The organism is Bacteroides sp. AF32-8BH, from assembly GCF_003435205.1.
GTDB classification, from domain to species: domain Bacteria; phylum Bacteroidota; class Bacteroidia; order Bacteroidales; family Bacteroidaceae; genus Bacteroides; species Bacteroides ovatus.
Map to the genome: position 1 here is coordinate 57672 of NZ_QVLZ01000017.1, position 56835 is coordinate 114506.

At 43.3% G+C, this 56835-nt stretch carries 58 protein-coding genes and 1 tRNA gene (1 of these 59 cut by a window edge); 29 read left to right on the forward strand and 30 right to left on the reverse strand.

Annotated elements, in window-relative coordinates:
- The 3 genes in view from DWZ47_RS13575 to DWZ47_RS13585 are tightly spaced (at most 29 nt apart) and all read right to left on the reverse strand, a layout consistent with a single transcriptional unit that may run on beyond the window.
- Positions 1–3625: the 5' portion of an ATP-binding protein gene (locus DWZ47_RS13575; RefSeq protein WP_117513493.1), read on the reverse strand. 44 nt of this gene lie to the left of the window's left edge; 3625 of the gene's 3669 nt are visible here — the first part of the coding sequence; its start codon is at positions 3623–3625; the stop codon falls past the left edge of the window.
- Complete coding sequence (locus DWZ47_RS13580) at positions 3609–4160, reverse strand: condensin complex protein MksE (protein WP_004308256.1); 552 nt, start codon at positions 4158–4160, stop codon at positions 3609–3611. Before DWZ47_RS13580 ends, DWZ47_RS13575 begins: the two co-directional genes overlap by 17 nt.
- Before the next feature lie 29 nt (positions 4161–4189).
- Positions 4190–5386, reverse strand: coding sequence for a hypothetical protein (locus DWZ47_RS13585; RefSeq protein ID WP_004320669.1), 1197 nt, complete (start codon positions 5384–5386; stop codon positions 4190–4192).
- A 286-nt stretch (positions 5387–5672) separates the two neighbouring features.
- Between DWZ47_RS13585 and bla the strand changes: the two genes are divergently transcribed.
- From bla to DWZ47_RS13600, 3 genes are all read left to right on the forward strand, one after another.
- Positions 5673–6554 carry a class A beta-lactamase, subclass A2 gene (bla, locus tag DWZ47_RS13590; protein WP_099146119.1) on the forward strand — a complete coding sequence of 294 codons (882 nt, stop codon included), beginning with the start codon at positions 5673–5675 and terminating at the stop codon, positions 6552–6554.
- Positions 6555–6624: 70 nt separating this feature from the next.
- Positions 6625–8037, forward strand: coding sequence for a GNAT family N-acetyltransferase (locus tag DWZ47_RS13595; RefSeq protein ID WP_117513495.1), 1413 nt, complete (start codon positions 6625–6627; stop codon positions 8035–8037).
- Between the two features lie 21 nt (positions 8038–8058).
- On the forward strand, positions 8059–8586 hold the full coding sequence (locus tag DWZ47_RS13600; RefSeq protein WP_004325104.1) for a hypothetical protein: 528 nt from the start codon (positions 8059–8061) through the stop codon (positions 8584–8586).
- Positions 8587–8614: 28 nt separating this feature from the next.
- Here DWZ47_RS13600 and DWZ47_RS13605 read toward each other — a convergent pair whose 3' ends face one another.
- On the reverse strand, positions 8615–9289 hold the full coding sequence (locus tag DWZ47_RS13605) for a MarC family protein (protein ID WP_004304823.1): 675 nt from the start codon (positions 9287–9289) through the stop codon (positions 8615–8617).
- A 158-nt stretch (positions 9290–9447) separates the two neighbouring features.
- On the opposite strand from DWZ47_RS13605, the gene DWZ47_RS13610 reads away from it, so the two are divergent.
- Positions 9448–10428 (forward strand): linear amide C-N hydrolase, encoded by a 981-nt coding sequence (locus DWZ47_RS13610; protein ID WP_004308262.1) that lies wholly within the window; start codon positions 9448–9450, stop codon positions 10426–10428.
- 115 nt (positions 10429–10543) lie between these two features.
- Here the strand turns inward: DWZ47_RS13610 and DWZ47_RS13615 are convergent, their stop codons facing one another.
- Both DWZ47_RS13615 and DWZ47_RS13620 read right to left on the reverse strand, forming a co-directional pair.
- Positions 10544–11008, reverse strand: coding sequence for a MaoC family dehydratase (locus DWZ47_RS13615; protein WP_004308264.1), 465 nt, complete (start codon positions 11006–11008; stop codon positions 10544–10546).
- Between the two features lie 120 nt (positions 11009–11128).
- Positions 11129–11656 carry an SGNH/GDSL hydrolase family protein gene (locus DWZ47_RS13620; protein WP_117513497.1) on the reverse strand — a complete coding sequence of 176 codons (528 nt, stop codon included), beginning with the start codon at positions 11654–11656 and terminating at the stop codon, positions 11129–11131.
- Positions 11657–11775: 119 nt separating this feature from the next.
- On the opposite strand from DWZ47_RS13620, the gene DWZ47_RS13625 reads away from it, so the two are divergent.
- Both DWZ47_RS13625 and DWZ47_RS13630 read left to right on the forward strand, forming a co-directional pair.
- Positions 11776–13614, forward strand: a complete 1839-nt coding sequence (locus DWZ47_RS13625; protein WP_004308266.1) for an RluA family pseudouridine synthase — start codon at positions 11776–11778, stop codon at positions 13612–13614.
- Between the two features lie 71 nt (positions 13615–13685).
- Complete coding sequence (locus DWZ47_RS13630; RefSeq protein ID WP_004308267.1) at positions 13686–14669, forward strand: fimbrillin family protein; 984 nt, start codon at positions 13686–13688, stop codon at positions 14667–14669.
- A gap of 96 nt (positions 14670–14765) precedes the next feature.
- On the opposite strand, the gene DWZ47_RS13635 is transcribed toward DWZ47_RS13630, so the two are convergent.
- The 3 genes from DWZ47_RS13635 to DWZ47_RS13645 all read right to left on the reverse strand — a co-directional run bounded on the left by DWZ47_RS13635 (position 14766) and on the right by DWZ47_RS13645 (position 18053).
- Complete coding sequence (locus DWZ47_RS13635; RefSeq protein ID WP_004304817.1) at positions 14766–16139, reverse strand: MATE family efflux transporter; 1374 nt, start codon at positions 16137–16139, stop codon at positions 14766–14768.
- Between the two features lie 123 nt (positions 16140–16262).
- Complete coding sequence (locus DWZ47_RS13640; protein ID WP_007750505.1) at positions 16263–16469, reverse strand: hypothetical protein; 207 nt, start codon at positions 16467–16469, stop codon at positions 16263–16265.
- Positions 16470–16547: 78 nt separating this feature from the next.
- Positions 16548–18053, reverse strand: coding sequence for a TrkH family potassium uptake protein (locus DWZ47_RS13645; protein ID WP_004301980.1), 1506 nt, complete (start codon positions 18051–18053; stop codon positions 16548–16550).
- 250 nt (positions 18054–18303) lie between these two features.
- Between DWZ47_RS13645 and DWZ47_RS13650 the strand changes: the two genes are divergently transcribed.
- From DWZ47_RS13650 to DWZ47_RS13660, 3 genes are all read left to right on the forward strand, one after another.
- Complete coding sequence (locus DWZ47_RS13650; RefSeq protein WP_117513499.1) at positions 18304–18603, forward strand: nitrous oxide-stimulated promoter family protein; 300 nt, start codon at positions 18304–18306, stop codon at positions 18601–18603.
- Positions 18604–18622: 19 nt separating this feature from the next.
- Entirely contained in the window at positions 18623–19354 is a 732-nt protein-coding gene (locus DWZ47_RS13655; protein WP_004301977.1) for an SDR family NAD(P)-dependent oxidoreductase, read from the forward strand.
- A 118-nt stretch (positions 19355–19472) separates the two neighbouring features.
- The gene (locus tag DWZ47_RS13660; RefSeq protein ID WP_004320675.1) at positions 19473–19742 is read left to right on the forward strand and encodes a zinc ribbon domain-containing protein; all 270 of its coding nucleotides are present in this window, start codon (positions 19473–19475) and stop codon (positions 19740–19742) included.
- A gap of 56 nt (positions 19743–19798) precedes the next feature.
- Here the strand turns inward: DWZ47_RS13660 and DWZ47_RS13665 are convergent, their stop codons facing one another.
- The 4 genes from DWZ47_RS13665 to DWZ47_RS13680 form a co-directional block, all read right to left on the reverse strand.
- On the reverse strand, positions 19799–20083 hold the full coding sequence (locus tag DWZ47_RS13665) for a virulence protein (RefSeq protein ID WP_117513501.1): 285 nt from the start codon (positions 20081–20083) through the stop codon (positions 19799–19801).
- Positions 20071–20289, reverse strand: a complete 219-nt coding sequence (locus DWZ47_RS13670; RefSeq protein ID WP_004301974.1) for a hypothetical protein — start codon at positions 20287–20289, stop codon at positions 20071–20073. The genes DWZ47_RS13665 and DWZ47_RS13670 overlap by 13 nt, the downstream gene beginning before the upstream one ends.
- Before the next feature lie 58 nt (positions 20290–20347).
- Entirely contained in the window at positions 20348–20614 is a 267-nt protein-coding gene (locus tag DWZ47_RS13675) for a GNAT family N-acetyltransferase (protein ID WP_004320676.1), read from the reverse strand.
- A gap of 112 nt (positions 20615–20726) precedes the next feature.
- Complete coding sequence (locus tag DWZ47_RS13680; RefSeq protein WP_117513503.1) at positions 20727–22040, reverse strand: TIGR01777 family oxidoreductase; 1314 nt, start codon at positions 22038–22040, stop codon at positions 20727–20729.
- Between the two features lie 131 nt (positions 22041–22171).
- Here DWZ47_RS13680 and DWZ47_RS13685 point away from each other — a divergent pair, with 131 nt between their 5' ends.
- The 4 genes from DWZ47_RS13685 to DWZ47_RS13700 all read left to right on the forward strand — a co-directional run bounded on the left by DWZ47_RS13685 (position 22172) and on the right by DWZ47_RS13700 (position 24765).
- A complete protein-coding gene (locus DWZ47_RS13685) occupies positions 22172–23152 on the forward strand; it encodes a lytic transglycosylase domain-containing protein (RefSeq protein WP_117513505.1) in 981 nt (326 codons plus the stop codon).
- A gap of 38 nt (positions 23153–23190) precedes the next feature.
- Positions 23191–24039, forward strand: a complete 849-nt coding sequence (locus tag DWZ47_RS13690; RefSeq protein WP_032845995.1) for an ion transporter — start codon at positions 23191–23193, stop codon at positions 24037–24039.
- A 92-nt stretch (positions 24040–24131) separates the two neighbouring features.
- The gene (locus DWZ47_RS13695) at positions 24132–24446 is read left to right on the forward strand and encodes a type II toxin-antitoxin system RelE/ParE family toxin (RefSeq protein WP_008651218.1); all 315 of its coding nucleotides are present in this window, start codon (positions 24132–24134) and stop codon (positions 24444–24446) included.
- Between the two features lie 10 nt (positions 24447–24456).
- On the forward strand, positions 24457–24765 hold the full coding sequence (locus tag DWZ47_RS13700; RefSeq protein ID WP_008651217.1) for a HigA family addiction module antitoxin: 309 nt from the start codon (positions 24457–24459) through the stop codon (positions 24763–24765).
- On the opposite strand, the gene DWZ47_RS13705 is transcribed toward DWZ47_RS13700, so the two are convergent.
- Positions 24760–25125, reverse strand: coding sequence for a DUF2809 domain-containing protein (locus DWZ47_RS13705; RefSeq protein WP_117513507.1), 366 nt, complete (start codon positions 25123–25125; stop codon positions 24760–24762). The genes DWZ47_RS13700 and DWZ47_RS13705 overlap by 6 nt on opposite strands.
- A gap of 174 nt (positions 25126–25299) precedes the next feature.
- Here DWZ47_RS13705 and DWZ47_RS13710 point away from each other — a divergent pair, with 174 nt between their 5' ends.
- The 3 genes from DWZ47_RS13710 to DWZ47_RS13720 all read left to right on the forward strand — a co-directional run bounded on the left by DWZ47_RS13710 (position 25300) and on the right by DWZ47_RS13720 (position 26730).
- Positions 25300–25968 carry an MgtC/SapB family protein gene (locus DWZ47_RS13710; protein ID WP_004304809.1) on the forward strand — a complete coding sequence of 223 codons (669 nt, stop codon included), beginning with the start codon at positions 25300–25302 and terminating at the stop codon, positions 25966–25968.
- 95 nt (positions 25969–26063) lie between these two features.
- Entirely contained in the window at positions 26064–26411 is a 348-nt protein-coding gene (locus DWZ47_RS13715) for a type II toxin-antitoxin system RelE/ParE family toxin (protein ID WP_117513509.1), read from the forward strand.
- 4 nt (positions 26412–26415) lie between these two features.
- Complete coding sequence (locus tag DWZ47_RS13720) at positions 26416–26730, forward strand: helix-turn-helix domain-containing protein (RefSeq protein WP_117513511.1); 315 nt, start codon at positions 26416–26418, stop codon at positions 26728–26730.
- Positions 26731–26733: 3 nt separating this feature from the next.
- On the opposite strand, the gene DWZ47_RS13725 is transcribed toward DWZ47_RS13720, so the two are convergent.
- The 3 genes from DWZ47_RS13725 to DWZ47_RS13735 form a co-directional block, all read right to left on the reverse strand.
- Complete coding sequence (locus DWZ47_RS13725) at positions 26734–27507, reverse strand: TIGR03915 family putative DNA repair protein (RefSeq protein WP_032843965.1); 774 nt, start codon at positions 27505–27507, stop codon at positions 26734–26736.
- Positions 27508–27528: 21 nt separating this feature from the next.
- Complete coding sequence (locus DWZ47_RS13730; RefSeq protein ID WP_004304808.1) at positions 27529–28797, reverse strand: putative DNA modification/repair radical SAM protein; 1269 nt, start codon at positions 28795–28797, stop codon at positions 27529–27531.
- 314 nt (positions 28798–29111) lie between these two features.
- A complete protein-coding gene (locus DWZ47_RS13735) occupies positions 29112–29288 on the reverse strand; it encodes a histone H1 (protein ID WP_004301965.1) in 177 nt (58 codons plus the stop codon).
- Positions 29289–29435: 147 nt separating this feature from the next.
- On the opposite strand from DWZ47_RS13735, the gene DWZ47_RS13740 reads away from it, so the two are divergent.
- The 4 genes from DWZ47_RS13740 to DWZ47_RS13760 all read left to right on the forward strand — a co-directional run bounded on the left by DWZ47_RS13740 (position 29436) and on the right by DWZ47_RS13760 (position 34697).
- Positions 29436–30083: a helix-turn-helix domain-containing protein gene (locus tag DWZ47_RS13740; RefSeq protein WP_004304807.1), complete on the forward strand. Its 648-nt coding sequence runs from the start codon at positions 29436–29438 to the stop codon at positions 30081–30083.
- Positions 30084–30116: 33 nt separating this feature from the next.
- Positions 30117–31505, forward strand: coding sequence for an alanine/glycine:cation symporter family protein (locus DWZ47_RS13745; protein WP_117513513.1), 1389 nt, complete (start codon positions 30117–30119; stop codon positions 31503–31505).
- A gap of 111 nt (positions 31506–31616) precedes the next feature.
- Positions 31617–32249 carry a hypothetical protein gene (locus DWZ47_RS13750; protein WP_004301962.1) on the forward strand — a complete coding sequence of 211 codons (633 nt, stop codon included), beginning with the start codon at positions 31617–31619 and terminating at the stop codon, positions 32247–32249.
- 312 nt (positions 32250–32561) lie between these two features.
- Positions 32562–34697 carry a KamA family radical SAM protein gene (locus DWZ47_RS13760; protein ID WP_117513514.1) on the forward strand — a complete coding sequence of 712 codons (2136 nt, stop codon included), beginning with the start codon at positions 32562–32564 and terminating at the stop codon, positions 34695–34697.
- A 116-nt stretch (positions 34698–34813) separates the two neighbouring features.
- Here the strand turns inward: DWZ47_RS13760 and DWZ47_RS13765 are convergent, their stop codons facing one another.
- The 4 genes from DWZ47_RS13765 to DWZ47_RS13780 all read right to left on the reverse strand — a co-directional run bounded on the left by DWZ47_RS13765 (position 34814) and on the right by DWZ47_RS13780 (position 41764).
- Complete coding sequence (locus DWZ47_RS13765; protein ID WP_004304803.1) at positions 34814–36127, reverse strand: nucleobase:cation symporter-2 family protein; 1314 nt, start codon at positions 36125–36127, stop codon at positions 34814–34816.
- 116 nt (positions 36128–36243) lie between these two features.
- Positions 36244–36951, reverse strand: coding sequence for a DUF5020 family protein (locus DWZ47_RS13770; protein WP_117513517.1), 708 nt, complete (start codon positions 36949–36951; stop codon positions 36244–36246).
- A 73-nt stretch (positions 36952–37024) separates the two neighbouring features.
- Positions 37025–38620, reverse strand: a complete 1596-nt coding sequence (locus DWZ47_RS13775; protein ID WP_117513519.1) for a SusD/RagB family nutrient-binding outer membrane lipoprotein — start codon at positions 38618–38620, stop codon at positions 37025–37027.
- Between the two features lie 15 nt (positions 38621–38635).
- Positions 38636–41764 carry a SusC/RagA family TonB-linked outer membrane protein gene (locus DWZ47_RS13780; protein WP_117513521.1) on the reverse strand — a complete coding sequence of 1043 codons (3129 nt, stop codon included), beginning with the start codon at positions 41762–41764 and terminating at the stop codon, positions 38636–38638.
- A gap of 108 nt (positions 41765–41872) precedes the next feature.
- On the opposite strand from DWZ47_RS13780, the gene DWZ47_RS13785 reads away from it, so the two are divergent.
- From DWZ47_RS13785 to DWZ47_RS13795, 3 genes are all read left to right on the forward strand, one after another.
- Positions 41873–42451 (forward strand): uracil-DNA glycosylase family protein, encoded by a 579-nt coding sequence (locus tag DWZ47_RS13785; RefSeq protein ID WP_117513561.1) that lies wholly within the window; start codon positions 41873–41875, stop codon positions 42449–42451.
- Positions 42452–42499: 48 nt separating this feature from the next.
- Positions 42500–42853 carry an arsenate reductase family protein gene (locus DWZ47_RS13790; RefSeq protein ID WP_004308288.1) on the forward strand — a complete coding sequence of 118 codons (354 nt, stop codon included), beginning with the start codon at positions 42500–42502 and terminating at the stop codon, positions 42851–42853.
- 65 nt (positions 42854–42918) lie between these two features.
- Positions 42919–42991 (forward strand) — tRNA-Trp (locus DWZ47_RS13795).
- 259 nt (positions 42992–43250) lie between these two features.
- Here DWZ47_RS13795 and DWZ47_RS13800 read toward each other — a convergent pair.
- Positions 43251–45101: a vWA domain-containing protein gene (locus DWZ47_RS13800; RefSeq protein WP_117513523.1), complete on the reverse strand. Its 1851-nt coding sequence runs from the start codon at positions 45099–45101 to the stop codon at positions 43251–43253.
- A gap of 189 nt (positions 45102–45290) precedes the next feature.
- Here DWZ47_RS13800 and DWZ47_RS13805 point away from each other — a divergent pair, with 189 nt between their 5' ends.
- From DWZ47_RS13805 to DWZ47_RS13825, 5 genes are read left to right on the forward strand one after another with little or no spacing between them, the layout of a single operon-like run.
- Entirely contained in the window at positions 45291–45947 is a 657-nt protein-coding gene (locus DWZ47_RS13805) for a CDP-alcohol phosphatidyltransferase family protein (RefSeq protein WP_004325081.1), read from the forward strand.
- Positions 45944–46900 (forward strand): phosphatidate cytidylyltransferase, encoded by a 957-nt coding sequence (locus DWZ47_RS13810; protein WP_008016953.1) that lies wholly within the window; start codon positions 45944–45946, stop codon positions 46898–46900. The genes DWZ47_RS13805 and DWZ47_RS13810 overlap by 4 nt, the downstream gene beginning before the upstream one ends.
- Positions 46901–46924: 24 nt before the next feature.
- Positions 46925–47581 (forward strand): lysophospholipid acyltransferase family protein, encoded by a 657-nt coding sequence (locus tag DWZ47_RS13815; RefSeq protein ID WP_182281623.1) that lies wholly within the window; start codon positions 46925–46927, stop codon positions 47579–47581.
- Positions 47582–48154, forward strand: a complete 573-nt coding sequence (locus DWZ47_RS13820) for an RNA polymerase sigma factor (RefSeq protein WP_117513526.1) — start codon at positions 47582–47584, stop codon at positions 48152–48154.
- Complete coding sequence (locus DWZ47_RS13825; RefSeq protein WP_117513528.1) at positions 48151–49434, forward strand: carboxypeptidase-like regulatory domain-containing protein; 1284 nt, start codon at positions 48151–48153, stop codon at positions 49432–49434. The genes DWZ47_RS13820 and DWZ47_RS13825 overlap by 4 nt, the downstream gene beginning before the upstream one ends.
- A 10-nt stretch (positions 49435–49444) precedes the next feature.
- Here DWZ47_RS13825 and DWZ47_RS13830 read toward each other — a convergent pair whose 3' ends face one another.
- From DWZ47_RS13830 to DWZ47_RS13860, 7 genes are all read right to left on the reverse strand, one after another.
- Complete coding sequence (locus tag DWZ47_RS13830) at positions 49445–50614, reverse strand: DUF418 domain-containing protein (RefSeq protein ID WP_117513529.1); 1170 nt, start codon at positions 50612–50614, stop codon at positions 49445–49447.
- Between the two features lie 238 nt (positions 50615–50852).
- Entirely contained in the window at positions 50853–51725 is an 873-nt protein-coding gene (locus DWZ47_RS13835; RefSeq protein ID WP_004304792.1) for a pyridoxamine kinase, read from the reverse strand.
- Positions 51726–52060: 335 nt separating this feature from the next.
- A complete protein-coding gene (locus DWZ47_RS13840) occupies positions 52061–52642 on the reverse strand; it encodes a lactate utilization protein C (protein WP_004308294.1) in 582 nt (193 codons plus the stop codon).
- Positions 52639–54024 carry a lactate utilization protein B gene (locus DWZ47_RS13845; RefSeq protein ID WP_117513531.1) on the reverse strand — a complete coding sequence of 462 codons (1386 nt, stop codon included), beginning with the start codon at positions 54022–54024 and terminating at the stop codon, positions 52639–52641. The genes DWZ47_RS13840 and DWZ47_RS13845 overlap by 4 nt, the downstream gene beginning before the upstream one ends.
- Positions 54021–54761, reverse strand: coding sequence for a (Fe-S)-binding protein (locus DWZ47_RS13850; protein WP_004304789.1), 741 nt, complete (start codon positions 54759–54761; stop codon positions 54021–54023). Before DWZ47_RS13850 ends, DWZ47_RS13845 begins: the two co-directional genes overlap by 4 nt.
- Positions 54762–54812: 51 nt before the next feature.
- Positions 54813–55358, reverse strand: a complete 546-nt coding sequence (locus DWZ47_RS13855; RefSeq protein ID WP_004320698.1) for a 7-carboxy-7-deazaguanine synthase QueE — start codon at positions 55356–55358, stop codon at positions 54813–54815.
- 21 nt (positions 55359–55379) lie between these two features.
- Entirely contained in the window at positions 55380–55736 is a 357-nt protein-coding gene (locus DWZ47_RS13860) for a 6-pyruvoyl trahydropterin synthase family protein (RefSeq protein ID WP_004304787.1), read from the reverse strand.
- A gap of 129 nt (positions 55737–55865) precedes the next feature.
- On the opposite strand from DWZ47_RS13860, the gene DWZ47_RS13865 reads away from it, so the two are divergent.
- On the forward strand, positions 55866–56225 hold the full coding sequence (locus tag DWZ47_RS13865; protein ID WP_004304786.1) for a YbaN family protein: 360 nt from the start codon (positions 55866–55868) through the stop codon (positions 56223–56225).
- On the opposite strand, the gene DWZ47_RS13870 is transcribed toward DWZ47_RS13865, so the two are convergent.
- The gene (locus DWZ47_RS13870; RefSeq protein ID WP_117513533.1) at positions 56195–56761 is read right to left on the reverse strand and encodes a nucleosidase; all 567 of its coding nucleotides are present in this window, start codon (positions 56759–56761) and stop codon (positions 56195–56197) included. The genes DWZ47_RS13865 and DWZ47_RS13870 overlap by 31 nt on opposite strands.
- Positions 56762–56835: the final 74 nt, after the last annotated feature.

Sequence of the window (56835 nt, forward strand, 5' to 3'; positions counted from 1 at the left end):
TATTTGACCGCCCGTCTTTACTCAATAAATAGGTATAACGATAGTCTTCCACATTGTAAGTAGTGGGAGAACTGTTTACCAACAAAATATTCCGGCAATTGGCAAAGTCCAAAATACCTTTCACATTGTTGGGGTGTAACTTGCCTATTTCATCCATCATACAATGGATTTTAAAGTCACCAAACTTACGTGACGCCTTTTCTTTGAATACATTAATCAGCATGATATTGACCATTGCTTTCACCAGAATGTCCGTGCCGTCAGAACCTACATTGGCAATCTTCTCCACCCATCCCGTGTCATTATCATTCTCTTTCACGCGGAACTCCAGTTTGAATGTATCGGCAAGCGCCAACCGTCTGCGTCCCGGCTCGTCAAGCAGGAATTTCATAAACGACAACAAATGCCGGACAGCCACCGCATTGACATCTTCACGGGAATCCTGCGAGAACAAGTCAACCTTTCCCATATTATATTGGTTCTCATCACTAAACCGTTTAATCTCCAGCAATAACTGCATCAGTTTATCGCTGCTCTGAAGCGGGCGAAGAGCTATTTCCTTTATTACTCCGGCAAAATTCCGCTTGACAAAATCGTCGTTGATATCCTTTATTGTTCTGTGTATCTCGCTTTCATTACGGGTCAGTCCTCCCACTTCCTGCGAAATCCGGCGGATTATATCCGTATACCGTTCACTGATATGTTTCTGATAATCGGAAATCTTATCATTATCCACAAACTCGCACAAATTGGAAGCGAAATCATAGTAATCCTGTTCTCCAACCAGTTCCGTACGGAAATGAAACGTGTTTTTTGACGAGAAGTTTCCATTGAACTGCGTTACCGCTTTCTTGAATTCTTCTGTTTTTCTGATAGTGGATACGATGAGCGACTTCAACTCTTCCACAATAACATCGCAATTTTTCCGAGTAGGCTTCTCTCCTATTTCTATCACAGAAGGCGGACAAAAAGTTTCATCTTTCCGGAACATATCCACTTTATTCAACCCGTCCTCCAATAAGTGCAATTCTTTGCCAATCCGCTCGAGGTGCTCGTCCGCCCCTTTTTTCTGGACCTGCAACTTCTCCTTTTTCAGAGCGAAACGTTCGTCCAATGCAACTAGCTTCGCATCCAGTTCTTTCTTCCTGCTTCGCGTAGCAGGTTCTTTATCAAACAGTTCCTCCTTGTCTCTTTCATAATAAAGAACTTGTGGGCGGGATTTACCTATATAATCTAATTCTTTATTTATTTCGGCAAGCCTGTCATCATACTTGCGGATAGTGACCGTATCAGCACCCTTTCCATTCAATTCATTCTCCTGCGCCTGCTTCAATTCCTTTTTCCGCTCCGCTGTTTGCTGTTTCATCCGCTCTATCTCTTGCTGAACGCTGGCAACAAACTCCTCCAGTTCCTTCCGGAGTTCCGTCCTGCTGTCATTATACACTTTCCGGCAGGCTTTCAACAGTTTTTCCCGTTCATCCAAATACTTCTGCTTCTCTCCTTCCGCCACATAGAGACGGTGTCCGATTTCATCCAGTTGTGCCTTCAATTCTTCAGTACATCCTCTTTTCCATTCCTCCTCCTTCGTCTTCCATGAGGCGTAATCAGCCTGCAGGTTCTTCAATTTTGCAGGAATCTGCATTCGCTCGGCTTCCATCAGATGTTGTTCTTCCAGAATACCATGTATTTGCTTCGAATACTTCTTCTCCAAAGAAGAAACTGCTTCCCCCTCTTCTTCCGCTAGTCGGGTGAGACGGTCGGTACAAAGTTGCCGGGCAGTTTGTTGCCTATCGCGCTCCTGCTTCATTTCCTCGGGAGTGCGGACAGAACGCTCGATTGCTGTCAGATTGAGTGAAACGCCGAACAAAGTAGCTTCCTTATTCACTAATTGAGGTTGCAGTTCATTGTTGTACAACACCAGTTCTTCATCCGCCACCTTGCCTATCGTCTCCTGCCAATCCGGTTTGTTCTTCTCCAGCCATTCACACAAAGAACCTTTTCGTTTCTCAATCAAGGCGTCCAATGTTTGCAACTGTTCTTCAATCGCGCTCCGTTCTTTACGAACGGTCTCCATCTTTGTCTGAAATTCCCATTTCAATTCTTTCACTTTCCATTCACACTCCTGCCTCAACTGCTTTATTTCTCCCTGTTGCTGACGAATATTAAGTTCCAGTTCCTTGTCCTTTTTGCGCAGTTCGTTAATCCCATCTTCACAATCGGACATTTCCTTTTGATGGGGATGTTCGTATTTCACCTTTTGAAGTTTCAGGTTACACTGTGCCTGTTCGTCGCGCAACTGCCGGATACGATTATCCACAGTCTGCACTTTCTCTTCTTGCGTTGCCCTTACTTTCTCTTCTTCCACACGAAGTTGTTGCATCAATTCTTCCTGCTTGCCGGCAATCTCCGCATTCCGAGCATTTATCCGTGCTTGCTGGCTATTCTCAAAAGTACGGAAATCAGCTTCCAGTTTCTCAAACAGCAATCGGTACTTACTCAATACGTCCTCATAAGCCCTTGTCAGTTCCGATTTCATATTCCGGACTTGTTCAAGTTCCTGAATCAGTAATTCTTCGCAAGATACCCGTTTGATGATTTCTTCAATCTGCATCTGCTCGTAATGCAGACGTTTCTCACGTATCTTTTTGAGCAAATCGTTTATTATACCTATATCCCTAATCAAGCCATCACGCTCATTGGTGTACTTTTGTTGCAGTTCACCCATAAGCCGCAGCAACCGTTCACGTTCCGTCTCGGCTTTAGCCTGTTCTTCCTTCACTAACGGAATCTCATGTAAAGCCTGTTTCTCCGCAAAGTTAAGCTCCGCACGCCCTTCACCAATCTGCTTTTGAGTATAAATCAAGTCACGATAGGCGTTCATTACTTTCTCCGCCATCTTCCGGACAGGCACTTCTCCATTCTTGTTCTTTGTAAACCAAAGCATCACGTCCCTGTATTCCTGCTCGAATTCCTTTATCTGGCTACGATAGAAGTCCAAATCGACAGAAATATCCTCATCACTCATCGAACGGATAATGGTATCTTTTATAAAGTCAGCATCCAGTTTGGAATTTAAAAAGACGTTCTGTATCGTACGGGGAATATTCTGATATTTTGCACTTTCCACAATGGCAAACTTGCGGTAAGGTATCATTTCATGCTTGCGGTTATTACCGAAAATAATGTCCCGATACATTTCATAACTAGTCACTTGTGCAGTAATCTGAATCTTCGAACCGATATGTTCGCGGATGCGTCCCCACTCGGAATGTACCACATTGTGTTCGTCAATGAACCAGTCCTGTTGGAATGGCGCATCAATAAAACGGAAAAACACCCGTCCCTGGGATTTGGCAGCTACCACACAATACGCCCCATTCTCCCGCATCACTTCATAGATAATGTAAGAGTTGGCGTATGGAAAGTAAAAAGCATCGAAGCTTTTCTTCTCCTTCGGAATACCCAGTCTTAGTTTGTCAGCATTGTAAAAGAAGAGGATGGCACGGAGCAGCGTACTCTTACCGACACCTTGCGTACCTATAAAATGTACGTTCCCATCCAACTTCACTTCTGCGTATGGAATATGGGCACTGTTCAGAAAAATAATCTTATTCAGGTATCTCATCTTGCACCTCCTCTGAAATTGTGATACAATCAACCAAGTCTTCCATATAATGGAAAGCCGACAAAACTTTATATGTCCCGTCGAGTTCGTTTTCTTTCTCTATCAGTCCTATGCTCTCCAGTTCTTTCAGCAGTTTGCCGACTACCTCATCATATTTCTTCTTATCCGAAAACAGTTTGGTTGCCTTTTCTTTCAGTTCAATATCGCATCCTATCTGAATCTCAATATCAGCGGCACGGAACAGGAATCCCGGGCCGAATGCCGAATGATAGGTTTTCAGGAAACTCAGGTAATCAATCCACTTCTGAATCGCCTCCAGTTTACGTTCCAAATCGACTTTCGATTCCTTGCGGGTAAAGTAGTAATAACCGTCACCGCCTTCCAGATAGAAGCCGATACCTTTGTAATAATCATAATAATCGGGTAAATCTTCCTCAATGGCATCATACAAGCGTTTTACTTGGGTAGAGACACTGTTGGAAGAAATGAATCCCCCTTTGCTAAGTATATTAAATATCTCTTCAGTGTATTTCATGGTCATCTGTGTTTAGTATTCAGCATACGTCATTTGGCATATATTAAAGGGTATTCCACTTCGTCGGAGATTTCATAAGTATCCGTAAAGCGAAGTTCGTCGGCATACTGTGACGCCAATTGGCAGAAAAAGATTAATTTCTCTCCACGTGTCACCTCTTTCCGGTAGCGATAGTTCATCACAAAAGAGAACAGATGGGTGCTGGACGCCATAAATGAATTATGCACCTCCTGCAAGTTTACGGTATCTATCATTTGCGACTGCCCATCCAGATATCCTTCTGGAATGGCATCTGCCAGTTGTTTCATTCCTTTCGGAGAATTTCTCTGCCGCGCGACAAGTTTCTTCAAAATCTGAAAAGCCTCATCGGAAGTCCGTAGATTATCAATGGAAAGCTTGATGCGATAACCGACCTGCGGCTCCATCCAGACAGGATTTTTTTGTGCGGCAACAGAACGGATACTTGTATGTTCTTCCAACAAGAACTGGTCTTTCAAGTACTTCAACTTCTTTACTTTCTCAAAGATACGGTTCTGATAATCTATCAGATTCAGATAATGGATGATTTGTTTCTGGATTTCAATTAGGTTATGGTACGAATCATTTAGCTGAAGTTTCACGTCACTAACTACATTCCGCATTTGTACGTCCATCGCCACCCGGAAGAAAACAGGCTGTCCGTAGTCTATCAATTCCTCACTTTTACGGATCAGCAGAGCAATATTATTCCGTTTCTCATCAAGCCGGACGAGTTTGGTTTTCTTTATCTTATAATTCGGTTCGTTCTTATAAGTATTATCCATGTTCCTTTTCAAGTCCATCACATTGCGGACTGTAGTCAGAGCGATGTTTTTCAGGCAGCGTTTCACTTCACGCTGGTAGTTGTATTTACGTTGCTCGTTATTCTCTTTCAGATAATAGTCAATATTTTCATTCAGTCGCGTCAGGTAATCCTGCACGAAAGAAACATTGATTTCTTCATTTACTTCGAGCACGTCTTCAAAGAATTTCAGATAAATATCCTCCATTTCAAGAAAGTCGCCAGTGTCCCGGATAACTCCATAGTCTATCAGATAGCGGATACGCTCTTCTTTGTACTCCGTCATTTCAAGCGCATAATCATAACGGAACGAAAGAGATTTCCGTTTAGCAAACATTTCTTTCAAGAGTTCTTTCTCCCGGTCGAGACTTTTGACAAGTTCTTCTATAGAACGAAAAGTGCTCATATTAGTTTTGTCTTTTAATGGTGTGTTACTACTTCCAAATATTTACATAGTATATATTTCAGTAATAAGATATCACAAAAATAACATAAATGAAATAGTAAACCTAATTTCTGTATCAATATTTTTATTACTACAAAAATTAAGAAACTAACTCTACATATTCATTATACAACTATAAATTTCAAGTAAGAATTTGCAAAGGCAATTACTATTTATACCTTTGTGACTTCAACAAAGAATATGATTTCAATAGAGAATTAGTAACCCGTTAAAAGAGAAATTGATTATGCGTTCATTCATAGTATTTCTTTGTTTAGTCCCCACCCTCCTGTTTGCCCGACAAACTCAACTTGAGACACAGTTGAAAGAAGCCATCAAGGGAAAGAAGGCCGAAATAGGAATAGCCGTCATCATTGATGGGAAAGATACGATAACTGTCAATAATGATATTCACTATCCACTGATGAGCGTATTCAAGTTTCATCAGGCATTAGCATTGGCAGATTATATGGGAAAACAGAAGCAATCGCTGGAAACCCGGTTACCCATTAAAAAATCGGATTTAAAGCCGGATACTTACAGTCCGCTACGAGATAAATATCCGCAGGGCGGAATTGAAATGAGTATTGCCGACCTGCTAAAATATACACTCCAACAGAGTGACAACAATGCCTGCGATATTCTTTTTGATTATCAGGGAGGTCCGAATGCCGTAAACAAGTATATCCATTCACTAGGAATTCGGGAATGTGCCATTGCCGGTACGGAAACTGCCATGCACGAAGACTTGAACCTATGTTATGAAAACTGGACTACTCCGTTAGCCGCAGCCGAATTAGTGGAAATATTCCGTAAGAAGCCATTGTTTCCCAAAGTGTACAAAGACTTCATATTTCAAACAATGGTGGAGTGTCAAACCGGACAAGACCGTCTGGTTGCTCCGTTGCTCGACAAAAAAGTAACCGTAGGCCATAAAACCGGAACGGGAGATCTTAATGCGAAAGGACAACAAATCGGTTGTAATGACATCGGTTTCGTTCTTTTGCCCGGTGGACGTACTTATAGTATAGCTGTCTTCGTGAAGGATTCTGAAGAAAATAATCAAGCGAACAGTAAAATTATCGCTGATATTTCCCGTATCGTTTACGAATATGTAATGCAGCATTAAGATGGAGACAAAGACATTCGGTACGAATGAAGATTGAAACAAAGTAATAGAAATTAGAAAATTCATTTATATGAAACTACATCATATCGCTATCTGGACTTTTCGTCTGGAAGAACTAAAAGAGTTCTATGTCCGCTTCTTCGGAGGAAAAAGCAACGAAAAATATATCAATCCCAAGAAAGGATTCGAGTCCTATTTTATCTCTTTTGGAGAGGGAACAGACTTGGAACTGATGAGTCGTACAGATGTACAGAACACTCCCATTGAAGAAAACAGGGTTGGACTGACACACTTTGCTTTCACCTTCCCCAGCCAGGAAGAAGTATTACGCTTCACCGAACAAATGCGTTCGGAAGGATATACCATCGCCGGTGAACCGCGTACTTCGGGAGACGGATACTTTGAAAGTGTAGTCCTCGATCCTGACGGAAACCGGATTGAGTGCGTATATCGGAAAACAGCAAACGAATCGAAAAACAAAGCAAGACAGGAAACTGACATAGAAAATATTCCCCCCGTGACGCTCCATACAGAACGTTTATTTCTCCGCCCTTTCGAAGAAAGAGATGCAGAAACATTTTTCGCTTGCTGCCAGAACCCGAATCTGGGAAACAATGCCGGATGGCCACCCCATCGCACATTGGATGAATCCCGCCGGATACTTCATTCCACATTTATCAATCAGGAGGGGATATGGGCAGTGATACTAAAAGATACAAAACAGCTAATCGGTTCCGTAGGAATTATCCCCGATCCTAAACGCGAAAATCCGCAAGTGAGAATGTTGGGTTACTGGCTCGACGAATCTTATTGGGGCAAAGGATACATGACCGAAGCAGTGCAGGGTGTCCTCAACTATGGCTTTGAAGGATTGCGGCTTAGCCTCATCACAGCTACCTGTTATCCGCACAACAAACGTTCGCAGAAAGTACTGAAAAAGAACGGTTTCATCTACGAAGGTACACTTCATCAGGCAGAACTGACTTACAACGGAAACATCTACGACCACCAGTGCTACTACCTGCCCGGCATCTCCCAACCTACTCCGGAAGACTATGATGAAATCCTCCATGTATGGGAAATGTCCGTTCGCCACACGCATGATTTCCTGACGGAAGAGCATATCCAATTTTATAAACCACTGGTGCGGAAGCATTATCTACCCGCTGTTGAACTTTTTGTCATCCGGAATGCCAACGGAAAGATTGCCGCCTTCATGGGATTGAGCGACGAACTGATCGAAATGTTATTCGTACACCCCGACGAACAAGGAAAAGGATATGGCAAACGATTAATGGAATATGCAAGAGACAAAAAACATATGGATAAGGTGGACGTAAACGAGCAGAATGAAAAAGCACTTCAGTTCTATCTCCATTTGGGATTCCAAGTCATCGGCAGAGATGAAACGGACAGCATGGGCAAACCTTTCCCCATTCTTCATTTGCAACTGCCGGAAGCTGATTCCGCTAATAGAGATTAATTTCCCAAAAACGAAAGCTACATGAACCTACGTGCAAGATTATCCGAACGAGTACACATTGAAGATATCAGAGAAGTACTCCATTTCATACAGGACGACGAGCGTCTTAGAGAAGAAGTCTACCAGCTGATATTCGACAAAGACCACATTGTTTCCTATCAGGCATTGTGGGTATGTACTCATTTCTCCAAGGCAGATGTAGAATGGTTGAGCCGGAAACAAGAAGAATTGATCGACGCTGCCATGACCTGCCCACACTCGGGAAAACGGAGAATGATCCTGAACCTGATATGCCAGCAACCTGCCGCTGATCCGCCACGAGTGGATTTCCTCGATTTTTGCATGGAACGCATGATATCCCGCGAGGAACCACCGGGCGTACAATCGCTCTGCATGAAACTGGCTTATCAACTGACACGCTCCATCCCGGAACTACAACAGGAACTACGCACAATACTGGAAATCATGGAGCCCGACTTACTGGTTCCCGCTATCCGTTCCGTACGAAAAAACACCCTGAAAGCCATGAAAGCAAAGAAAAACAGATAATTTCTATCGCTTTTATCTCACCGTTCAATTAGAGTATATTCAGATGGAATATCTGGGATATACCCGTCACCGAAATCTGAATACCGATGCAGAAAGTGAAAAAAGCAACAAGCTTATTAATAATTTGATTTCCCACCGGTCCCAACCTCTGAATAAACCTCTGCCCTTGTGAAAGGAATACATAAAAGATGGCCGCCATACAAATAATAACAAGCGCAATGACTAAATAATTAATCCCAGTTTGCAACAATTTACCTTTAACACTGGCAGACGCCATCAAAGTAAAGATAACCGATATACTGCCCGGTCCGATACTGATAGGAAACGTGATGGGATAAAAAATCTTCTGTTCGATATTCTTCCATCTGAAACCGTCTACATTCTTACTGGCTTCTTCTTTATCAGACGAACCCGAATCGCCCAACAGCTCCATTGCCGTCTTACAAATCAATATTCCACCTCCTAACTGAATAACAGGAATAGCCAAACCGAAAATCAACAGAAACAAATGTCCTATCACCAATGTCCCTACACCGATCATTATAAAATTGAGCGTCAGCTTCTGAATGGCTGCTTTCCGTTGTTGAGGATCGAGGTCTGTAAAGAATCCATTGACGACAAAACCATTCCCCAAAGGATTTATCACCGGAAACAGCGCCATAAACGATGACGAAAATATGATGAGAAGATTACTTAATGACATAATACCTGTTTTTTGATACTTTATTAATATCTGATATGTATCTAAAACATAAATGAAACGTTATTGTTTTGAGAATATGCTTTTGCGAGATGAATCCGCATCGGTTGAATACCTCGTGAAAGCAGCTTATAATAAACCTTTAACTAGAAATTAAAATTATGTGTACAAGAGTCGTTTATTCGGGAAAAAATGGAATGGTGGTAACCGGCCGGTCTATGGACTGGAAAACAGAAATGCACAGCAATCTTTGGGTATTTCCCAAAGGTATGGAAAGAAATGGAGAAACGGGAGCCAACTCCCTGCAATGGACGTCCAAGTATGGCAGCGTGGTGACTTCAGCTTTCGAGATTGCCAGTACAGACGGGATGAATGAAAAAGGGTTGGTTGCCAATCTGTTATGGTTGCCCGAAACGGAGTATCCGGTCAGAGATCAAAGTAAACCGGGACTTGCCATTACTGCATGGGTGCAATATATGCTGGATAACTTCGCCACCGTAGACGAGGCTGTCGCTTTCATTGATGAAAACACTTTCCAAGTGGTATCGGACCTGATGCCGGATGGTTCCCGCCTGGCAACCTTGCATTTATCTATTTCCGACGCAACGGGCGATTGTGCGATATTCGAATATACGGGTGGAAAGCTGACTGTTTACCACAGCAAGGAGTACAAAGTAATGACCAACTCCCCTACCTACAACAAGCAACTGGCACTAAACGAATACTGGAAATCAATAGGAGGATTGAGCTTCCTGCCCGGAACCAACCGTCCGTCCGACCGTTTTGCAAGAGCCAGTTTTTATATCAATGCCCTGCCCCAAACAGATGATGTGAGAATAGCCATAGCAAGCGTATTCAGCGTTATCCGTAATACTTCTGTTCCTTATGGCATATCCACTCCCGAATTTCCGGAAATTTCCACCACACAATGGAGAACGGTATCGGATAGTAAGAATTTGCTCTACTTCTTCGAATCAAGTCTGACACCTAATACATTCTGGGTAAACTTACGGGAAACAGACTTGTCGGAAGGAGCTCCGGTACTCAAATTATCTATCGCCAACGGTGAAACTTATCATGGAAATGCAACGAAAGAGTTTAAACCGGCACAGCCGTTCAGATTTATGGGAGTAAAAGGATAAAATTATCCCCGGAAACGATCCATCTGAAGCACATCCCAAAAGTTTTTGTATCTAACTTTTGAGACGTATTTCGATCATTTCCGGGGATAAAATCTGTTTCTTTAACAGTTTGCCATTAATTGAAATAATAAAGGAATACAGCAATTCCTTCCAGCGCCTTCTTTGGTTGGTCTTTTATTTCGATAGCAAACTTAATTTCCGCTTTTGCCACACCACGCAGATTAGTCAGCGAGTGCAAAGTAGTCACCAGACGGATGCTCTGTCCTGACAATACAGCCTGACCGAATTTCATTTTGTCCATACCGTAGTTAATCATCATTTTTAGGTTATTTACCTGGATAATCTGATTCCACAGATAAGGAAGCATAGACAATGTCAGGTAGCCATGAGCAATCGTGCTATGATAAGGGCTGTCTACTTTAGCACGTTCCGTATCTACATGAATCCATTGATGATCCAGCGTTGCATCAGCAAAAAGATTGATACGTTCCTGCGAGAGTTCCACATAATCGGAAACACCTATCTGTTGGCCTACTAGTTTTTCGAATTCTTCATACGAATTGATAATTACTTTTTCCATAAGTCTTATCGTTTTTATGGGGGTTATTTACTATTAAATTGGGGACAAAAATAGGAAAAATAAACTGATATGCCACCAAATTTATAAATAAAAGCAAGGAATGAAGTATTTAGGTATGTTTTACAAACCGGAAGCCTGTTTCAGTGCTTCTGACAAAATACTGTAACCCCTGCCATTCAAATGTAAATCGTCGAGAGTCAACTCCGGATTCAGCCTGCCATCCTGCAATAAACGATTGAATACGTCCAGATAGACAATATCTGTTCCCTGCAATTTTTCGTGTATCTTCCGGTTAAGGATCTGGATAAATTTATTCACAGCCGTACTGTAATCATCATAATCATTACGCGGAAAAATACAGAAAAGATATGTTTTCAGTGAAGGGACGGCAAGAACCGCTTTTACATAACGCTCTACATATTCATCTATATTTTCATCGTTCAACTGATAAATATCATTGGTTCCGAATTGAACGACGACCTGGCAATCGGAAGTGTCTACCGCAAAAGACTCCACATAGGCCAGCCCTTCACCGGGAGCACCATAGTTCAGACATTCCCATTGTGGGAAATAGATATCTAGTGCCCAAAAAGCCATGTGACTGTTACCAAGAAAGGCAAATTTTGGTTTTTCTTCTATCCTATCCATACAATTTCATTCAAACGTCCACGTTATCTCACTCAAACTCTCAAACAAATATAGAATAAAATTCGCGGATTTACGTTACTTTTGCAAAGGTAATCACATTCATTCATATATATAAACCGATGATACATTTTTTCAAGAAACCCGTTTCTCACCTTGCGTTGCCGGAGAAATTCACTTATCCTTTCCATTATACACCTCATCCATTGTGTGTGTTGGCTGCGGAAGAAGTGAAAGAATATATTGCAAGCCGGAAAGAATGGCAAGAGGAATTGGCTTCCGGAAAGATGTTTGGAGTGTTGATTGTGCAAACGGACAACGGAATAACAAACAACGAAGAAAATCAGATTGGTTATCTTGCAGCTTTCTCCGGCAATCTGGGCGGAAAGAATCTGCATCCTTATTTCGTTCCTCCTGTTTATGACCTATTACAACCGGAGGGATTCTTCAAAATCGAAGAAGAACAGATTTCTGCCATTAATATCCGTATTCGTGAACTGGAAAACAGCAGTTCTTATCTCGATTCAAAAGAGAAATGGAAGATAGAAACAGAACAGGCTAAAGCTGTTTTGAATCAAGCAAAAGCGGAGCTTAAAATGGCAAAGGAGGCAAGAGAGATTCGCCGCCAGTCATCTCCCGAGCTTTCCGAAGAAGAACAAGCCTCCCTGATTCGGGAAAGCCAATACCAAAAGGCGGAATACAAACGATTGGAAAAGGAATGGAAGAAACGATTGGAAGAGCTCGAAACGGAAGTCAGGCACTTCGATATTGAAATAGAGCGATTGAAAACCGAACGAAAAGAACGTTCAGCAGCTTTACAAAGAAAATTATTCGAGCAATTCCGGATGCTAAATGCCCAAGGAGAGGTGAAAGACTTATATACTATTTTCGAGCAAACGGTTCAGAAAGTTCCTCCTGCCGGTGCGGGTGAATGTGCTTTGCCTAAGTTATTGCAATATGCGTATCTTCATCAATTAAAGCCATTGGCTATGGCTGAATTCTGGTGGGGCGACTCTCCTAAAAACGAAATCCGGCATCACGGATATTATTATCCTTCCTGCAAAGGGAAGTGCGAACCGATTCTGCAACACATGTTGCAAGGATTGGAGGTAGACGAAAATCCACTGCTGAATCCTGTTCATGAAGAGGAAGAACTGGAAATCGTGTTTGAAGATGAATGGTTGCTGGTAGTCAATAAACCGGCAGGGATGTTGTCCGTTCCGGGAAAAGCAGAGGACAGAGATTCAGTCTATCATCGTTTGAAGAAGAAATATCCCGAAGCTACCGGTCCTATGATTGTACACCGGCTCGATATGGCTACTTCAGGATTATTGCTCGTTGCCAAAACAAAAGAGGTACATCAGGATTTACAGGCGCAATTTGCAAACAGAAGTATTAAGAAACGCTATGTGGCTGTGCTGGATGGGGCGATAATAAAAACAGAGAAAGAGATAAAGCCAATAGCAGAGAAAGCTATATTAATAGCAAAGGAAACTGTATTAACGAAAAAAACAGCAAAAGCAGAAAGAACAGGAAATACAGGAAGAATCGAACTCCCTCTTTGTCTGAATCCTCTCGACCGTCCTCGGCAAATGGTTAGTAGCGAACACGGGAAAGAAGCGATTACAGAATATCAGATCATCAGTGAGTCTGAAAGAATTACCAGTGAATCTGAAAACACTTTCAACGAATCAAACAGGATTGATGAATCAGAAAGGAATATCAATGAGTCAAGAAAATACACCCGGATTGTCTTCTATCCATTGACCGGACGCACACATCAGTTAAGAGTACACGCCGCCCATCCGGAAGGCTTGGGATGCCCCATACTTGGAGACGAACTCTACGGAAAGAAAGCAGACAGACTATACCTCCATGCCGAATATATAGAGTTCCGCCATCCCATATACGGAGACATTCTCTGCATACAGAAAGAGGCCGATTTCCATAAAAAAATATGATTAAGCCATGAACCAAATTCTTTTTGAAATGTATATAGGGGTAATTACTAATTTTCAAAAAGAACCTGACTATGGACATCAAATTCCGCATTACAAAGTATTTAGCCGTATCTGCTTTAGCAATGCTGCTACTGGGAGCCTGCTCCAAAAACAATATCTACATCAACTATCCTGACGAAGAAAACAACGGAGGCTCATCCGGCTCCGGCAATGATGACAACAACGGTAATCCGACCAAAGAGAATGCGCTGATTACTTTCAGTGCTTCCGTAGAAGGACGAAACATCACACGAGCCATGTCCCCCATGGGAAAAGGACTTCAAAGCTGGTTGTGTGCCTATACAGCCAACACATCGAACAATATCACAGGCGCTCCCGTTGCTCAAGGCAACTATGTCACCTCCTCCCCCGGTGTACTGACAGGAAATCTAGGATATAAAATGTATTTGAGCAATGCTATCTATAGCTTTTATGCCGTATCATGCAATTCCACCAGCCCGGCGCCTACTTTCACCAACGGACTATCCGAACCTTTATCCAACGGAGTAGATTATCTTTGGTGGCACGCAGTTCATCAGGACATCGCCAGTTCACAGATAAATATCCCCATAACCTACCAACACGCAGCCACGCAAGTAGTTGTAGCGATCGCCGGAGGAGAAAATATCACTTTAAACAAGATACTTTCCGCTACCATCACCCCACCGAAACCGGGCGCAATCATGGATTTGTCAACAGGTATCATCACTTCGGAAGTCAGCTATGACAAAGCAGCCGATATGGGAATCAACGACTTCACCGTACAATATATCATGTTACCCGTAAAGAGCTCCTCTCCCATGACTTTGACACTGGAGCTGATGGTAAACGGAGAGAGCTTTTCACGTACCTACACCACTCCGCTCACTCCACCCAACAACCTCCTGTCAGCCGGAAATTCATACCTTTTCCGGGCAGTTATCAATGAAAACTCCATCTCATTCGCCAATGTCAGTGTGAAAGAATGGACAGAGGTAGACGAAAGCGGAAACCCGCTATACCCTGTACAAGATTAAAATATCCGAAATAAAATCAAAGCAAACCAGGTTACGCAAGCCACAAACCGGGTTATGCAAACTGCAAGTCGGGTTACGCAAGCCACCAACCGGCAATCATGCCACCGTTTGCGTAACCTGACTATTCGTAAATACCTGCTTCTTCAACCTGCGATAAACATAGATAAAGGCCGGCACGAGGAATAAGTCTGCCGCTATCCAAGCCATCGGATCACCGTAACAGACAGCAATAAAACCGAATACCGGTACGGCATAGAGACTGACAAGAATACGAGCAATCATCTCCGCCACTCCGGAGAACATGGCAAGATTGGTATATCCTACTCCCTGAATGGTATAACGCAAGATGCACAACAAACCAAGCATCGGGAAGAACATACAGGAGACATGCAGGAACAACTCGGTATCCAACAGTATTTCCGTTTCCGACGGATCTACAAAGATCAATGCAAAATATTTGGCTCCCACCATCAGAAGAACGAATGTAAATGCCGCATAAACGATCATCATCAAAGCACTCGCCTTAATTCCCAACCAGACACGCTCCGGTTTTCCTGCCCCATAATTCTGTCCGCTATACGTAGCCATTGCAATTCCCAGACTCTCGAACGTGCAGATAAAGAACATCTTGATGCGCATAGCAGACGTAAAAGCTGCCACACACGCTGTTCCCAATGCATTATTCGCACTCTGAAGCATGATGCTGCCGATAGCCGTGATAGAAAACTGCAATCCCATAGGCACACCAATGTAAAGCAGTGTCTTAGCCAGTTTCGACTGGAACCGGCGTTCTTTCGGAGTACCTTGCAATATTTCAAACTTCCGGTACATATAAATGTAGCAAAGAACAGCCGACAATCCTTGCGAAAAGACAGTAGCAATAGCAGCTCCCGCCACTCCCCAGCCAAGTACCAAAATACAGAACAAATCAAGAATGATATTCAGAACAGCCGCAAACAGCAGAAACCAAAAAGGCGTCTTACTGTCTCCCAACGCACGGATAATGCTCGAAAGAAGATTATAGAAGAAAGTACACGGCACACCAATAAACGTGACAAGCAAATAAGCATACGCCCCTTCGAAAATATTCTCCGGCGTACGCATGATCCGAAGAATATCCTCACATAAAATACAGGTGAGAAGAGCAATCACCACAGACATTCCCGCAGCCAGTTTCAGACTGACGGCCACATAACTGCGCATCGTACTGTAATCCCGCGCCCCAAACTTCTGCGCAACGGGTATTCCGAAACCTCCGCAACATCCATTGCAGAACCCGAGAATAAGAAACACCACCGATGTGCTAGCTCCAACAGAAGCTAACGCGTTAATTCCTAAAAACTTTCCTACAATTGCAGCATCAACAAGCGAATACGTTTGTTGCAACAGATTGCCGAGTAAAAGCGGCAGCGTAAACTTTAAAATGAGAGGTAATGCCGGCCCTGCCGTCATTTCTTTAGAAGTTGCCATACGTCTATGTTCTAAAATCGGATGCAAAGATACGGAAAATTCAATGAATTAGTTCTTGATTTGCGTTCCTCTTTTAGTTGACATAAATCAAAAAAATCAGTATGAGAGCATGAGTCTCCCGGTCTATCGTTTCACCAACCGTTTAGGTGAACCATGCCACGAGCATCCCAGGCAGAAGACTTCTGTCAAATCGAACCCCTCCATCGAATCTTCCGGATATTTGGGAACGACTTCACCATCTTCGAGCACATAAACCAGCAGCCTGTCACCCTGTTCATTCTTCACATACATAGCTGCAATCTTGCATTGCGGACACAATAACTTTTTCATGCTGCAAAGATACAGATTGTTTCCGTCAACCACAAACTCTTCCAACGATGTTTCAGAAGCCCGTTCATGATTTACAGTTTATCTATTCTTCCAGAATCCCGGATAAAACAACAGGAGTACACTAAACAATTCCAGACGTCCCACCAGCATCAGAAAAGAAAGTATCCACTTTGCCAGATCAGGTAAAGAATTCCACGAATATGCAGGCCCGCAAGTACCTAATCCCGGACCGACATTGCCTATACTCGAAATAACCGTACTGACGGACTCGGAAAAGCCAACTCCCAAAAACAAAAGAGCCGTCCACCCAATCAGGATCAGAACCAGATAAAAAGCAAAGAAAATCAATACGGTAGTTACGATAGAAGAAGACACCGTCTGCTTATTGATACGTACGGGAAGCACGGCATTCGGGTGGAGCAGATGTTTGAACTCATTCCGAATGGCACGTGCCACAATCAGCAACCGCATATTCTTGATACCTCCACTGGTAGAACCCGTACACCCTCCCGAAAGCATCGCAATAAACAACAGTAACCACGTGAAAGGAGGCCACATATTATAATCATCCGTAGCAAAACCGCAGGAAGTATGCACCGTAGACACCTGGAACAATGCTTTCCGGAAAGCCAGTTCCCAGTCATAATGATTTTGAAAGACGAGCGCCAACGTGATAAGAAAAGTCAAGATACCCACTGACGCCAGAAACCAGTGCAGCTCTTCATCTTTGAATAAACGACCGACTTTTCCTTTCAAACACATCAGAAACAAAGAGAAGTTGATACTGGAAACAATCATAAAGATAGCCACCACATATTCTATATACGGAGAATTCCAGTAAGATATACTGTTCTGCTTGGTAGAATATCCGCCCGTAGCAGTAGTGGCAAACGACTGGCAAATGGCATCAAACAAGCTCATGCCCCCAAACATCAATAAGACAGTTTCCGAAACTGTCAATACCAGATAAATTGTCCACAACCACTTGGCCATGACATTGATTTTCGGATGGGTACGGTCGTGCGTCACTCCCGTAGATTCAGCAGAGAAGAGTTGCACTCCTCCCGTGGTAAAGATAGGAAGAATGGCAATCGTGAAAAACACAATCCCCAAACCACCGATCCACTGCGTCAGGCTTCGCCAGAAAAGCATACCGTGGGAAAGGGATTCAATATCATCGAGAATAGTAGCTCCTGTAGTGGTAAACCCGGACATGGTTTCGAAAAAGGCATTGGTTATCGTATCAATGCTTCCGCTAAAATAAAAAGGAAGCATGCCGAAAAAGGTAAAAAACACCCATGAAAGAGTGACCACACAATATCCGTCTCTCCGGCTCATCTTATTCTCCGCTCCCCGTCCGTAGAGCAGTAACAATCCGCCTACCACAGCATTGATGATACAGGTGTAAAGAAAGTATTTATAATCACTTTCCCCGTAACCAGCCGACACTCCGGCACAAAGTAAGAACATCCCCAATTCGATAAATAGCAACATACCCAACACGCGCCCTATCATCTTCCGGTTAATCATGCTATTATTCTTACTCCGAATATACAGACTGTTATCTGAAATGTACTCTTCCATAACTCATGAATCATTTTGTATGTTCCCCTCATAGCCAAGAGTATGCCAAAATGAAAAGGATTCTGATAATTAGCTTGTAATCAATGCAATATTTTTTTCATTTTGAAAAAGTAATCTCTAAATACCCTACCAAAATGAAAGGGTGCTTTTCAAAATAGAAAAAAGAAGAAGGTGTATTTTAACAGAATACGCCTGCATTTCTGCATAATCTTCGCTATCTTTGTCATTCCAAAGTGTAAAAAAGAAAGAGATGAAAGTATCACGCATTGCGCACGAAAAGAAAACGGTAGAGTTGATGATCCGCCTCTATTGCCGGAAAAAAGAAAAAAATACAATTCTTTGTGCCGACTGTGAAGAGTTGCTCCGCTATGCCCACGCACGTCTCGACCATTGTCCGTTTGGAGAGAAGAAGAGTGCATGCAAGGAATGCACCGTACATTGTTACAAACCCGTCATGCGCGAACGAATGCGACAGGTGATGCGTTTCTCCGGACCGAGGATGTTGCTTTATGCACCCTGGCAGGCCATACGACATTTATTGAACCTATAACTTACTAAAAAAATCAGTAATGAAAAAAGCCATTATCATTGGCGCTACCTCCGGCATCGGACAAGAAGTTGCAAAATGTCTGTTACTGGATGGATGGCAAATCGGAGTAGCCGGCAGACGGCAATCCGCTCTCGAAAACCTGCAACGGGCAGCACCGGATCAGATTCAAATTCAAGCGTTGGACGTAACCCAGGAAGATGCAGGCGAGAAATTGAATATGCTCATCGACAAGGTGGGCGGCATGGATTTGTTTCTTCTTAGTTCGGGCATCGGTTTCCAGAACACGAATCTGAACATGGAGGTGGAACTAAACACAGCATACACCAATGTAGAGGGATTTATCCGCATGGTGGATACCGCTTTCATCTATTTCAGGAAAAGCGGAGGCGGCCACCTGGCAGTCATCAGCTCCATCGCGGGAACGAAAGGACTTGGAGTGGCTCCTGCCTACTCTGCCACCAAACGTTTCCAGAACACTTACATAGATGCTCTCGAACAACTTTCATATTTACAAAAACTGAATATCCGTTTTACTGATATCCGTCCCGGATTTGTTGCCACCGACTTGCTCAACGATGGGAAACATTATCCGCTATTGATGGATGCAGCGAAAGTGGGACGTCACATCGCCTGGTCACTGGAGCGGAAACAACGGATAGTAGTGATCGACTGGCGCTACCGGATACTGGTCTTTTTCTGGAAAATGATTCCCCGTTGGATGTGGAAACGGCTGCCCGTGAAAACCAATTAACACCAAAAGCAAACCAGGAAAGAAATAAATGAATAAATAGCAAGACCGGATTACTTCTTTTCCAATATTTCTACTTACATTTGTCTTGTAACATAAACTTATAATCTAACAAAAAAAGATGGAACAAAAATTTTGTCAAAGTTGCGGTATGCCGATAGACGACTCAACTTTTGGAAAAGAAACGGACGGTAGCAAGAACGAAGATTATTGCCACTATTGCTATGCGGACGGACATTTCACGAAAGAGTGTACCATGGACGAGATGATCGAGCTTAATCTGAATTATCTGGATGAGTTCAATAAAGACTCGGAAGTGAAATACACAGTGGAGGAAGCACGGAAAACGATGAAGGAGTACTTTCCACAGTTGAAGAGGTGGAAACAGTAATTGAGAAATAAAAGGAGCTTTCAGGCATGAATACATATTCAGACCTGAAAGCTTATCTACTTATTTTCTTTTATAAAATCCGTAAAGTTCGACCAGTCTTCTACACGAAACGCACGAAGATCACGAACTGACGCCTGAAACCAAGGAATACGTTTCAATGAGTCAATTGCACGAAAAAGATTTGCCATATCAGTTTTCTCTGTTAGATATACACTACCCTGCGTATTATAAAACTCATACTGACGCAACACTTTATTTATTTCAAAATAGGCATTGTTATAAGGCTCTCCATAATTGGCACGTAGGTCTGTAATGACCATATCAAAGGCTATTGCATACATACATTATCCTCATTTACAGGAATAAAATATTTCTGCTCACCAAAGAAAATACGGTTAAATTTATCACGAATCGCTATAACTAAGCCTTTGAACGGATTATGTTCAATATCAATTACTGTACCCTCTATCCATTCATCGAGTCCCGTTAATCTAGGATCCACTTTTACCTTTTCACCTTCTTTTATCATAACACTATTTTTCTTCATTGATTTCCAATTACAAAGATAATATTATTTCCTTTTCCGACGAATCAAAAGCGAGTATTTAACCATTTATTTCCGGGTGTCTTTCCAACCACTTCACTGCATAAGAGCACGTTGCTTTCGGCTTCATCCCGTTAGCTAATGCATAGGCGTAAGCAGCTTTTACCAAAGCAGCGGCAATCCCCCGCCCTTCAATGGGTTGTGGCACAATTGTGTGGATAATATCAAGAGAATCACCTATCAGGCGATATTGTACAAAGGCGGTGCGACCGTCTACTTCTGTCTTGAACAATTTTTGTTCGGGCTGATGAATAATTTCGTAATTCATAATTGCTGTTGTTTTAAAGTTGGTTTATCGTCCGTTAAATACTTTCGCTAAACAATCTTATATTATTTATTAGATGCGGATTGCATAAACTGATATATGTATATGCCTGCGATCAGAGTTGCTCGATCCACTTCAACTGGCTCGTATCGTATCCACGACGCTCGGCAGCGGTGACGAGTTTCTTCTTGATTTCTTCCGGCAGTTGGGGTGTACGGCTTAGTATCCAGAGATATTTATCAGTACTGCTGCCTACCAGGGCATAATTATAATTCTCTTCATCCAGTTCCAAGACATAATAATCAGAATAGAAACTAAGGAAGAAAGACACTTTCAGTTTGCCCGGCTGTGCGGGATCGGGTATTTTGGCATGTCCGTTGGCAGTCTTGCAGATGTCGTAAGGAGAATTACGTTTGCATCCCCGGTTCTCCACACGAATCATGCCGTCGGGACGGAGCGTGTAAGTAGCCGTGACGTCTACAAGTCCGTATTCAAAGCGATTCTCGTAGCGGGCTATTTCATACCAAAGTCCCATATACCGGTGCAGATCGAGAGAGGTAACCGTACTATGGTCCGTACCTCTGAAAAGACGTCCGACATTGGGAATGGAGAAATGAAATCCCGCCTCCGTCAGACGCGTTGGGCGGACTCTCTGGCCCGTAGTCAGGAAAGATGCCGCTTCACCATATAAGATACGGAAAATTCGTTGCGGAGCTACCATCGTTGTCCATGCCCGATAAGCCTTTCCCATCGCACGGGTGAAAGCATATTGCGAAATCTGCTGCGGAGCAACCAGATTATATACCCCATGTGTCTCTTCGTGAGTGATAAAGAACTCCATTGCACGGCAAAGATCCCGTATCGATATCCACGGAAAAGCCTGCGTACCGGGACCGATGGCGGTGGCTATCTTGGTGGCTTGCAAAGGGCGAAGCATCTGCTGCATCGCTCCCCCGTCCGGAGAAAGCACTACGCCGAAGCGTGTAATAACGAGCCTTGTAGGTTCGGGACAGTGTTTCGCTTCCTTTTCCCACGCATAGCAAAGATCGGACAGAAAACCTTCTCCACGGGTACGGGTATATTCGTCCACCTCCGCTTCCGAAGGATAATAACCTACGGCAGAAGCCGAAATCATCAGTTTCGGTTTCGTTTTGACTGCGTTCAAAGCGCGGATAATACGATTGGTTACGACAATACGACTGTTGAAAAGCTCCTGTTTATATTCCGGTGTCCAACGTTTATTGATAAGTGCACCTGCCAGGTTGATGACAACATCACAATGGGTCAGTGTCTGAATCAAATAACCGGACATACCTTCGCGAAACATCGACCTTCCCAGAGGAATGATCCGATGTCCGCCCTTTTCTGTGAGATAATTAGAAAGATGTTTACCTATATATCCGGTAGCTCCGGTCATTGCTATATTCATCTTGATTCGTTGTTTATTTTAACTCTATTAGAAAAACGTATAAAATGCAAGAAAAGTTCTTTGAAAAAAGCAAAATGAGGTTATCTTTGCAAGATAGACTTAAACATTGAAGCATCCAAAAAGGTTATAAAATGAAAAGACGAATGAAAATCAACTATATTCTTACACTTATATTAGTATTTTGCATCGGCGCTTCCATCCCAATATTGACAGGCAGCAGCCAAGTGAACGAACAACATTCCGCCGAATCGGAAGTGCCTTATTGTGTCACTCCGCCTACTGTTCCCGCACAGGTCACCTTCGACGGAGAAACGATCGACCTCCGCCGCTATGACCGTCGCGAACGGATGGACCGCGAAATGATGGCCTTCACCTATATGCACTCCACCACCATGTTATTAATCAAGCGCGCCAACCGTTACTTTCCCATCATCGAACCGATACTGAAAGCAAACGGTATCCCCGACGACTTCAAATACCTGATGGTCATCGAGAGCAATCTGAACAACATTGCACGCTCTCCGGCAGGAGCAGCGGGCCTGTGGCAATTTATGCCTGCCACCGGACGGGAATTCGGGCTGGAAGTGAACGATAACGTAGACGAACGCTACCATATTGAAAAAGCAACCGTTGCCGCCTGCAAATACTTCAAACAAGCGTATGCCAAATATGGCGACTGGATGGCTGTCTCCGCCGCCTATAACGCCGGACAGGGACGTATCTCCTCCCAACTTGAAAAGCAGTTGGCAAGTCATGCCATGGACTTATGGCTGGTAGAGGAAACTTCCCGCTACATGTTCCGTCTGCTGGCAGCCAAAGAGATATTCAACAACCCGCAACGTTACGGATTCCTCTTGAAACGGGAACATCTGTATCCGCCTATTCCTTATAAAGAGGTAACCGTGAACACTTCTATCGACGATCTGAACGACTACGCAAAATCACAGGGAATCACCTATGCCCAACTCCGTGATGCCAACCCCTGGCTGCGCGACACTTCATTGAAGAACAAGACCGGAAAGACATACATTCTCTATATTCCTACACAAGAGGGAATGTATTACAACCCGCAAAAGACCGTTGCCTACAATAAACAGTGGGTCATCGACTAAAAAGGCTTTTTCTTTAATTCCGACCAAACACTATTGATATGAAACTGAAAGAAAGAATCCATCGTTTTTTGCATGACGAGAAACTGAAACGAAAGTTATACGTCATCATCTTCGAATCGGACACCCCTGCCGGGAAATTGTTCGACGTGATTCTTATCGCCTGTATTCTGGTCAGCGTATTGCTCGTCATCATCGAAAGCCTGAAAGGACTTCCCACCTATCTGACGACTCCGTTCGTCATTATGGAATTCCTTTTCACCGGCTTCTTTACTTTCGAATACCTGACGAGGATCTACTGTTCACCCCGTCCCCGGAAATACATATTCAGCTTTTTCGGTATCGTAGACTTACTGGCCACGTTGCCTCTTTACATCGGTCTGCTCTTCCCGGGCGCCCGCTATCTACTCATCATTCGTGCCTTCCGCCTGATACGTGTGTTCCGCGTCTTCAAGCTTTTCAACTTTCTGAATGAGGGGGAACGACTGCTCACTGCCTTGCGTGAAAGTAGTAAGAAGATTGCAGTGTTCTTCTTGTTTGTCGTCATTCTGGTGACTTCCATCGGAACGCTAATGTATATGATTGAAGGAACGCAACCCAACTCCCAGTTCAACAATATCCCGAACAGCATCTATTGGGCTATCGTCACCATGACTACCGTAGGTTATGGAGATATTACTCCCGCCACCGGCCTCGGAAAATTCCTTTCCGCCTGTGTCATGCTGATCGGTTACACGATTATTGCCGTACCCACAGGTATCGTATCTGCCTCCATGATGAAAGAGTATAAACGCAGGAGAGACAAAGAATGTCCCAACTGCCATCGCTCCGGACACGAAGATAATGCAGAGTTTTGCAAATATTGCGGCCATCCGTTAAATAGTGACTGAATAAGCTCTATTCCCTTTTCTGCAAAGAAAAAGACATTCACTATTTTCGTGAATTATAAATAAAACACTATATTTGCAGAAACAAATGGAATATGATTATAGAGTACGAAAAAGAGTATCTAAAGGAGTTGTATGAGGATGGTAAGTGTAAAAGCAAAAAATATCGTTTTGACGCAGCTGTTATCAAAAAGTACCAGAAACGTATCGATACTTTAATTGCCGCTACGCGGATAGAAGATTTATTCGTCTTTAATTCTCTAAACTTCGAAGCTCTTCAAGGCCGTGCAGACTATTTTTCCATCCGTATAGACTATCACTACCGGCTGGAGTTTAGAACCCGCACCGAAGGTACTGAAACTATATTAACCATTTGTATAGTAACTGACATAACCAATCATTACCAATAAAAAATCAAGTATGAATACAATAAAAAGATTACCTACACACCCAGGTGATGTGTTAAAAGAAGAATTGGAATGCCGCAAAATCTCTCAAAAGAAATTCTCGGAAATTCTTGGAGTTCCTTATACAATGCTTAATGAAATATTGAATGGAAAAAGACCTATTACCAGTGATTTTGCATTGATGGTGGAAGCAGCTCTAGACATTAATCCAGAGTTACTTATCAATATGCAATCACGATATAACATGGCTTTGGCCCGTGAAAAGAAAGCCCTTTCAAACCGACTCAACGAAATACGTAAAATGTGCGCCTCACTGTTATGAGTGTTTGCAAATACGCTCGAATAAGACAATGAAAACGCATCCCACAACATAGCAGGCAATATCTCCCCAATCGAACGTAGAACCCAGCACAATTCGGGCTACGCGGTTCGTGACACCCAATGTTTCCACCAGATGGAAGTATTGCAAGACTTCTACAAAACAGGCAAAAAGAAAGACATAAAACGGCATCCGCGGAATCCCCGTCGGTAGAAAGATACGTACAAAGCTATATACCAGCACTACAACCAGCATATCTCCGACATAGGGACGTATGAAACGGTCGCGCACATACAAAGCTATCAACACCTCAATACAGAAGATCACCAGAAAGCTGATTATATAAAAAATTCTTTTCTTCATTATTTGCTCGGTCGCGGGATTAAACATTTATTTGAATCTGCGAATATACGATAAAATGAATTGGATACGTTCAAATATTACTAAATGATTGATACAAAAAGGGGAAATAATTGTATATTTATGGTCCTAAGCATTTTTCCACAAACAATAAAAAACAGAAAGGAGATTGAACACATGATGTTGAATATGGATTTTGTAATCCGTTTATTGGTCGCCGGAATACTGGGAACCATCATTGGACTGGATCGTGAATACCGTGCCAAAGAAGCCGGATACCGCACTCATTTTCTCGTGTCGCTAGGTAGTGCTTTGATTATGATTGTTTCCCAATACGGATTTCAGGAAATTATAAAAGAAAGTAGTGTCACACTCGATCCCAGTCGGGTGGCGGCACAGGTTGTCAGCGGTATCGGATTTATCGGTGCAGGAACCATCATCTTTCAAAAACAGATTGTACGCGGATTGACTACCGCCGCAGGAATCTGGGCAACAGCAGGTATCGGCTTGGCGGTAGGTGCAGGAATGTACACCATCGGTATTGCCGCCACGGTGTTAACCCTCGTCGGACTGGAACTACTTAGCTATCTATTTAAAAGCATCGGAATGAAAAGCTCGATGGTTTCTTTCTCAACTCCCAACAAAGACATACTGAAACAGATAGCGGACAGATTCAACTCTAAAGACTACCTGATAGTCTCTTACGAGATGGAAACGCTACACACGGGCGAAGCAGAATATTATCAGGTTACGATGGTTATCAAGTCGAAGCGAAATAATGATGAAGGGCATCTGCTTTCGCTGATACAGGAATTTCCGGATGTAACGGTGCAAAGGATTGAATAAGAGAAAAGTACATATAACTCCTTTTAAAAAAACATCTCGAATGTTTCCATATATAGAACTATTTTCAGTACCTTTGCTACGTAAAAAATAAATCCATGGAGGCAAAAGCGAAATTTAAAATAGTATATTCAGAAGAAGCGGACAATTTTCTTAACCAATTGCCCCCAAAAGTAAAAGACAAAATTATCTACAACATAGCAAAGTCTAAATTTGTTATAGCCCCGGAACTCTTTAAAAAATTAGACAATACAGATATATGGGAGTTCAGGACACTCTATAACAAAAACCAATATAGACTATTAGCTTTTTGGGATAAAGTGGATGGAGTAGATACTTTAGTCATTGCTACCCATGGATTTATAAAGAAAACCCAGAAGACTCCTTCCAAAGAAATAACAAAAGCGGAAGAGATAAGAAAAATATATTTTAATTCTAAAAAATAAGAATATGGAAAAGATGAAGTTTTATACAGAAGAAGAAATTATAGATAAACATATAGGAAAGAAGGGAACTCTTGCACGTGATAAATTTGAAGAGGACTTACAATCTTTCCTTATTGGAGAAGCCATAAAAAAAGCCAGACAATCCAAAAATCTCACTCAAGAAGAACTAGGAAATCTGATAGGCGTACAAAGAGCCCAAATCTCCCGCATAGAAAGCGGGAAAAACTTAACTCTTTCCACGCTAGCTAAAGTCTTTAAAGCGATGGGTATAAGTGCCAAATTAGAAATAGACAATTTAGGGAAAGTTGCCTTATGGTGATTTTCACTTTTGCTTCTCCGTCAAATACTTCCAATAACGTACAGGCATATCCTGCCTGTGCTTTCTCGGATTCATGCGTTCTTTGATACAAATAGCCTTGAAATATGTCTTCCAAAGTTGTTGGAAAAGCTTCTCATCCTTGTCCATCAGGCTTTCATCCAGCATCCCCGTAATCAAATGGGATTCACGGCTGTCATCATCAAACGAGATAGTTGTCACCTTCTGCAAATCATAATAAAATCCGTAACGGCGTTTCATGTCGTAAATAATCCACTTCTGATCGGCAAAACGGTCTTTGAAATGGTGAACGGTCAGCGGGAGTGCATTATACTGTGGTTCGAAAGCGGCAAAGAATGTACCGTCGGCAGCTTTCTGGAAACGGACAAATTGCATCAGGTGTACGCGTTCGCCATCCACCTTCTTCCATATTTGCGCTAATTGCAAAACGTCCGGATCACCAAAATTGGTTTCAATAGAGCGGGGGGCATCGATTGCTTTACGGATATATCGAAAAATAAGTATTCCTATTTCCGGAAGTTCCGACAGCCAACTTTGCGTGAGGCAACCCAAAGCAGAAGAGGAAACTTTCTTCTGCAATCCCCGCCACACACGCCCGGCCTTTTCTTCATCGGTCACTACCGTATGCAGCTCATCACAAAATAAAGGCAAAGCATCTCCTTCCGACAACAAAGCATCGGGAAAAGTCTTGCGGAAATAGGCGTCGAACACAGCCGTCAGCAGCCCATCAAAGGTTTTATCGTAAATATAAACATTCATAAAAAACACCAAGCATATTTACTATTCGCCAAAATCAAGCAACAGCTGACGTTCATCCACTTTCTTTTTCGGTTTCGGCAACAATAAGCTGCGCACCCGTTGCGGAGAAAGTTCGTTCACTGTCTGCATCTGGAGAGGCAGTTCTTTGCAAGTGATGAAATATTGCGCTTTCTTCATCACCACTCCTATCTTCTTCAGTTCATAAAATCCCAGCCGCGAAAAACGACGGGAAGCAACAATCAGTTTCGCCGACTTCACCCCTACTCCCGGCACACGGAGCAACATTTCGTAGTCTGCCTTATTGATGTCGACAGGAAACTGTTCGGGATGGCGCAAAGCCCACGAAAGTTTCGGGTCTATTTCGAGATCGAGATCCGGATAGGAATCATCCACAATTTCATCTACCTTGAATTGATAAAAACGCAATAACCAGTCAGCCTGATAGAGCCGGTTTTCACGTACCAGAGGCGGCTGTTTCAATGCCGGAAGGCGCTTATCATACGTATTCACGGAAACGTAGCCCGAGTAATAGACACGTTTCATGGTGGGGCGCCCATAAAGTGCCGACGAAAGAAAAAGAATATCTTTATCCGATTCGGAGGTAGCTCCCACAATCACCTGGGTACTTTGTCCCGCAGGTGCGAAACGCGGTGCGTGGCGAAACTTCTGCCGTTCTTCTTTACTCTCCAACACGCCTTGTTGAATGTATTTCATCGGAGCAAATACGCTTTTATGGTCTTTTTCCGGTGCAAGCAGTTTCAAATTTTCTTCTTTGGGAATTTCGACGTTGACGCTAAGACGATCGGCATACAATCCGGCTTCATTCACTAATTCGCGACTGGCTCCGGGAATACTCTTGAGATGGATATAACCGTTAAAACGGTATACTTGCCGCAAATCTTTGGCTACACGCACAAGTCTCTCCATTGTATAGTCCGGATTACGGACCACTCCGGAGCTAAGAAACAGCCCTTCGATATAGTTACGACGGTAGAATTCCATCGTCAGCTCCACCAATTCCGAAACGGAAAAGGTAGCGCGGGGAAGATCGTTGCTACGACGGTTGACGCAATAGGCACAATCGTAAATGCAATAATTGGTAAGCATGATTTTCAATAGCGAGATACATCGACCGTCCTCGGCAAAACTGTGGCATATCCCCCATCCTCCCACAGTGTTTCCCAGCGTTCCCGGCTTATTGGAACGCACCGTACCACTGGAAGAACAGGAAACATCGTACTTGGCAGATTCTGCAAGTATCTTCAGTTTAGCTAAGACGTTTTCGTTCATCATTCCCGATCTTGATTCTTTTCGCAAATATACGATTAAATTTGAGATGCGTATAGAAGAAAAAAGTTTGCCCCCCTACAAATTGCAAATAAATCATTTAAAAGAACCACAAAAATATAAAAAGCCCGGACTTACATCTTGGGAGACATCTCTTTTCTAAAAAAGCGATTCACCCAAACGAACCGCTTTTTATGCTATAAATAATTGCCACTATCCGTACTAAAACAATAAAAAGTCATTCCGCATTAAAACAAAAAGAGGGCATATCGCTTCACGATATGCCCTCTTTTTCAATATCCTAGTAGTCTTCTAAATTATTTTTTAGAAGCTTCCAAAGATGCTTTACGGAATTCTTTCATTGCTTTTTCGATTTCCAAAGAAGCTTTACGAGCGCGAGTTCCTGCTGCTTTGTTACCGTTTTCGATCTGTGCGTTAGCATCTTTTGAGAAGTCAGCATAAAGAGCTGCTACCTTTTCTACCAATTCTTTCATAATCCTTTTATTTTTTTCGTTAATAATGTGCCGCAAAAATACACTGTTTCCCGAAATAAAAGCATAAAATCAATATTTTTTTTGAAATAATCTTCGAAAAATATCTAAAAAAGGGGCTTTTTACCTTTTTTACCTACCTTTGTAGCCATGAAACTGCTTACAGATACCGATTATATACATGCACTGATTGCTGAAGGAGAGCACCAGCAACAGGACTTTAAATTCGAAATTTCCGACGCACGCAAAATAGCCAAAACACTTTCGGCTTTTGCCAACACGAACGGAGGACGATTACTTATTGGCGTTAAAGACAATGGTAAAATCGCAGGAGTACGCTCCGAAGAAGAAAAATATATGATTGAAGCCGCCGCACAACTTTATTGCGTGCCGGAAGTGGAATATTCTCTGCAAACATACATAGTGGAAGGACGACAAGTGTTAGTGGCAACCATCGAAGAAACTCCACATAAACCGGTTTACGCCAAGGACGAAACCGGAAAGCCCCTAGCCTATCTCCGCATCAAGGACGAAAATATTCTGGCAACTCCCATACATCTCCGTGTATGGCAACAGAGCGATAGCCCCCGTGGAGAACTCATCCGCTACACCGAACGTGAACAGCTCCTGCTCGATCAACTGGAGCACGGAACTTTACTCTCACTCAACCGTTACTGTCGACAAACCGGACTTTCACGACGTGCCGCTGAACATCTGCTCGCCAAATTTGTTCGTTATGATATTGTGGAACCTGTATTCGAAAATCATAAATTTTACTTCCGAATAAAAGACGAATAACCACAAACAATGCTTTATACTTAATACTTAACTATGACTTTTATCAACGAGATTAATGACATACTTTGGACGTATATTCTAATTATTATGTTATTAGGATGTGCTGTCTGGTTCAGCATACGGACACGCTTTGTACAATTTCGCATGATCCGGGAAATGATCGTGCTGTTAAGCGAATCCGCCGGCAAAGGAAAACAGGGAGAGAAACATGTATCTTCTTTTCAGGCATTCGCTATTTCTATCGCCAGCCGTGTGGGTACGGGGAATCTTGCGGGAGTGGCTACTGCCATTGCCATCGGAGGTCCCGGGGCTATTTTCTGGATGTGGGTCATCGCACTGTTAGGGGCTTCGAGTGCTTTCATAGAGTCTACTTTGGGACAATTATACAAAATACGCGGAAAGGATTCGTTCATCGGAGGACCTGCTTATTATATGAAGAAAGGGTTGAAACAACCGTGGATGGGAATGCTTTTTGCCGTATTAATAAGCATTACTTTCGGGTTTGCTTTCAATTCTGTACAGAGTAATACGATCTGTGCTGCGGCAGAGCATGCTTTTGGGTTCAATCATATTATATTGGGAGGTGTGCTGACTTTGCTGACATTGCTTATCATCTTTGGAGGTATTCAACGCATTGCCCGCGTCAGCAGTATTATCGTGCCTGTTATGGCTTTGGGATATGTAGGGCTGGCACTGGTTATTGTTGCACTCAATATCACTCATTTACCGGGTGTTATCGCACTGATTGTCAGCCATGCTTTCGGTTGGGAGCAGGCATTGGCAGGAGGAGTTGGTATGGCATTAATGCAGGGCATCAAGAGAGGACTTTTCAGCAATGAGGCCGGTATGGGTTCGGCCCCGAATGCGGCTGCCACGGCTCATGTCAGCCATCCCGTAAAACAAGGGTTGATACAGACTTTGGCGGTATTTACAGATACATTATTGATATGTACCTGTACGGCTTTTATCATCCTCTTTAGTGGGGCTCCTCTGGATGGTTCGGCTAATGGAGTGCAGCTGACTCAACAGGCGTTGACAAACGAAATAGGTTCTTCGGGCAGTATCTTCGTTGCCGTAGCTCTTTTCTTTTTTGCTTTCAGCAGTATTCTGGGGAATTATTATTATGGTGAGGCTAATATCCGTTTTATCACTCACCGGAAATGGGTACTTCATGGTTACAGGATATTGGTGGGTGGTATGGTACTCTTCGGTTCACTTGCCACATTGGATATGGTATGGAGCCTGGCAGATGTCACGATGGCGTTAATGGCTATCTGTAATCTGATCGCTATCCTTTTCCTCGGAAAATATGCTATCCGTCTGCTAAATGATTACCGCGCGCAAAAGAAAGCTGGCATCCAAAGCCCTGTTTTTAAGAAAGAGACAATACCGGACATCGAAAAGGACTTGGAATGTTGGTGAAAACCAACTGTTTTTGTACCTTTGCACGCAAATTGACAGATGGTAGTTATGTTATATACCTTCCACACGCTCAAATAGTAAATTGTAAATAATAAAATTGTAGAGATAACAATGGGCTTATTTGGTTTATTCAAGAAAAAATCCGATGAAACGAAAGTCGGCAATGTAGAAGATTTCATATCACTGACACGGGTGTATTTCCAGTCAGTTATCGCCACAAACCTCGGTATCACTAATATCCGCTTCTTGCCGGACGTAGCTAACTTCAAACGTTTGTTTAAAGTTCCTACTCAAAACGGTAAACTGGGATTGGCCGAAAAATCTGCTGCGCGCAAAATGCTGATGCAGGATTATGGGTTGAACGAGAACTTCTTTAAGGAAATCGACTCTTCCGTGAAACGTAACTGCCGCACTCAAAATGATATTCAATCTTATTTGTTCATGTATCAGGGATTTTCCAATGATCTGATGATGTTGATGGGAAATCTGATGCAGTGGAAGTTTCGTATGCCGTCGATCTTTAAGAAGGCTTTGTATGGTATGACACAGAAAACGGTACACGATGTTTGTACCAAGACAGTGTGGAAGGCTGATGATGTGCATAAAACGGCTGCGACTGTTCGCCAGTACAAAGAGCGTTTGGGATACTCTGAACAGTGGATGACGGATTATGTGTATAATATTGTTCTTCTTGCCAAGAAGGAGCCGAAACGGAAGAATGACGACACGGAAACGAAAAAATAAGTCGCTTTAAATGTTAGAAAATCGTAAAGATTAATAGGATAGAAAAAGCGGGGGTTTTGTACCTCCGCTTTTTTTGTTATCTTTATGTACTTTTTTCTTTTGTCTTGATACAAAAGAAAAAATCAAGGCTGCGCCTGCCCGGCTACTCCGGTTTCATTCCCGTCTAAAGGGTAGAAACTCGCTTCGCTCAAACAGTCTGCCCTTCTTAACGCCGGTAATAAAACCTTCGCTTGACGCCGTGCAGACGAGGCCGGAGGGGGACTATGCGGTGTGGTAGTATATTATAATAATTAAAAAATAGAGAGATTGCTTATGAAACAAAAGAAAATGCTTGCGCTTACTTTTTCACAGTTGAAACAAATCTATAATCAAGAAATTCCGGAAGTGGTGGAGATAGCTGATAAGAGCTCTTCTGTGGAAGAGTTCAAGGCTGGGATGCTGCGTTTTTTGGAAATTTGCAGGATAGAAAATGAGGCTGCGGAGGAGGCGAGGGAGCAAATTCGACTCTTACTCGATTATGATGGACAGAATGTCCATGAACTGTCTACTGGACAGGATATGTCAGTACAGACGATTCGGTTGCTTTATGAGTTTCTGACGGGAACGTTGGAAAATATGGAGATACCGACGGATTTGTTTATTGAAATTTTTCAGATGTTTAAACGGGTGAAGGAAGAGGTTGTACCTTTACCATCGCCGCAACGTATCAAAAGTCGGAATGACCGGTGGGAAACGGGATTGGATGAAGAGGTACGTGAAGTGCGGGATGAGAATAAGGAGCGGATGTTGCACTTGTTGATTCAGAAGATTGAAAACAGGAAGTCGAAGCCTTCGGTGCGTTTTCACTTTGAGGAGGGAATGAGTTATGAAGAAAAATACAGGTTGGTAAGTGAGTGGTGGAACGATTTCCGCTTTCATTTGGCAATGGCTGTGAAAAGTCCGGGCGAGTTGAATCGATTCCTGGGAAATTCACTTTCGTCAGAGACTATGTATTTGCTTTATCGTGCCCGGAAGAAGGGTATGCCGTTCTTTGCAACTCCTTATTATTTATCGTTGCTTAATGTAACCGGATATGGGTATAATGACGAGGCTATTCGGAGTTATATTCTGTATTCTCCACGTTTGGTGGAGACGTATGGAAATATTCGCGCGTGGGAGAAAGAGGATATTGTAGAAGCCGGGAAGCCTAATGCTGCGGGATGGCTTTTGCCGGACGGGCATAACATTCATCGGCGGTATCCGGAGGTGGCTATTCTCATTCCTGACACTATGGGACGGGCTTGCGGAGGACTTTGTGCTTCCTGTCAGCGTATGTATGATTTTCAGAGCGAGCGGTTGAATTTCGAATTTGAGTCTTTACGCCCGAAGGAATCATGGGATCGTAAGTTGCGTCGGTTAATGGCTTATTTTGAAGAGGATACGCAATTGCGGGATATTCTTATTACAGGAGGAGATGCGCTGATGAGTCAAAATAAAACGCTTCAGAATATTCTGGATGCGGTGTATCGGATGGCGGCACGCAAACAAAGGGCGAATCTTGAACGCAAGGATGGAGAGAAATATGCGGAATTGCAACGGGTACGGTTGGGGTCACGTCTGTTGGCTTATTTGCCGATGCGTATCAACGACGGGCTGGTTGATGTTCTGCGGGAATTCAAGGAGAAAGCATCGGCTATCGGTGTGAAACAGTTTATTATACAGACTCATTTCCAGACACCGCTGGAGGTTACTCCTGAAGCTAAAGAAGCGATCCGGAAGATTCTTTCTGCGGGATGGATTATTACGAATCAGTTGGTATATACGGTGGCTGCTTCACGTAGAGGGCATACGACCCGGCTTCGTCAGGTGCTCAATTCGTTGGGGGTGGTATGTTATTACACTTTCTCGGTAAAGGGATTCAATGAGAATTATGCAGTATTTGCACCCAACAGTCGTTCAATGCAGGAGCAACAGGAGGAAAAGATTTATGGCCGTATGACACCGGAACAGGCGGAGGAGTTATATAAGATATTAGAGACGAAAGTAGGAACAGAAGAGGAGCCTAAAGAGGATGTTGCCAAGCAATTAAGACGCTTCATGAGAAAGCATCATTTACCTTTCCTTGCCACTGATCGCAGCGTATTGAATTTACCGGCTATCGGTAAAAGCATGACTTTCCAGTTGGTGGGACTAACTGAAGAAGGAAAACGAATTCTACGCTTCGAACATGACGGTACTCGTCATCATAGCCCGATTATCGATCAGATGGGGCAGATTTATATTGTAGAGAATAAATCGCTAGCTGCTTACCTGCGCCAGTTAGCCAAGATGGGAGAAGATCCGGAAGACTATGCTTCTATATGGAATTATACGAAAGGAGAAACCGAACCTCGTTTCAGTCTTTACGAGTATCCTGATTTCCCCTTCCGCACAACAGATAAAATGAGTAATTTAAGTATTAAGAATTAGGTATTAAGTATTAATCGACAAGCATCAACTAACAAGTATTAATCAACGCCTATCAAGTATAAACCAGCGGCTTCGGTAATACTTATTACTTAATACTTGTTTCTACTACTTGTTTCCTACTCTTTTACCCGTATTACTATATTTGCAATAATTGCAGTTAGGCCTCCGGTGGTAATCCCTGAAGAGAAGATACTTCGAATTGCTTCCGGGGCTTGTTGTAATACGTCCGGCATTAGTTCTACCCCTAAGCCTAAGGAGAGGCTGACTGCTAATACCAAAGTTTCTTTACGGCCTATTTCTTGTGAGGAGACAATACGGATTCCCGCCGCTGCTACTGTGCCGAACATTAGTAAGGTTGCACCGCCCAGTACAGGATCGGGCATTAAGGAAAATACGGCACCTACGATGGGAAATAAACCCAAAAGGACGAGCATTGCTGCGATATAATAACCAACATAACGGCTGGCTACTCCGGTCAGTTGGATAATACCGTTGTTTTGTGCAAAGATGGAGTTTGGAAAAGAGTTGAATACACCGGCGAGAAAGGAGTTGAATCCATCTGCCATTACTCCACCGGAAACCCGTTTCAAATAGGAATCTCCTTCAATGGGAAGTCCGGAAATCATAGAGTTGGCAGTTACATCACCTGTTGCTTCAATGGCAGTTATCAAGTAAACCAGACCAATGGCTATAAAAGAAGACACATTGAAATCAACACCATATTTAAAAGGCTGGGGAATATTAAAACTCATCAGCATTTCCACATTCAACGCACTCATATCCACTTTTCCCAGAGCAAATGCCAAACCATAGCCAAGGCAAAGTCCGAGTACAATGGAACTCATACGCAGGTATTTGTTCCCGCAACGGTTGAAAAACAAGACGCTAAGAAGTACCAGTGCTGCAATAGACAGGTTTTCCCACGTAGCAAACGTACCATTATCCATAGCTGCATATCCGCCTCCGCAAGATACGATACCTACCTTTATCAGACTCAATCCGATAAGCAGCACGACAATACCGGAAACCAGCGGAGTGATAATATTACGCAGATATTTGAATGTGCGGCTGACAATCATTTCGATAGGCGCAGCAGCCATACAGGAACCGAAAATTAACGGTAATCCGCCTACCATCCCTGTGGCAATGATAGGGCCGATAAAAGAAAAACTGGTTCCCTGGATGCAGAGCAGTCTTGCTCCTATCACACCAAAGCGGCGGCATTGTATAAAGGTAGATACTCCCGAAGCAAAAAGAGACATGGAAACCAGAAAGCTTGTCTTTTCTACATCAAGTTTCAAGGCACTTGCGATGATAAGCGGAGGTGTAATGATCGCTACGAAAATAGCCAAAAGATGTTGTAAAGCCGCAAACAAGGCGTCTTTAAAAGGGGGACGGTCTTCTACGCCGTAGATTAAATCAGTTTTCATTTAACAGGGTTTCTATATATTTTTTTAAGTTCCGCAGAGGGATAAACAGAGATTATTCTGAAGTCCGGCTTCTTTTAGTCCGACTTTTTTTAATTCTATTTCTTATAATCCGTTTTTTAGTTCAGCGTCCATTTCAGAGCGAGTGTCGGGATAACATAAAAGCCATCACGACCGCCGAAGTCATTACTCAATTCGACTTCGGAGCCAACACTAAGATTGAAATTTTTATTTACTCCTTTGATTTTGTTTAGGTTTACCCAGAATTGTGGTTCGGAGAGAAAGATAGTCTTTCCATAGTTGGTTTCTTCGCGCCACCAGTCGGCAAAGCCGGAGAAAGTGAGCAGATTGCGGCAGAAATTCACGTACCACGTACCTGTCAGCTGGAAGTTGTTGGGCGATTGGTGTTTCTGAATATACTTATACATAGCAGTCAGCGTAAAGCCTTTGGAAAAGGAAGCATTATTAAAAGTGTAGGTAGCTCCTGCCAGATAAGCATTTTTATAAGACATGCCTTTCGATAATCCACCGTTATATTCAAGATGTGCAGAGAAAGGACCTTTCCAGAATTTTAGTTCACGGGCTATTTCCCAATAAGCGGAAGCGACACCCTCGGAAGTGTAATCCATATCAACAAAGAAATAAGTGCTTCCCCAAGTATCAGGATGAAACTTCTCCACAGTGGAGGTGAACAGCGGGCGACCTTGCAAATCTTTATCATACAAAGAACGTCCGAAATCATAATGTAGCTGAATGTTTTGCGCCTGCAATCTCGGTACGCCAGAGAGCAACATACAGAGGAAAAGAGCAGAGATAATCTGTTTCATAAGCAAATGTGTTTAAATGAAGATGCAAAAATAGTTAAAGCTACACATATAAGCACATTACTTCTGTCTTTTTTTATTCCAGGTTATTATCTCCCGTATCCCACCAGAGTCTTGTACCTCCATGGTCATCTCCGCCTAAAGCCTCGACAAGAGCAGAATATTGCTCCGGGTCTTCTGTCTGCAATGTACCTGGGAAATTAAGACGGCGCACCATGATCTCCGTGTCGATGCATCCGCTCCTACTATGATTGAATCGAACGGGAAATAAACGGGGATATCCCGTTCGTCTTTGTTCGGCCCAAGCTTCGCAACCTTCCGGGAACATGGCAATCCACTTCTGCGTGATAATCTTCTCCAGTTTTGTCTCCTTATCATCCTGCGGATTCCATTTGGGAGTGACTTTACAACGCGCTTCTATATTATTTTCTTCATCATAAGTGTCTATAAAGTCGGAAGCTGTCAGCTCACTTTTCAGGTAATCCTCCACCCCATAAATTCCCCATTGATGAAAAGAGGTAGTTACGCCGTTCCGGTAACAAGCTTCTTCATCTTCATCGGTCCACCCGCGCAAAGCGGCTTCGGCACGCAGAAACCAGACTTCCGAAGCAGTCATCAGAGGCGCATCGGTGCTTTGCAGGACAAACAGCTTCGACAATCCGGAATAATGACTATGAGCAAAACATGTCCCTTGACGAATTCCACGATATTGTCCTTTCAAAGCTTCATCCGTACAGTGTTCGAAATAAGCTCCAAGACGAGGATCATCATATCCGACCAAGATTGATTCCATGTTAGCACTCATGTAAGTTTCATTCCACACACGGTTAAGTTCTCCCAATGGATTGGTATATCCGGATTTGGTAGAAACGATTGCTCCGCCTGTTTCCGCTTCAAAGAAGCCATAATCGTTTTCTTTTATTTTCTGTATTTCAGCACAAGCCTTATCGGGAGCAACAGAGGCAATACGCATTGCCAACCGCAAACGCAACGAATTGGCAAACTTCACCCAGGAAGCGTATTTCCCATCCAACAAAATATCAAAACGTGCAAATCCATTGGATTCCGGTTTCTCATCTATATAGTTGGTGAGAGCAACTACAGCAGAATCGAGTTCATTGAAAAACTCATAATAGACATCCTCTTGTTTATCCGGACGGTAATGTTTTTCGGCATTAGCAAAATTCTTATAAATGATAGGACCATAATAATCCGTCACACGATGCATCGCTTCCACCTTTAATATTTTCGTTATCCCGAACAGAGCAGGATGTGTATTTCGGGTAGCATTCTCCGACTGATATATCTGTGGGAAAATATAAGAATACATGTGTGTCCACATGGCGCTATTCCAGCCGTCCTGCATATTATAATCGGAATTATGCGAGCCCCCGTTCAGAGGTTTGCCGTCATGCATATACCCACTGAACATGTCCGCGTTCAGATTCTGTATCAGTTGGAAAGGCCAGTTCTTTCCTTTTCCGTAGTCGTAATTAAAATAAATACCTTGCTGAATAATTCCCAAACGGATTCCATAGCCATTGTCATCAATAATCAAGTCATCATCCGTGATACCGGACAAATCGGTATTGTAATCACGGAAATTACCGGTACAAGCTACAGAGAACAGCAATACCCCCAACAAATATAGATATACATATTTTCTCTTCATTTCTCTCTCCTGCCTTTAAAATTCACATTTCAGAGTAAAGCCCAGACTACGGGTCGTAGGCATTCCGAACACTTCAATTCCTTGATTATCATTTCCGGTAGAAAGTACCAGATCCGGATCAAAAGGAGCTTTCTTATACAAGAAACATAGATTGCGAGCTACAAACGAAAGCTGAACATCTTTCAGTACCTTCGTTTTCTGTATCCACTTCTTGGAGAAATTATAGCTCAATGATACTTCACGCAACCGTAAATTCGTAGCATCATACATATAATATTCCGTCACCCCGGCACGCCCGCCTACTATTTTATAGAATCCTTTCACATTGTCTATACGCTGACCGTCGAGCATTACATATCCCCTGTCACGCGCATCGGCCGTTATTTCAGATACTCCATAAAGATCCATTTCCGCCTGTGTCTGCGAAAGGACTTCACCTCCGTAGCGCCAATCAAGCAGAAAATAAAGGGTGAAGCCTTTGTAAGAGAATGTATGATCCCATCCCATCATAAAGACAGGGTTGGCATTTCCTACTTTCACCGTATTCCCATCGCCCTCCACCAATGGAAGTCCTTTATTATCACCCTCTGTTTCGTAAACGATATTGCCTGCATCATCACGCACAAAAGCCTTACCATATATATCACCGATAGAACCGCCTTTAATAAGTTTCATGGCATAGCTGGAAGAAAAACTGGTAGGCCCGTAAATCATTTCTTTCAGATCTTCGTGCAACTTCACTATCTTATTCTTATTGGTAGAGAAGTTTACAGAAGTTTTCCAGTTGAAATCAGGAGTTAATACGGGAGTTCCATTCAGTGTCAATTCCCATCCCCGATTCTGGATATTTCCGGCATTTACATATCGGTAAGCATACTTATCACCTGCAAGTGCGGGAAGTTTGAAGAATTGATTATAAGTATTGGTACGATAATAAGTCAGATTAACCCCTAAACGGTGTTGAAAGAATCGCCATTCAGTTCCAAATTCGATGGCATGAGTCATTTCCGGCTCCATTTCCTTGAAAGGTGCGGCGTCATTCGCCTGTATCTCGCCACCGGCATTGATCTGCGAAGAGGGATTAGTGATAAATGGAGGAATATCATTCCCTACTTTACTATAAGCGCCACGCAATTTTGCGAAAGAAACCCATTCGGGTAACTTCACCCATTTATCAAGTAGCATGGAAAGCCCTACAGAAGGATAAGCGAATCCGGATTTTTCATGGCTGGTATAAGACAAGGTTGACGCCCAGTCATTACGGGCCGTCAAATCAAGAAACAATTTTTCCTTATAACCGATCTGTGCCGTACCGAATATAGATTGCAACTGACGGCGTTGATCTATTCGCTGGTCAATACTGGCAGAACTGTTCATGACGATATTGGCAATATTAAACACATTAGCAAACTTCAAAGATGCATTTTTCGAATCATATCGGGTAGAATTAACGACTTTATCATTTATACTACCACCAATCGCCGCATCCAGTGTAAAATCCCCCCAGGTTTTCTTCACCATCGCCATGACATCACCATACATCTGGGTTTCCTGATAATCCATCTCGATATATCGTCCGTTCGCTCCACACAGGGCGGTGGCAGTAGACGCATAGAATTTCTGGCGTAACTTGTCCGCCCAATAATCCATGTTTCCACGGGCTTGAATCGTCAGCCAATCATTTACCTTAAAGTTTGCTGAAAGAGAAAGGATAATGCGTGTACGTGTTTCTTTACTTTGTATGCGGTTCGTTATCCAGTATGGATTCTGTTCGAAGTCTTCGGTAAACGTATGCCAATTCTGCACACCCAGTTTCCGTTCTTCGTCATAGGTTTCAAAATGATCTTTATAATAAGACAAATCCTCCCCACGAGGAAAACGATAGAGCCCTACCAACGGATTCATATAGAAACCTCCCGACACCGGCTTATTCTCGACGGTCTGTTTCATCACATTCACACTACCGTCCAGTTTCAGACGTTTGTCGAACATGGTAGCCGTCTCACGCAAGTTTATATTATGCTTTTTCAGTTTATTCTTGTCGATAATCCCCTTTCCGGTAGTATTGGCATAGGAGAAATAAGTTTGCAGGTTTTCATTTCCATAACTGATAGATACGGAAGTCATCGATGTCAATCCGGTACGGAAAAAATCATCCAGATTATCATAAGCCATCAGATTCTCTTTCTCTCCCCAACTGTCTACCACATCACTGACACCATAACGATTCTGCATTTTAGGCATACTGAATGCTTTCTCGAAAGTGAGTCCTGTAGAGAAATTAATATTCCTTTGTCCGACAGAGTTGCCTTTTTTAGTCGTAATAAGAATCACTCCGTTAGCAGCCATGCTACCATATAAAGCGGCAGCAGGAGCACCTTTCAAAATACTGATGCTTTCTACATCTTCCGGATTCAGATTAGAGATTCCGTCTCCTCCATCACGATTCCCTGCATTCGCCGTACCACCAATAGCCGAATAAGCCTGTTCGGAAGAGGTGTTCGACATCGGCACTCCATCTATTACATAAAGCGGTTGATTATCACCGGATACCGAACGGATTCCCCGGAGACTGACTTTTGCGGAACCGCCCATACCGGAAGAGTTTTTGTTGATTTGCACACCGGCAGCTTTTCCCGCCAGAGCAGCAATCATATTTACTTCTTTGACACGGTTCAGTTCCTCTCCCTTGATTTTTTGCACAGAATAGGCCAATGTAGCTTCATCCTTTTCAAGTCCCAAGGCTGTTACGATGACATGTTCAAGCATCACCGCATCTTCCTGAAGACGTATTTCAAGCACATTCCGACCTGCCACATTGACTTCTACAGTCTTATAACCCACAAAAGAAACTTGTAAGACAGCACTATCCGGCACAGACAAAAAGAATTTTCCATCAATATCGGTCACAGTACCATTGGTCCCCCCCCTTTCGCGTATTGTAGCACCGATCAGTGGTTCACCATAGATATCAATTACACGCCCTCTCACGGTATTATGATCAGAAGGAACTTCTATCGTCCCTCTTAACGCTTGTTGCTCCGAAGCATAACAATTTCCTCCCTCCAGAAAAAACAGGCCTATTAAGAAGCAACTCACAAAAACTTCTTTTTTCAATGATATAATAAAATATTGTTTGTTCATCACGCCGCAAAAATAACTAATTTTTTTAAATCTAGCATTTTTTCTCATTGATTTTGAAGGAAATAAACATTATCACTATTTTTGTACGAAATTAAAATGAAAGAAATTATGGAAATCGAAATACATCCATTAGAACCGTTTCTCCCAGCGAAATCAAAATTACTTATGCTGGGAAGTTTTCCGCCACAGAAAAAACGTTGGTCTATGGAGTTTTACTACCCGAACCTAAACAACGACATGTGGCGTATATATGGAATCTTATTCTTTAATGATAAGAATCACTTTCTGAATTCGACACTAAAATCGTTCTGCCACGAGCAAATCATAGACTTTTTAAACGAAAAGGGGATTGCCCTATTTGATACTGCTTCATCCATTCGCCGGTTGCAGGATAATGCATCGGACAAGTTTCTTGAAGTAGTGGAAGCCACCGATGTTGCAGCATTACTGCGGCAGCTTCCCGAATGCAAAGCAATCGTCACTACGGGCCAAAAAGCAACGGACACTCTCCGACAGCAATTCGACATAGAAGAACCCAAAGTAGGTGATTACTCCGAATTTGTTTTCGAAGGACGTGCCATGCGGCTTTACCGGATGCCCTCATCATCAAGGGCGTATCCATTAGCATTGGACAAGAAAGCGGCCGCTTACCGGATTATGTTTCAGGATTTACAGATATTGAAGTGAAGTTCAAGTATTAAGTATTAAATATCAAGTATTAAATTATAAATGAATATGGCAACATTATTTTTGCAGTACCCGGCATGCAGCACATGCCAAAAAGCCAAGAAATGGTTAACAGAAAATAACATTGAGTTTACCAACCGCTTAATCGTAGAAGAAAATCCTACGGTGGAAGAATTAAAGGCATGGATTCCGCGCAGCGGTCTGCCGGTGAAGAAATTCTTCAACACGAGCGGATTAGTATATAAAGAGCTGAAACTAAGCGAGAAGCTACCTGCAATGAGTGAGGAAGAACAGATAGCACTATTGGCAACCAACGGTAAATTGGTGAAACGCCCATTGGTAGTGACAGACAGCTTCGTTCTAGTCGGTTTTAAGCCCGATGAGTGGGAAAAATTAAAATAATTCAAAACTTATTTACCCGAATGTTTGGAGATTCAGAAGTTTCTACTACCTTTGCAGCCGCAAACACGGGAGTAGCTCAGTTGGTAGAGCACCGGTCTCCAAAACCGGGTGTCGGGAGTTCGAGCCTCTCCTCCCGTGCAGAGTTAAATAGCTGTAAACAATAAGTTTACGGCTATTTTTCGTTTCAGGTCGGACGAAATTCGGACGAAATAAATGATAGTGACGCTATCCGACAAAGATAGTGACGGTATACAACAGCGATAACGTCACTATCCCGAACATATACCGTCACTATCATTTTCTACGATTATCCATCTGGAATTCTACGTTCATTCATATCTGCGAATCTTACGCATAGTCATATAGCGTACACTCACAATGACTCCCGCCCGATTTCCTAGTTCTTATTCGTTCTTTCCAATCCTTTGGCAGCCTCAACCAAACGGATGAATTCTCTTCTATATCCTTTATCATCATTATTCAGTCCCTGTTTGGCCAGATCAATCACTTTGTCGTAACTGGCATTTCCTTTAAAGTCAGACTCCCGGAGTAACTGTCCGAACATAGCCACTGCAGAAGCAAAGCGGAAATCGGAAGAAACATTATTTCCTTTATTATCTACGAAAGGAAGTTCCAGTTTCTTGCTGACATCTTTATCCGGGGCTTTATAACGCAGTTTCACAGTCAGGAGTTCATTAGAGCCTGTCGGCTTCACGGATACTTTCTCTTTCTTCTGATATTTCAAGTCGTCTATTTTACCTACATATTCATTCTTTACTCCTGTAGGAATCACTTCGTAAAAGGCTGTCACTGTATGTCCCGCACCCATATCTCCGGCATCTTTAGCATCATTATTAAAGTCCTCGTCTTTCAACAGACGACTTTCGTAACCAACCAGACGATAGGCCTGCACTTGGGAAGGATTAAATTCGACTTGCAGTTTGACGTCTTTTGCCACTGTATGCAGCGTAGCACCGAATTCGCCTACCAAAACACGGTTGGCTTCCTGCAAGTTATCTATATAAGCATGATTGCCATTTCCCTTTTCAGCCAACACCTGAATCTTCTTATCTTTATAATTACCCATGCCATAACCCAGTACGGTAAGGAATACTCCACTCTTGCGTTCTTTTTCAATCAATTGTTCCAATCCTTCAGCGGAAGAAACGCCCACATTAAAATCACCATCGGAGCAAAGTATGATACGGTTATTGCCGTTAGAGATCAGATTCTTCTTGGCTATTTTATACGCTAACAAGATACCTGCACCACCTGCCGTAGAGCCACCCGCCGTTAATTCATCTATCGCTTCGCGAATCTTCTGTTTGTCGCTACCCGGAGTTGCTTCCAGTTTCACACCGGCACTACCTGAATAAGTCACAATCGCTACTTTATCTTTATCACGTAAGTTATTCACCAATAATTTGAGAGATGACTTCACCAAATCCAACCGGTTGGCTCCCCACATAGAACCGGAGACATCAATCAGGAATACCAGATTAGATGCAGGCAGATTATCCGTCGGGATTTCTTTTGCTTTCAGGCCGATACGTACAAGACGATGATTAGTATTCCAGGGACAGGCTCCGGATTCCATCGTAATTTTCACAGGATCACTTCCTGTCGGCTTCGGATAATCATAAGAAAAGTAGTTCACTAATTCTTCTGTACGGATAGCATCAACCGGAGGCAGTTCACCTTTATTGATAAAACGACGCATATTACTATAAGAAGCGGCGTCTACATCAATAGAGAAAGTAGAAAGCGGAGCATCCGACACACTCTTGAAACCATTCTCCTGAAACTCCCCGTATTCTTCCGCATTTGCAGCATCATACATGATTCCCGGAGTCGGACATACTGCCCTGTAAGCAGTAGACATTACTTTTGCAGCTCTTGTCTCATGCCCGTATCCTACCACCACACATTCTTCCAATACCAGTTCGTCAGCTTTCATCTTCACATCCAGCGTGGCCGATTTTACCACCCTTCTCTCTTGCTTATACCCGATATACTGGAACAACAACGTTTCCCCCTTCTTAGCCTGAATCGTGTACCGGCCATTCATATTCGTTACCGTACCCTTCGTAGTACCCTTTATCTGTATCGAACAGCCAACAAGCGGAGTTCCATCCTTTGCATCCGTCACAGTACCCGACACGGTAATAGCTTGCGCGTTCACCATACCTAAAGAAACAACTGCCATCAGCAGTACGAGCATCATTGCTCTGAATTGATTTGTTTTCATAACTTCATTATTTAAAATGTTACTAATAGTTCGCTTTTACTATAGAGATGCAGATTTCACACTGATTCCATAAATGACTTGCACTTTTTTTATCCGGCAGAAAAAAAGAGTCCTTTCAAAATTCTCCCTTATTCCTTTGCCACTCATCAGATGATGTGTATATTTGCGAATCATAAACATATCACAAATATGAAAAACGAAGTCGACGGAAGGCGGGAAATAGCCTCGCGAAACACGGCCTGGGCTAATAACATTGCCCGCAAACTAACTCGTTGGGGTGTCACTCCCAATCAAATTTCCATGATGAGTGTATTCTTCGCTATGGTAGGTTGCCTCCTGCTGATTGGCACAGTTATTTATCCCGGCTTCAATAAATATGTAGCCTATATTCTGTTCATCGTTTGTATGCAGTCGCGGTTGCTCTGCAACCTGTTCGATGGGATGGTCGCCATTGAAGGAGGAAAAAAAAGTGCCAACGGAGATCTTTATAACGATATGCCCGACCGTTTTGCCGATGCATTATTCATCATTCCCGTCGGGTATGTAGCAGGTGGATTCGGAGTCGAATTGGGATGGCTGGGCGCCCTTCTTGCTGTTATGACAGCTTATTTCCGCTGGATAGGAGCCTACAAAACACATCAGCATTTCTTTAATGGTCCGATGGCCAAGCAACACCGCATGGCGTTGCTGACACTGACCTTTGTAGTCGCCACCTGCACCATCCATTCAGGATACGACCGGATGGTATGCTTCATCGCTCTAATCATTATCAACATCGGTCTTATCGCGACACTGATACATCGCCTGTACCTCATGTCACACACAACAAACACTGAAATAAAATGAAAAATCTACTGGATAAAATATTCCCTACACTAAGCGATGAGTTGATTATTGTCATCTCGCTTATCATCGGACTGCTTGTTACGGCAAGCCTTATTCTTTTCCTTGTAAAAAAGATATCTCCGAAAACAAATATCAGCGAACTCGCCGCACGCACGCGCTCATGGTGGATCATGGCGGGTATGTTTATCGGTGCTGTATTTATCAGCTATAACATCTCTTATTTCTTCCTTGCCTTTCTCTCTTTCATTGCTTTCAGAGAACTTTATTCTGTATTGGGATTCAGAGAGGCAGATCGCGGAGCACTGTTTTGGGGCATACTGTCTATCCCCATTCAATATTACCTGGCTTACCTTGCCTGGTATGGAGCATTCATCATCTTCATTCCGGTAGTCATGTTCCTCGTATTGCCTTTACGGCTCGTTTTAAAGGGAGACACACACGGAATCACCAAGTCGATGGCACTCTTGCAATGGATTCTGATGCTTTCCGTATTCGGTATCAGCCACCTCGCTTATCTCCTGTCGCTTCCCGAACTACCGGGATTCAGTTCCGGAGGACGGGGTCTGCTGTTGTTCCTTGTATTCCTTACGGAAATCAATGACATCATGCAATTTATCTGGGGCAAACTTCTCGGACGGCATAAGATTCTTCCGAAAGTAAGTCCGAACAAGACATGGGAAGGTTTCCTGGGTGGTGTCATCAGTACCACTGTCATTGGTTACTTCCTCGGTTTCCTGACTCCCCTCTCCGCTCCCAACGTTATTCTGGTAAGCGCCCTCCTTGCGATTGCCGGCTTCTCGGGAGACGTGGTCATCTCCGCTATCAAGAGAGATAAAGGAATTAAAGATATGGGGAACAGTATTCCCGGTCATGGAGGAGTATTCGACCGGATAGATTCGCTGTCCTACACTGCTCCTGTATTTTTTCATTTAGTTTATTACATTGCATATTAAACGGAGAGAATGGAAAAAAGATTCATGCAAGCTGCTGCCATGCAGATTATATATAAAGGTGTTTTCCAATGGTTCCTGAAATTAATCGTAGGGGTTCAGTTCACCGATTGCCGCTTCCTTAAAAAAGAAAAGCAATTCATTATCCTTGCCAGCCATAACAGCCACCTGGACACCCTAAGCCTATTGGCTTCCCTGCCCGGCGAACTCTTGTGGAAAGTCAAACCCGTAGCAGCAGAAGACTATTTCGGGAAAACCCGCTTTCAGGCTTCCATCAGCAACTTTTTCATCAATACGCTTCTTATCAGAAGAAAAGGGGAAAAAGATTCGGAGCACGATCCGATCCGTAAGATGCTTGAAGCCATTGATGCCGGATATTCACTGATTCTTTTTCCGGAAGGAACCAGAGGGAAACCGGAGCAGATGGGAAAAATAAAATCCGGCATTGCCCGTATCCTGTCGCTACGACCTGAAGTGAAATATATTCCTGTATTCATGACCGGTATGGGACGCTCTTTACCCAAAGGAAAGATGATCCTGTTGCCATACAAAGCATCCATCTATTATGGTATGCCCGCTTTGGTAAAGAGTACGGATACACATGAAATATTGGAGCAGATAACAGGTGATTTTGAAAGAATGAAAGAAAAATATCAAGTTGTTATCGACGAAGAAGAGGAATAGATGTTGTTTTTCAAAAGAAACATATCGAAACTATCGGACGAGGAATTACTGATACACTATACGAAGTCCAGCGATACGGAATATTTCGGTGAATTATATAACCGATATATCCCGTTACTGTACGGACTTTGCCTAAAATACCTGCATGATGAAGACCGGGCACAGGAAGCAGTCATGCAGTTGTTTGAAGATTTATTGCCTAAACTGGGAAATTATGAGATAAAAGTTTTCAAGCCATGGCTCTACCGGGTGGCGAAGAATCATTGCCTGCAACTTTTACGGAAGGAAAATAAAGAAATTCCGTTAGATTATACGGTTAATATTATGGAATCTGACGAATTTCTGCATCTATTAAGTGAAGAGGAAAGTTCGGAGGAACAACTGAAGGCATTACATCACTGTCTCGAAAAGTTGCCCGAAGAACAACGGACCAGTATTACGCGTTTCTTTCTGGAAGAGATGTCGTATGCCGACATTGTGGAACAAACTGGATTTACTCTGAACAATGTGAAAAGCTATATCCAGAACGGAAAGCGAAATTTAAAAATTTGTATCAAGAAACAAGCCCTATGAAACTATTGGACTACATACGAGGACTCCGCAAAGGAAAAGAGGCACACCGACTGGAACGAGAGTCGATGCAGGATCCTTTCCTGGCCGATGCTATGGATGGTTACAGCCAAGTGGAGGGAAATCACGAACAACGGATCGAGAAACTGCGGATGCAGGTTTCAGCTCATTCGGCAAAGAAAAAGAACACCCGTGCTATCACTTGGAGCATCGCTGCCTGTCTGGCTATCGGATTCGGTATCAGCAGTTATTTCCTGTTCCTGAAAAAGAGTATGACGGACGAAGTGTTCATTGCCAAAGAGAGTGTTTCCTCCAAGTTGGCTGAACCCGCAGTTCCGCCCACTCCGGCCATTCCTGCAACTCCAACAGTTCCGGCAACTCCACAAAAGGAAATCGCATTGGCTACCGCAAAGGTAAAAACGGATTCCACTCCTGCTTCCGAAGATTCCACTCCTGTTTCCGAAATTACTGCGAGACAAGCGAATAAGAAAGATATGATTGCCAAAATCCAAGCGACTTCCCAACCACAACAAGGTGTGCCTGTGGCAACTGTGCCGGTGATGGAGGAAGTGTCGGAAGAGACTGCCGCATTGCAAGAAGTAGTAGCAACGATGGATACTTTCGAATCTGAATCTGATAAGAAAATGAAGTTGGCTAAGGTAGCGACTATCCTTCCTCAAAAGAACATGATTAAAGGGAGAGTGACCGACGAAAAAGGAGAACCACTTATCGGAGCCAGTGTGACATATAAAGGAACGAATATCGGAACCATCACAAATATGAATGGAGAATTTTCGTTAGTCAAAAAGGATGATAAGAAACGATTGACAGCGGAATATATCGGATATGATCCGGTAGAAATCCGGGTAGATACCAGCCGGACGATGCTCATTGCCATGAACGAAAACAAACAGACACTCAATGAAGTGGTGGTAGTGGGATATGGCGCTAAGAAAAATAAGAAGTCAACAACCCTCGGAAGTGTTGTGAAGGTTGAGGAACAGGCAGAGAAAGAGATCACTCCACAACCTGTCATCGGTAAACGTAGCTATCAGAAATACCTGAAGGAGAATCTCGTTCGTCCGGCGGATGAAAAGTGCGCACAAGTGAAAGGAAAAGTTGTATTAACTTTCCTTGTTAATAAAGAAGGGCGTCCCTTCTACATCAAAGTAAAAGAGAGCCTTTGCGAGTCTGCTGATAAGGAAGCAATCCGCCTGATTCAAGAGGGACCGGACTGGATTTACGGCAACAAACTAGTAGAAATTACTGTCAAATTCGAATAGTGGGAAGTCACTAAATCCAAGTACCTTTACGCCATAAGAATTCGAGTGGACCCTGTTTATGACGGGCAAGCCACCAACGGCTGAATATCAGCTGAACAGTGAAGATAAGCAGTGCGATAAGCAGGCTTGCCGTTGCTCCGGCGTATTTGTACATGGCTAATCCGAATCCATAATAGATAATAACTCCCATGATAGATTGAGAGATGTAGTTTGTCAGGCTCATACGCCCGTAAGGAATCAACAGACTTTGCCAGCCATATCCTTTTTCTTTCTTAAACCAAAGCAAGGTGAAGATAGAAACTAGGATAATCATAAACGCAAAATTGGCATAAGACGGAACGGCAATCTTATAAGGAATTTGTACGGACGGATTGGTGAGCAAGTCCGGCACAAAGGTTTTGAGGCAATAGAGAGGAATGAATGCGAGGACGGCACCTTTCAACATCTTCTTCCAAAAGCGTACGGATTCTTCGCTCTTTATTAAATATTTCCGGCGCCCCAGCAACATTCCGAACATGAACAGAGCAGCCGTCTGAAACAAACGACCATTTTCTACTTGCCAGATATTGCTGTATAATTGTCCGTCGGAGATGTTGGAACAGAGTACTTCGAAGAAATTACCATTGGCAGTTGCCTCCTGCGCACGTATGGCATAAGGCATATAATGACCGGTTGCCACTACGTAGTCGGGATTTATCATCGCATAAATGGCACGTCCCCACTCATAAGGCTGAAGAAGCAGAATCAGGGCAATCCAAAAGACCGTTTTGTCCTTTAGCTTACACACGGGTATCAATGCAAAACCCACTACCGCATAGAGTAAAAGAATATCCCCGTTATAGAATAAGGCATGTAACTGCGCAAACAGGAAAAGCAAACACATCCGCCAGGCAAATCGTCCGCGGAAGTCTATACCACGTTTCTCTGCATTGTGAAACTGAATGTAAAAACTAAAACCAAACAACAAAGAGAAAGTAGCATACGCCTTTCCCGCAAACAGGAAAAACAGGATGTCCCATGCATATTTATCAATTGTCTGTAACCATGCAGGCACATTCTCCGGTACTAAGAACAGATTATAATGCTCCAGATTATGTAATAATACAATTGCCAAAAGGGCAAATCCGCGCAGAGCATCCACTACTCCAAGACGTTCGGATGTTTTTAGTGTTTGAGTCATTAGTTAGATATAATTATTCCATTTTTTAAATGCCGGTAAAATTAATGGAAATATTTGAAACACAAAAGCTTGTAAACGTTAAAAAGGACTGACTAAAAAGACTAGGAAATTGTTTTTCATCCCTACTTACGTACACTCGCAGATGGGATGGTTATACCAATTCCGTCCTTTTTAGTCAGCCCTTTTTCTTTTCTTTACAGTGTGATTTTTTTTCTTAGCTGTGGAGACTCTTTATCTTTTATATTAATTCATAACTAGCCATCTGTATTGGCATATCCAAATTATGAAGCACTTTCTCCAATAGAATACCCTCACGGTTATCATATTCATACCCAAAAGTGGCACGAATACCTTGCAGGATAAACTGTGTGGCACGGTCCAACGCCATCGGCAGACTGTCTCCCTGCATCAAAGAGCCGGTGATGACACTGGTAAAAGTATCTCCCGTGCCGGGATAATGTGCAGGCAGATAAGGGCAGGTCACTTTCCAGTAGCGGTTTCCCTGACGGTTATAAGCATAGACAGACGTTTTATGAGGCTCATCATGTACAGGAACACTGGTGATGATAACCACTTGCGGACCTTTGTCGGACAAAAGACGAAGATATTCTTTCAGCTCTTCATCCGTGTTATCTGCTTTATAAGGTTTATCCAATAAATAAAATAGTTCCGTCAGATTGGGGGTAATCACATCTGCTTTAGTAATCAGGTGGCGCATCTCTTTTATCATCTCTCCATCAAAGTTGGTGTACAATCGTCCGTTATCTCCCAATACCGGATCGGCAACGATCAAACTGTCCGGCCGACGAAAGTCCCTGATAAAATCAGAAACAATCTGAATTTGTCTCGGAGAACCCAAGTATCCGGTATAGATAGCGTCGAACTCTACCTCCAGCTTCTTCCATTGGGCAATAATTTTCGGCATTTCGTCCGTCAGGTCGAGGAAGGAGAAACCGGGATATTGCGTATGATTGGATAACACAGCCGTAGGAAGCGGACAGACCTGAAAACCCATGGATGAAAGAATAGGAATGACAACGGTCAGAGATACGCGTCCCATTCCCGAAAGGTCATGGACGGCGGCTATTTTCTTTACTTTATTGGCATACATATAATTTATAATTAAACGTTTTACTACTCTTATCCTACGAACTCATTTATCTACTATGGACAAACAGAAACAGATATTCTATTTACATCAAAGGACATTCGACTATATTCTCCAAAAGCCTCTACTACATTAGATGAAAGCCGGACTTTATCCAAACAGAGCCTCTATTTACATCAAACGGAAGCTCTGTTTATATAAAACAAAGGCTCTATTTCTTACCAATAGAGCCTCTGTTTTTACAACGTCAACAGAGTCTCCATTTCGTTTGTACTAACAAATATAAAACTCCATTGTTTTGAAACCAAATTTATTTTAGAATAATCAACAGGGAAACATTAGGTTAATATCACTAATACGTCCCGTGCCCCATGCGCTCCCATCACTAAAGCCTGCTCAATATCAGCAGTCTTTGACGGACCGGAGATGAACGTTCCGAACTGATATTCCTGTCCGTCCAGTTCTCGGTAGGCGTCATACATGGTATCTACAATTTTATTCCGGTCGAGCAGAATGACCAACTTCTCCGAGATAAAATAGATTGCTTTATATTTCACCGTCTGCGGTATCCAGATGGCTCCGTTTTCGGCTACTCCGATTTCTCCTTTCACTACGGCAACATCTGTGCCGTCCAACTCTTTCGGATCATCCAAATTATCGGGATTGAATGTAGCGCAGGAAATATCCGGCAATACGGAAGCAATGCGCATAGCATCCGGATAAGTCCGGCGTATGACCGCATTCACATCTTCCCCTTCACCCAATACAACTGCCGTACCACCCACCGCACGGCTGATTGCACAGAACTGTTCTATCTTGTCAGGATATGACAATCGTTTCATATCCGCAATATCCGGTTTATCATAACGCGTCTGCGTATGCTGGCGGATGCTGGCTAATATATCTTCTCTACTGCTCATTTGGATTCCTCCTTTCCCTGTACTTTGTTTTTCTTCCACATTTCATTGAACGACTCGCTGGCAAATTCCGGCAGTTCACGCCCCTTTCCCCAATCGTCGAGATCGTTGTATTTCATGAAACGGGGCAGGCCATTTACCACCGGGGCTGCCCACAAGGCTGCGTTGAACAATGCCGGACGTTCCATCAGGAATTTCATACCATCGGACATGATCTTCTTTCCCGTATTGGCTTTCCCCAGTCCGTCCAAATCCTGACGCCATTTGTAAATTTGTTCGGCCAAATCTACTTTCACCGGACAGACATCGGAACAGGACATACACAGAGAACAGGCCGAAAGATTATCATAATATTTCTCCGGAGCGTGAGCCATACCCAAGTTGATGCCAATAGGTCCGGGGATGAAGTACGTATAAGAGTAACCTCCACTCCGGCGGTACACCGGACAGGTATTCATACACGCACCACAACGAATACAGTTCAATGTCTTGATATGGTCGGGCTTGGATAGTAAGGCACTCCGGCCGTTGTCTACGATGATAATATGGTATTCACCGCCTTCGCGGGGACGGCGGTAATGAGAGGTATATGTTGTCACCGGTTGTCCGGTGGCCGAACGGGCGAGTAATCGGGTGAACACACCCAACGCGTCCAAATCCGGGACGATCTTTTCCATACCGAAAGCGGCAATGTTCAGTTTCGGGTAGGAAGTACCCATATCGGCATTTCCTTCATTGGTACAGACCACAATGTCACCGGTTGAAGCGACGGCAAAGTTGGCGCCTGTCATGGCGGCTTCGGCATTGAGGAAGAGATGGCGCAGGTTCTTACGTGCGGCATGAGTCAGGTAGGTAGGATCAAAGTTTCCCTTTTCCGTGCCCATCTCCTTTTCGAATAGTTCGCCTACCTGTTCCCGTTTGATGTGGATGGCGGGCAATACAATGTGGCTTGGTTCGAGATGCATCAATTGCAGGATGCGTTCGCCCAAATCGGACTCTACGACATCAATGCCCCGCTCCATCAGGAAAGGATTCAAGCCACACTCTTCGGCGAGCATGGATTTGCTCTTGATGAAATGGTGGACGTTATGCTCATTCAGTATTTCGTAGACGATGGCGCAGTATTCATCGGCATCTTTTGCCCAATGTACGATGGCGCCGTTGGCGGTAGCATTCTTCTCAAACTCCAGCAGAAGTTCTTCGAGGTGGCTGTTGGAGTATAGTTTCAGCTCGCAAGCCTTGTTGCGCAACTCTTCCCATTCGGGAACTTCCTTGCTCATCTTGTCCCTTTTGGCACGGACCATCCAAAGGGTTTCGTTATGCCATGCTGCCATCTTGCTGTCCTGCAAGAACTTTTCGGCAGCCTTTGAATGTTTTGTACTCATGATTGCGACGCTAGAATTTCTACAATATGGATAATCTGAATAGGCAGATGCTCCCGTTTGATGACACCTTGCATGTGCATCAGGCAGGAACTGTCCGCTCCGACAATATACTCGGCTCCGGTAGCGATGTGATCTTTTACCTTATCACGCCCCATGCAGACGGAGACTGCCTGCTCTTCCACCGCAAACATTCCGCCAAAGCCGCAACACTCGTCAATATGGCTGGGTTCGAATACTTCGATGCCTTCTACCAGATTGAGCAGGTCACGCAATTTATTGTAATAAGGGATGTTCAGTTCGGTAGGAGCGGAAATCAACAGTTCGCGCACCCCATGACAGCTATTGTGAATACTGACTTTATGAGGAAAGCGTGCAGGAATTTTGGAAGGTTTCAAGACATCGTGAATGAACTCACAAATATCATAAATCTTTCCCGCACTCTGACAAACATGTCCTTCTTTCTCCAAGATGCCCGGATGATTCTCTTTCACAAATGCCACACAACTGGCGGAAGGACCGACGATGTAATCGTATTCCCGGAACAAATCGTCAAAACGGAGTGCCAATTTCATCGATTCATCTTCAAAACCGGCATTTGCCATCGGTTGTCCGCAACAAGTCTGATCCAACGGATAATCGACGTCTACTCCCAAACTTTTCAATAGTCTATACGATGCCACTCCCACATTGGGGTAAATAGCATTGATATAACAAGGAATAAACAAACCTACTTTCATACTATATTTTGTAATAATTTAAGCTTCTTCCGCATCACCCGTCTATTTTGTTCAACGGATGTCGATTAATTTGTGTGTTTGCAGGCTGAGTCTCCATTTGGGATGTCGCATTACACAGTCCACTGTTGAAGCAGTGTTATTACAAGAACAAGGCTGGAGGAAAAAATGTTCGGCCGGAAGTAGTTCAAAAATACTTATATCTTGTCCTTCATAGACCACTTTCACTTCATCCATCCGGTCGATGGCAAGTTTCGCCCCTTGTTTTGGGGAGCAGGTCACCCAGTCGATAGCTGCCGGCAGGGGGCGTGTACCGTTGGTTTCGATGGTCACATATTTGCCCGCTTGGTGCAAACGGTCGATCAATTCATCGTCTATCCATAAGGAAGGTTCGCCGCCCGTGAGGACAACGGTGACGGCAGGATATTTTTTCACTTCGGCGATAATTTCATCGTCGGTCATCATTTTTCCTTCTTCGTGTTGTGTGTCGCAAAAGTCACATTTCAAGTTACAGCCGGAAAAACGGACGAAGATGGCCGGAGTTCCGGTATGGTAGCCTTCGCCCTGCAAACTGTAAAAGATTTCATTAATCTTTCTCATCATCAAAATTTGTTTGGTTTGCTATTCTTGTCCTTCTGCGCCGACGGGATCTTTCTCGTAGATGACTATGTTTCCTTCCGATTCCTGCACTTCTACTTTATAGCATTGAGGAATCTGTTTGCATACCCACCGGGCGATATTCTCCGCTGTGGGATTAAATGGGAGTACTTCGTTGAGATTTTGATGGTCGAGTTTCTCCGTGACTACTTCTTTGATGCGGGTGAAATCTACCACCATCCCTTCGGAGTTGAGCCGCGCGGAACGGCAATAGACGGTGATAATCCAGTTGTGACCGTGTAAACTGGCGCATTTACTGCGATACGGGAGTACCAGCTTATGAGAAGCCGAGATCTCCATGCGTTTGATTACTGTAAACATGAGTGTATGTATTTTAATAGTTACACGCATCTAATGTCACCTCGATGCAACGGCAAAGGTAATATAAAATAGAGTTTTCATCCAGCTAAGAGTGTTATTTTTTTCCTTTTTTTGCACTATCTTTGCCACATGAAAACTCTATATATTGTTTTAGGTAGTATTTCCCTTGCGCTCGGTATTCTCGGCATCTTTCTGCCGCTACTGCCCACTACCCCTTTTCTATTGCTCACCGCCGCCCTTTATTTCAAAGGGTCACCCCGATTATATAACTGGCTGCTCAACCATCGGCACTTCGGTCCTTACATCCGCAATTTCCGCGAGAACAAGGCGATTCCTCTCCGTGCCAAAATAATTTCTCTCGTATTAATGTGGGGAACGATGCTTTATTGCATTTTCTTCCTAATTCCTTTTATATGGGTAAAGATTCTCCTGGGATTGATAGCCGCAGGAGTCACTTATCATATTCTTTCTTTCAAGACATTAAAGTAATGCGATAGTCCCTGCTGTGCATCGGCAAGTTTATCTTCCCAATGTTTCACGGAGTTCTGGCCAATTATGTCAGTCACGTATTTCACGGAAATAAACGGGATTCCTTTTGAACGGCAGACAAATGCCTGTGCGTAGGCTTCCATATCTACCACGTCTCCGCTAACATGAGTCAGTTCGGTGAGGAAGCCATCTCCCGTATTACAGATCCCATCTTCCGTCCAATGCGTGCAATAACCTTTTTCTTCGAGCAAAGCCGATGAATCGATTTCACACTCCAACCCGAATTCTGCCATCTTCTGCATATCACGGTCTACGAACTTACGGCATACAAAGATGTCTCCTACCTGATGGTTGACTGTTCCGGCACTTCCGATATTAAGCACCAAGTCCGGTTGTACCTGACGGATTGCCTCTGCCAAATGAAAGGCTGATTTCACTTTACCAATACCTGTACGAACGTAGTAAGGTTCTATATCCGGCCATTTAATCTCTACAAATTCGCCTTGTACGGCGTAGGTTACTAATATTTTCAACATGGGTTCCTTTATTTCGTAAAAATTACTATTCAAATCCAATTGTACTCAACCGCTCCACGAGATAGACTATAGCC

Excerpts from the sequence above, each read along its gene's own strand:
- bla (WP_099146119.1), top strand. The coding sequence starts at position 5,673 with ATGCGTTCATTCATAGTATTTCTTTGTTTAGTCCCCACCCTCCTGTTT.
- DWZ47_RS13625 (WP_004308266.1), top strand. The coding sequence starts at position 11,776 with ATGATACATTTTTTCAAGAAACCCGTTTCTCACCTTGCGTTGCCGGAG.
- DWZ47_RS13720 (WP_117513511.1), top strand. The coding sequence starts at position 26,416 with ATGGAAAAGATGAAGTTTTATACAGAAGAAGAAATTATAGATAAACAT.
- DWZ47_RS13785 (WP_117513561.1), top strand. The coding sequence starts at position 41,873 with ATGGAAATCGAAATACATCCATTAGAACCGTTTCTCCCAGCGAAATCA.
- DWZ47_RS13655 (WP_004301977.1), top strand. The coding sequence starts at position 18,623 with ATGAAAAAAGCCATTATCATTGGCGCTACCTCCGGCATCGGACAAGAA.
- DWZ47_RS13790 (WP_004308288.1), top strand. The coding sequence starts at position 42,500 with ATGGCAACATTATTTTTGCAGTACCCGGCATGCAGCACATGCCAAAAA.
- DWZ47_RS13670 (WP_004301974.1), bottom strand. The coding sequence starts at position 20,289 with ATGAAGAAAAATAGTGTTATGATAAAAGAAGGTGAAAAGGTAAAAGTG.
- DWZ47_RS13775 (WP_117513519.1), bottom strand. The coding sequence starts at position 38,620 with ATGAAGAGAAAATATGTATATCTATATTTGTTGGGGGTATTGCTGTTC.
- DWZ47_RS13630 (WP_004308267.1), top strand. The coding sequence starts at position 13,686 with ATGGACATCAAATTCCGCATTACAAAGTATTTAGCCGTATCTGCTTTA.
- DWZ47_RS13855 (WP_004320698.1), bottom strand. The coding sequence starts at position 55,358 with ATGAGAAAGATTAATGAAATCTTTTACAGTTTGCAGGGCGAAGGCTAC.
- DWZ47_RS13640 (WP_007750505.1), bottom strand. The coding sequence starts at position 16,469 with ATGAAAAAGTTATTGTGTCCGCAATGCAAGATTGCAGCTATGTATGTG.
- DWZ47_RS13850 (WP_004304789.1), bottom strand. The coding sequence starts at position 54,761 with ATGAAAGTAGGTTTGTTTATTCCTTGTTATATCAATGCTATTTACCCC.
- DWZ47_RS13865 (WP_004304786.1), top strand. The coding sequence starts at position 55,866 with ATGAAAACTCTATATATTGTTTTAGGTAGTATTTCCCTTGCGCTCGGT.
- DWZ47_RS13765 (WP_004304803.1), bottom strand. The coding sequence starts at position 36,127 with ATGAAAACTGATTTAATCTACGGCGTAGAAGACCGTCCCCCTTTTAAA.
- DWZ47_RS13680 (WP_117513503.1), bottom strand. The coding sequence starts at position 22,040 with ATGAATATAGCAATGACCGGAGCTACCGGATATATAGGTAAACATCTT.
- DWZ47_RS13870 (WP_117513533.1), bottom strand. The coding sequence starts at position 56,761 with ATGTTGAAAATATTAGTAACCTACGCCGTACAAGGCGAATTTGTAGAG.
- DWZ47_RS13750 (WP_004301962.1), top strand. The coding sequence starts at position 31,617 with ATGGGCTTATTTGGTTTATTCAAGAAAAAATCCGATGAAACGAAAGTC.
- DWZ47_RS13710 (WP_004304809.1), top strand. The coding sequence starts at position 25,300 with ATGATGTTGAATATGGATTTTGTAATCCGTTTATTGGTCGCCGGAATA.
- DWZ47_RS13650 (WP_117513499.1), top strand. The coding sequence starts at position 18,304 with ATGAAAGTATCACGCATTGCGCACGAAAAGAAAACGGTAGAGTTGATG.
- DWZ47_RS13805 (WP_004325081.1), top strand. The coding sequence starts at position 45,291 with ATGAAAAACGAAGTCGACGGAAGGCGGGAAATAGCCTCGCGAAACACG.
- DWZ47_RS13660 (WP_004320675.1), top strand. The coding sequence starts at position 19,473 with ATGGAACAAAAATTTTGTCAAAGTTGCGGTATGCCGATAGACGACTCA.
- DWZ47_RS13770 (WP_117513517.1), bottom strand. The coding sequence starts at position 36,951 with ATGAAACAGATTATCTCTGCTCTTTTCCTCTGTATGTTGCTCTCTGGC.
- DWZ47_RS13620 (WP_117513497.1), bottom strand. The coding sequence starts at position 11,656 with ATGGATAGGATAGAAGAAAAACCAAAATTTGCCTTTCTTGGTAACAGT.
- DWZ47_RS13835 (WP_004304792.1), bottom strand. The coding sequence starts at position 51,725 with ATGTATGCCAATAAAGTAAAGAAAATAGCCGCCGTCCATGACCTTTCG.
- DWZ47_RS13610 (WP_004308262.1), top strand. The coding sequence starts at position 9,448 with ATGTGTACAAGAGTCGTTTATTCGGGAAAAAATGGAATGGTGGTAACC.
- DWZ47_RS13695 (WP_008651218.1), top strand. The coding sequence starts at position 24,132 with ATGATTATAGAGTACGAAAAAGAGTATCTAAAGGAGTTGTATGAGGAT.
- DWZ47_RS13605 (WP_004304823.1), bottom strand. The coding sequence starts at position 9,289 with ATGTCATTAAGTAATCTTCTCATCATATTTTCGTCATCGTTTATGGCG.
- DWZ47_RS13735 (WP_004301965.1), bottom strand. The coding sequence starts at position 29,288 with ATGAAAGAATTGGTAGAAAAGGTAGCAGCTCTTTATGCTGACTTCTCA.
- DWZ47_RS13715 (WP_117513509.1), top strand. The coding sequence starts at position 26,064 with ATGGAGGCAAAAGCGAAATTTAAAATAGTATATTCAGAAGAAGCGGAC.
- DWZ47_RS13580 (WP_004308256.1), bottom strand. The coding sequence starts at position 4,160 with ATGAAATACACTGAAGAGATATTTAATATACTTAGCAAAGGGGGATTC.
- DWZ47_RS13825 (WP_117513528.1), top strand. The coding sequence starts at position 48,151 with ATGAAACTATTGGACTACATACGAGGACTCCGCAAAGGAAAAGAGGCA.
- DWZ47_RS13635 (WP_004304817.1), bottom strand. The coding sequence starts at position 16,139 with ATGGCAACTTCTAAAGAAATGACGGCAGGGCCGGCATTACCTCTCATT.
- DWZ47_RS13585 (WP_004320669.1), bottom strand. The coding sequence starts at position 5,386 with ATGAGCACTTTTCGTTCTATAGAAGAACTTGTCAAAAGTCTCGACCGG.
- DWZ47_RS13725 (WP_032843965.1), bottom strand. The coding sequence starts at position 27,507 with ATGAATGTTTATATTTACGATAAAACCTTTGATGGGCTGCTGACGGCT.
- DWZ47_RS13845 (WP_117513531.1), bottom strand. The coding sequence starts at position 54,024 with ATGAGTACAAAACATTCAAAGGCTGCCGAAAAGTTCTTGCAGGACAGC.
- DWZ47_RS13700 (WP_008651217.1), top strand. The coding sequence starts at position 24,457 with ATGAATACAATAAAAAGATTACCTACACACCCAGGTGATGTGTTAAAA.
- DWZ47_RS13645 (WP_004301980.1), bottom strand. The coding sequence starts at position 18,053 with ATGGAAGAGTACATTTCAGATAACAGTCTGTATATTCGGAGTAAGAAT.
- DWZ47_RS13815 (WP_182281623.1), top strand. The coding sequence starts at position 46,925 with ATGCAAGCTGCTGCCATGCAGATTATATATAAAGGTGTTTTCCAATGG.
- DWZ47_RS13615 (WP_004308264.1), bottom strand. The coding sequence starts at position 11,008 with ATGGAAAAAGTAATTATCAATTCGTATGAAGAATTCGAAAAACTAGTA.
- DWZ47_RS13780 (WP_117513521.1), bottom strand. The coding sequence starts at position 41,764 with ATGAACAAACAATATTTTATTATATCATTGAAAAAAGAAGTTTTTGTG.
- DWZ47_RS13705 (WP_117513507.1), bottom strand. The coding sequence starts at position 25,125 with ATGAAGAAAAGAATTTTTTATATAATCAGCTTTCTGGTGATCTTCTGT.
- DWZ47_RS13665 (WP_117513501.1), bottom strand. The coding sequence starts at position 20,083 with ATGTATGCAATAGCCTTTGATATGGTCATTACAGACCTACGTGCCAAT.
- DWZ47_RS13690 (WP_032845995.1), top strand. The coding sequence starts at position 23,191 with ATGAAACTGAAAGAAAGAATCCATCGTTTTTTGCATGACGAGAAACTG.
- DWZ47_RS13800 (WP_117513523.1), bottom strand. The coding sequence starts at position 45,101 with ATGAAAACAAATCAATTCAGAGCAATGATGCTCGTACTGCTGATGGCA.
- DWZ47_RS13745 (WP_117513513.1), top strand. The coding sequence starts at position 30,117 with ATGACTTTTATCAACGAGATTAATGACATACTTTGGACGTATATTCTA.
- DWZ47_RS13685 (WP_117513505.1), top strand. The coding sequence starts at position 22,172 with ATGAAAAGACGAATGAAAATCAACTATATTCTTACACTTATATTAGTA.
- DWZ47_RS13840 (WP_004308294.1), bottom strand. The coding sequence starts at position 52,642 with ATGAGCAGTAGAGAAGATATATTAGCCAGCATCCGCCAGCATACGCAG.
- DWZ47_RS13860 (WP_004304787.1), bottom strand. The coding sequence starts at position 55,736 with ATGTTTACAGTAATCAAACGCATGGAGATCTCGGCTTCTCATAAGCTG.
- DWZ47_RS13810 (WP_008016953.1), top strand. The coding sequence starts at position 45,944 with ATGAAAAATCTACTGGATAAAATATTCCCTACACTAAGCGATGAGTTG.
- DWZ47_RS13740 (WP_004304807.1), top strand. The coding sequence starts at position 29,436 with ATGAAACTGCTTACAGATACCGATTATATACATGCACTGATTGCTGAA.
- DWZ47_RS13600 (WP_004325104.1), top strand. The coding sequence starts at position 8,059 with ATGAACCTACGTGCAAGATTATCCGAACGAGTACACATTGAAGATATC.
- DWZ47_RS13760 (WP_117513514.1), top strand. The coding sequence starts at position 32,562 with ATGAAACAAAAGAAAATGCTTGCGCTTACTTTTTCACAGTTGAAACAA.
- DWZ47_RS13830 (WP_117513529.1), bottom strand. The coding sequence starts at position 50,614 with ATGACTCAAACACTAAAAACATCCGAACGTCTTGGAGTAGTGGATGCT.
- DWZ47_RS13675 (WP_004320676.1), bottom strand. The coding sequence starts at position 20,614 with ATGAATTACGAAATTATTCATCAGCCCGAACAAAAATTGTTCAAGACA.
- DWZ47_RS13820 (WP_117513526.1), top strand. The coding sequence starts at position 47,582 with ATGTTGTTTTTCAAAAGAAACATATCGAAACTATCGGACGAGGAATTA.
- DWZ47_RS13730 (WP_004304808.1), bottom strand. The coding sequence starts at position 28,797 with ATGAACGAAAACGTCTTAGCTAAACTGAAGATACTTGCAGAATCTGCC.
- DWZ47_RS13595 (WP_117513495.1), top strand. The coding sequence starts at position 6,625 with ATGAAACTACATCATATCGCTATCTGGACTTTTCGTCTGGAAGAACTA.